This is a genomic window from Streptomyces sp. ATCC 21386, assembly GCF_018728545.1.
Lineage (GTDB): Bacteria > Actinomycetota > Actinomycetes > Streptomycetales > Streptomycetaceae > Streptomyces.
Genome location: NZ_JAAVVL010000001.1, coordinates 8,866,134 through 8,923,672 on the forward strand (window position 1 = coordinate 8,866,134; position 57,539 = coordinate 8,923,672).

General features: G+C 71.8%; 50 protein-coding genes, 1 tRNA gene and 1 pseudogene (2 of these 52 cut by a window edge). 23 read left to right on the forward strand and 29 right to left on the reverse strand.

Features of this window, described 5'->3' with window-relative positions; translation table 11 throughout:
* A protein-coding gene (locus GWK25_RS37905) for a dolichyl-phosphate-mannose--protein mannosyltransferase (protein WP_215455986.1) crosses the window boundary here: on the forward strand, positions 1–297 show its 3' end. Its footprint begins 1,443 nt before the window's first position; 297 of the gene's 1,740 nt are visible here — the last part of the coding sequence; the start codon falls outside the window, past its left edge; the stop codon is at positions 295–297.
* Between the two features lie 957 nt (positions 298–1,254).
* Here the strand turns inward: GWK25_RS37905 and lepB are convergent.
* The 3 genes from lepB to GWK25_RS37920 form a co-directional block, all read right to left on the reverse strand.
* Complete coding sequence (gene lepB, locus GWK25_RS37910) at positions 1,255–1,917, reverse strand: signal peptidase I (protein ID WP_215455987.1); 663 nt, start codon at positions 1,915–1,917, stop codon at positions 1,255–1,257.
* Positions 1,918–2,009: 92 nt separating this feature from the next.
* A complete protein-coding gene (locus GWK25_RS37915) occupies positions 2,010–2,543 on the reverse strand; it encodes a peptidase inhibitor family I36 protein (protein WP_215455988.1) in 534 nt (177 codons plus the stop codon).
* The gene (locus GWK25_RS37920) at positions 2,540–3,448 is read right to left on the reverse strand and encodes a hypothetical protein (RefSeq protein WP_215455989.1); all 909 of its coding nucleotides are present in this window, start codon (positions 3,446–3,448) and stop codon (positions 2,540–2,542) included. The genes GWK25_RS37915 and GWK25_RS37920 overlap by 4 nt, the downstream gene beginning before the upstream one ends.
* Before the next feature lie 217 nt (positions 3,449–3,665).
* Here GWK25_RS37920 and GWK25_RS37925 point away from each other — a divergent pair, with 217 nt between their 5' ends.
* From GWK25_RS37925 to GWK25_RS37935, 3 genes are all read left to right on the forward strand, one after another.
* Positions 3,666–4,712: a MarR family transcriptional regulator gene (locus tag GWK25_RS37925; protein ID WP_215455990.1), complete on the forward strand. Its 1,047-nt coding sequence runs from the start codon at positions 3,666–3,668 to the stop codon at positions 4,710–4,712.
* Between the two features lie 262 nt (positions 4,713–4,974).
* The gene (locus GWK25_RS37930; RefSeq protein ID WP_215455991.1) at positions 4,975–6,609 is read left to right on the forward strand and encodes a penicillin-binding transpeptidase domain-containing protein; all 1,635 of its coding nucleotides are present in this window, start codon (positions 4,975–4,977) and stop codon (positions 6,607–6,609) included.
* Between the two features lie 262 nt (positions 6,610–6,871).
* The gene (locus GWK25_RS37935; RefSeq protein ID WP_215455992.1) at positions 6,872–8,632 is read left to right on the forward strand and encodes a penicillin-binding transpeptidase domain-containing protein; all 1,761 of its coding nucleotides are present in this window, start codon (positions 6,872–6,874) and stop codon (positions 8,630–8,632) included.
* A 110-nt stretch (positions 8,633–8,742) separates the two neighbouring features.
* Here the strand turns inward: GWK25_RS37935 and GWK25_RS37940 are convergent.
* Positions 8,743–9,336, reverse strand: a pseudogene (locus GWK25_RS37940) (RBBP9/YdeN family alpha/beta hydrolase); the annotation flags it as partial.
* Between the two features lie 230 nt (positions 9,337–9,566).
* Between GWK25_RS37940 and GWK25_RS37945 the strand changes: the two are divergent.
* The 4 genes from GWK25_RS37945 to GWK25_RS37960 all read left to right on the forward strand — a co-directional run bounded on the left by GWK25_RS37945 (position 9,567) and on the right by GWK25_RS37960 (position 12,529).
* A complete protein-coding gene (locus GWK25_RS37945) occupies positions 9,567–10,100 on the forward strand; it encodes a YbaK/EbsC family protein (RefSeq protein ID WP_215455993.1) in 534 nt (177 codons plus the stop codon).
* Positions 10,097–10,942 carry a DMT family transporter gene (locus tag GWK25_RS37950; protein ID WP_215455994.1) on the forward strand — a complete coding sequence of 282 codons (846 nt, stop codon included), beginning with the start codon at positions 10,097–10,099 and terminating at the stop codon, positions 10,940–10,942. Before GWK25_RS37945 ends, GWK25_RS37950 begins: the two co-directional genes overlap by 4 nt.
* Before the next feature lie 114 nt (positions 10,943–11,056).
* Positions 11,057–11,332, forward strand: coding sequence for a DUF1876 domain-containing protein (locus GWK25_RS37955; protein WP_033532019.1), 276 nt, complete (start codon positions 11,057–11,059; stop codon positions 11,330–11,332).
* Between the two features lie 162 nt (positions 11,333–11,494).
* Positions 11,495–12,529, forward strand: a complete 1,035-nt coding sequence (locus GWK25_RS37960) for a helix-turn-helix domain-containing protein (protein ID WP_215455995.1) — start codon at positions 11,495–11,497, stop codon at positions 12,527–12,529.
* A 184-nt stretch (positions 12,530–12,713) separates the two neighbouring features.
* Here GWK25_RS37960 and GWK25_RS37965 read toward each other — a convergent pair whose 3' ends face one another.
* The 6 genes from GWK25_RS37965 to GWK25_RS37990 all read right to left on the reverse strand — a co-directional run bounded on the left by GWK25_RS37965 (position 12,714) and on the right by GWK25_RS37990 (position 17,931).
* On the reverse strand, positions 12,714–13,961 hold the full coding sequence (locus tag GWK25_RS37965; protein WP_215455996.1) for a serine hydrolase domain-containing protein: 1,248 nt from the start codon (positions 13,959–13,961) through the stop codon (positions 12,714–12,716).
* Between the two features lie 104 nt (positions 13,962–14,065).
* Positions 14,066–14,524, reverse strand: a complete 459-nt coding sequence (locus GWK25_RS37970; RefSeq protein ID WP_215455997.1) for an organic hydroperoxide resistance protein — start codon at positions 14,522–14,524, stop codon at positions 14,066–14,068.
* Positions 14,525–14,678: 154 nt separating this feature from the next.
* Entirely contained in the window at positions 14,679–15,152 is a 474-nt protein-coding gene (locus GWK25_RS37975) for a MarR family winged helix-turn-helix transcriptional regulator (protein ID WP_215455998.1), read from the reverse strand.
* Between the two features lie 142 nt (positions 15,153–15,294).
* Positions 15,295–16,092, reverse strand: coding sequence for an energy-coupling factor ABC transporter ATP-binding protein (locus GWK25_RS37980; protein ID WP_215455999.1), 798 nt, complete (start codon positions 16,090–16,092; stop codon positions 15,295–15,297).
* A complete protein-coding gene (gene cbiQ, locus GWK25_RS37985; RefSeq protein ID WP_215456000.1) occupies positions 16,080–16,841 on the reverse strand; it encodes a cobalt ECF transporter T component CbiQ in 762 nt (253 codons plus the stop codon). Before cbiQ ends, GWK25_RS37980 begins: the two co-directional genes overlap by 13 nt.
* Before the next feature lies 1 nt (position 16,842).
* Positions 16,843–17,931: an energy-coupling factor ABC transporter permease gene (locus tag GWK25_RS37990; RefSeq protein WP_215456001.1), complete on the reverse strand. Its 1,089-nt coding sequence runs from the start codon at positions 17,929–17,931 to the stop codon at positions 16,843–16,845.
* Between the two features lie 282 nt (positions 17,932–18,213).
* Here GWK25_RS37990 and GWK25_RS37995 point away from each other — a divergent pair, with 282 nt between their 5' ends.
* Together GWK25_RS37995 and GWK25_RS38000 are read left to right on the forward strand one after the other, a co-directional pair.
* Positions 18,214–18,558, forward strand: coding sequence for an SsgA family sporulation/cell division regulator (locus GWK25_RS37995; protein ID WP_215456002.1), 345 nt, complete (start codon positions 18,214–18,216; stop codon positions 18,556–18,558).
* Between the two features lie 128 nt (positions 18,559–18,686).
* A complete protein-coding gene (locus GWK25_RS38000; RefSeq protein WP_215456003.1) occupies positions 18,687–19,523 on the forward strand; it encodes a histidine phosphatase family protein in 837 nt (278 codons plus the stop codon).
* Here the strand turns inward: GWK25_RS38000 and GWK25_RS38005 are convergent.
* Positions 19,507–20,388, reverse strand: coding sequence for an intradiol ring-cleavage dioxygenase (locus tag GWK25_RS38005; RefSeq protein WP_215456004.1), 882 nt, complete (start codon positions 20,386–20,388; stop codon positions 19,507–19,509). The two genes, GWK25_RS38000 and GWK25_RS38005, sit on opposite strands and share 17 nt — an antisense overlap.
* 234 nt (positions 20,389–20,622) lie before the next feature.
* Between GWK25_RS38005 and GWK25_RS38010 the strand changes: the two genes are divergently transcribed.
* Together GWK25_RS38010 and GWK25_RS38015 are read left to right on the forward strand one after the other, a co-directional pair.
* A complete protein-coding gene (locus tag GWK25_RS38010) occupies positions 20,623–21,267 on the forward strand; it encodes a hypothetical protein (protein WP_308404421.1) in 645 nt (214 codons plus the stop codon).
* 31 nt (positions 21,268–21,298) lie between these two features.
* A complete protein-coding gene (locus tag GWK25_RS38015; protein WP_215456005.1) occupies positions 21,299–21,763 on the forward strand; it encodes a hypothetical protein in 465 nt (154 codons plus the stop codon).
* A 31-nt stretch (positions 21,764–21,794) separates the two neighbouring features.
* Here the strand turns inward: GWK25_RS38015 and GWK25_RS38020 are convergent, their stop codons facing one another.
* From GWK25_RS38020 to GWK25_RS38030, 3 genes are all read right to left on the reverse strand, one after another.
* Positions 21,795–22,346, reverse strand: coding sequence for a DinB family protein (locus tag GWK25_RS38020; RefSeq protein ID WP_374200668.1), 552 nt, complete (start codon positions 22,344–22,346; stop codon positions 21,795–21,797).
* A gap of 177 nt (positions 22,347–22,523) precedes the next feature.
* On the reverse strand, positions 22,524–24,911 hold the full coding sequence (locus GWK25_RS38025; protein WP_215456006.1) for an MMPL family transporter: 2,388 nt from the start codon (positions 24,909–24,911) through the stop codon (positions 22,524–22,526).
* 166 nt (positions 24,912–25,077) lie between these two features.
* A complete protein-coding gene (locus GWK25_RS38030) occupies positions 25,078–25,683 on the reverse strand; it encodes a TetR/AcrR family transcriptional regulator (protein ID WP_215456007.1) in 606 nt (201 codons plus the stop codon).
* A 265-nt stretch (positions 25,684–25,948) separates the two neighbouring features.
* Between GWK25_RS38030 and GWK25_RS38035 the strand changes: the two genes are divergently transcribed.
* A complete protein-coding gene (locus GWK25_RS38035; RefSeq protein WP_215456008.1) occupies positions 25,949–29,296 on the forward strand; it encodes a S41 family peptidase in 3,348 nt (1,115 codons plus the stop codon).
* A gap of 128 nt (positions 29,297–29,424) precedes the next feature.
* Here GWK25_RS38035 and GWK25_RS38040 read toward each other — a convergent pair whose 3' ends face one another.
* The 4 genes from GWK25_RS38040 to GWK25_RS38055 all read right to left on the reverse strand — a co-directional run bounded on the left by GWK25_RS38040 (position 29,425) and on the right by GWK25_RS38055 (position 33,210).
* Positions 29,425–29,724, reverse strand: a complete 300-nt coding sequence (locus GWK25_RS38040) for a hypothetical protein (protein ID WP_215456009.1) — start codon at positions 29,722–29,724, stop codon at positions 29,425–29,427.
* Positions 29,725–29,825: 101 nt separating this feature from the next.
* Positions 29,826–30,722, reverse strand: coding sequence for an SDR family oxidoreductase (locus GWK25_RS38045; protein WP_215456010.1), 897 nt, complete (start codon positions 30,720–30,722; stop codon positions 29,826–29,828).
* A complete protein-coding gene (locus GWK25_RS38050; protein WP_215456011.1) occupies positions 30,719–31,654 on the reverse strand; it encodes an alpha/beta fold hydrolase in 936 nt (311 codons plus the stop codon). Before GWK25_RS38050 ends, GWK25_RS38045 begins: the two co-directional genes overlap by 4 nt.
* On the reverse strand, positions 31,651–33,210 hold the full coding sequence (locus GWK25_RS38055; protein WP_215456012.1) for an NAD(P)/FAD-dependent oxidoreductase: 1,560 nt from the start codon (positions 33,208–33,210) through the stop codon (positions 31,651–31,653). The genes GWK25_RS38050 and GWK25_RS38055 overlap by 4 nt, the downstream gene beginning before the upstream one ends.
* Positions 33,211–33,434: 224 nt before the next feature.
* Between GWK25_RS38055 and GWK25_RS38060 the strand changes: the two genes are divergently transcribed.
* A complete protein-coding gene (locus tag GWK25_RS38060; protein WP_215457875.1) occupies positions 33,435–34,079 on the forward strand; it encodes a MerR family transcriptional regulator in 645 nt (214 codons plus the stop codon).
* Positions 34,080–34,310: 231 nt separating this feature from the next.
* Here GWK25_RS38060 and GWK25_RS38065 read toward each other — a convergent pair whose 3' ends face one another.
* Positions 34,311–37,520, reverse strand: coding sequence for a BTAD domain-containing putative transcriptional regulator (locus tag GWK25_RS38065; protein WP_215456013.1), 3,210 nt, complete (start codon positions 37,518–37,520; stop codon positions 34,311–34,313).
* Positions 37,521–37,844: 324 nt separating this feature from the next.
* On the opposite strand from GWK25_RS38065, the gene GWK25_RS38070 reads away from it, so the two are divergent.
* A complete protein-coding gene (locus tag GWK25_RS38070; RefSeq protein WP_215456014.1) occupies positions 37,845–39,116 on the forward strand; it encodes a hypothetical protein in 1,272 nt (423 codons plus the stop codon).
* Positions 39,113–39,490, forward strand: coding sequence for a hypothetical protein (locus tag GWK25_RS38075; RefSeq protein ID WP_215456015.1), 378 nt, complete (start codon positions 39,113–39,115; stop codon positions 39,488–39,490). Before GWK25_RS38070 ends, GWK25_RS38075 begins: the two co-directional genes overlap by 4 nt.
* Before the next feature lie 118 nt (positions 39,491–39,608).
* On the opposite strand, the gene GWK25_RS38080 is transcribed toward GWK25_RS38075, so the two are convergent.
* Positions 39,609–42,068: an NB-ARC domain-containing protein gene (locus GWK25_RS38080; protein WP_308404423.1), complete on the reverse strand. Its 2,460-nt coding sequence runs from the start codon at positions 42,066–42,068 to the stop codon at positions 39,609–39,611.
* Positions 42,069–42,219: 151 nt separating this feature from the next.
* A complete protein-coding gene (locus tag GWK25_RS38085) occupies positions 42,220–43,023 on the reverse strand; it encodes an exodeoxyribonuclease III (RefSeq protein WP_215456016.1) in 804 nt (267 codons plus the stop codon).
* A 74-nt stretch (positions 43,024–43,097) separates the two neighbouring features.
* Between GWK25_RS38085 and GWK25_RS38090 the strand changes: the two genes are divergently transcribed.
* A complete protein-coding gene (locus GWK25_RS38090) occupies positions 43,098–43,580 on the forward strand; it encodes a GNAT family N-acetyltransferase (RefSeq protein ID WP_215456017.1) in 483 nt (160 codons plus the stop codon).
* A gap of 56 nt (positions 43,581–43,636) precedes the next feature.
* Positions 43,637–44,026: a hypothetical protein gene (locus GWK25_RS38095; RefSeq protein WP_215456018.1), complete on the forward strand. Its 390-nt coding sequence runs from the start codon at positions 43,637–43,639 to the stop codon at positions 44,024–44,026.
* Positions 44,027–44,079: 53 nt separating this feature from the next.
* Here the strand turns inward: GWK25_RS38095 and GWK25_RS38100 are convergent.
* From GWK25_RS38100 to galU, 7 genes are all read right to left on the reverse strand, one after another.
* Positions 44,080–44,153, reverse strand: a tRNA-Ala gene (locus GWK25_RS38100).
* A gap of 126 nt (positions 44,154–44,279) precedes the next feature.
* Complete coding sequence (gene glpR / locus GWK25_RS38105; protein WP_215456019.1) at positions 44,280–45,617, reverse strand: gephyrin-like molybdotransferase receptor GlpR; 1,338 nt, start codon at positions 45,615–45,617, stop codon at positions 44,280–44,282.
* A 210-nt stretch (positions 45,618–45,827) separates the two neighbouring features.
* Entirely contained in the window at positions 45,828–46,460 is a 633-nt protein-coding gene (locus GWK25_RS38110) for a GNAT family N-acetyltransferase (RefSeq protein WP_215457876.1), read from the reverse strand.
* A 26-nt stretch (positions 46,461–46,486) separates the two neighbouring features.
* Positions 46,487–47,065, reverse strand: a complete 579-nt coding sequence (locus GWK25_RS38115) for a molybdenum cofactor biosynthesis protein B (RefSeq protein WP_215456020.1) — start codon at positions 47,063–47,065, stop codon at positions 46,487–46,489.
* Complete coding sequence (moaC, locus tag GWK25_RS38120) at positions 47,062–47,544, reverse strand: cyclic pyranopterin monophosphate synthase MoaC (protein ID WP_215456021.1); 483 nt, start codon at positions 47,542–47,544, stop codon at positions 47,062–47,064. The genes GWK25_RS38115 and moaC overlap by 4 nt, the downstream gene beginning before the upstream one ends.
* 84 nt (positions 47,545–47,628) lie before the next feature.
* On the reverse strand, positions 47,629–48,951 hold the full coding sequence (gene glp / locus GWK25_RS38125; RefSeq protein WP_215456022.1) for a gephyrin-like molybdotransferase Glp: 1,323 nt from the start codon (positions 48,949–48,951) through the stop codon (positions 47,629–47,631).
* A gap of 5 nt (positions 48,952–48,956) precedes the next feature.
* Positions 48,957–49,859, reverse strand: coding sequence for a UTP--glucose-1-phosphate uridylyltransferase GalU (galU, locus tag GWK25_RS38130; protein ID WP_215456023.1), 903 nt, complete (start codon positions 49,857–49,859; stop codon positions 48,957–48,959).
* A 133-nt stretch (positions 49,860–49,992) separates the two neighbouring features.
* Here galU and GWK25_RS38135 point away from each other — a divergent pair, with 133 nt between their 5' ends.
* Positions 49,993–50,568: a 5-formyltetrahydrofolate cyclo-ligase gene (locus GWK25_RS38135; protein WP_215456024.1), complete on the forward strand. Its 576-nt coding sequence runs from the start codon at positions 49,993–49,995 to the stop codon at positions 50,566–50,568.
* Positions 50,569–50,656: 88 nt separating this feature from the next.
* Here the strand turns inward: GWK25_RS38135 and GWK25_RS38140 are convergent, their stop codons facing one another.
* A complete protein-coding gene (locus GWK25_RS38140) occupies positions 50,657–53,482 on the reverse strand; it encodes a penicillin acylase family protein (RefSeq protein WP_215456025.1) in 2,826 nt (941 codons plus the stop codon).
* A 262-nt stretch (positions 53,483–53,744) separates the two neighbouring features.
* On the opposite strand from GWK25_RS38140, the gene GWK25_RS38145 reads away from it, so the two are divergent.
* The 4 genes from GWK25_RS38145 to GWK25_RS38160 form a co-directional block, all read left to right on the forward strand.
* Entirely contained in the window at positions 53,745–55,328 is a 1,584-nt protein-coding gene (locus GWK25_RS38145) for a potassium/proton antiporter (protein ID WP_215456026.1), read from the forward strand.
* 265 nt (positions 55,329–55,593) lie between these two features.
* Complete coding sequence (locus tag GWK25_RS38150; protein ID WP_215456027.1) at positions 55,594–56,883, forward strand: MFS transporter; 1,290 nt, start codon at positions 55,594–55,596, stop codon at positions 56,881–56,883.
* Positions 56,884–56,952: 69 nt separating this feature from the next.
* Positions 56,953–57,279 (forward strand): FmdB family zinc ribbon protein, encoded by a 327-nt coding sequence (locus GWK25_RS38155; RefSeq protein ID WP_215456028.1) that lies wholly within the window; start codon positions 56,953–56,955, stop codon positions 57,277–57,279.
* A 145-nt stretch (positions 57,280–57,424) separates the two neighbouring features.
* Positions 57,425–57,539 carry the start of an S-methyl-5'-thioadenosine phosphorylase gene (locus GWK25_RS38160; protein ID WP_215456029.1) on the forward strand. The gene runs 728 nt beyond the window's last position, so only the first 115 of its 843 coding nucleotides appear in the window; the start codon lies at positions 57,425–57,427; its stop codon lies off the right edge, out of view.

A 57,539-nucleotide genomic window follows, 5' to 3' on the forward strand; every position in this document is an offset into this window, starting at 1 on the left:
GCCTGCGGCGTCGCCGCCGGCTACCTCCCCTGGTTCCTCTACCAGGAACGCACGATCTTCTTCTTCTACGCCGTCGTCTTCCTCCCCTTCCTCTGCCTCGCGGTCACGATGATGATCGGCGCGATCCTCGGCCCACCCGGCGCCCCGGAACGCCGCCGAGTAGCGGGCGCGGCGGCCGCCGGCGTCCTGTTCCTCCTCATCACCTGGAACTTCATCTACTTCTGGCCCCTCTACACCGGCCAGCCCATCCCGATCGACAGCTGGCGGTCGCGGATGTGGCTGGACACCTGGGTGTAGCTGGGCGGACGGGTCTTGCGGGCACGGCAGCGCGCCGTGCCCGCAAGGTCACTGTCGGTCATCAGTGGCCGTCACTGGTCCTCCTCGGACGGCTCGGAGACGGCCCGGCTCCACCCGTGGGCAGATTCACAGCGGGCTCAATCCACCTTCTACGACCTGCGGCTTTCCGTAAGTCGGCCGCTTTGGAGTCGCTTTGGCGCGATTCATCATGGCCCTAGGCTTCCGGTGCGTCGGGGAGTCTGTGGACCTGCCCGGTAAAGCACGACGAAGGGGTCATGAGCTTGCAAGCACGCGCCAAAGCGGCTGGCTGCAACGCGCAGTCGGCCACCTCAGCCACGACCTGCCCGTTCTTGGATAGGCGGCACGGACATTGGTCGGGCTGGAACGGGGCCGCCGCATCAGCCACGACCAAAGTGCCTATGACCTGCCCTTTCCCCTGACTTGGCTGACTCCTGGGCACTTACTTGGCCGGATAATGGGCAAACGGCCGCGCACCGGGGATCCTCACACACTCTCGCTTAGAGATCGGCAATGCCTTGCTCCGACCAGCGGCCAGCCGCGCCGGGGCAGGCTGCGACGTACGAAGCGACCGCTTCCACGTCCCATGCGCCGGCGGACAGCAGACCAGACGCCGGAAAGCGCACGTAGGCAGGCGACGGGGGCACCCACTGAACGTCATCCATGCCCGGTGCCCGGTACATCTCCTGGCCGCAATGTCGGCGAACTGCTGGACAGTCACCAGGTGCGCTCTGGCCAGTACGCGCCCGGTCGCGTGCGAATCGTAGAAAGCCCTACCGCCTCCCCACACGGGCGACCCGGTCGCGAAGTACCTCCCGATCGGCAGTTGGCGGTCGCGGATGTGGCTGGGCACCTGGGTCTGGCGGGTCTGACACGACGATGACCACGACGAACGCTCAGGCGTCGTGGTCATCGTCTTTATCAGGCTTGCCAGGTTTGTCAGGCGGTCGCCACCGGCACCGTCCTCCTCCGCCGCCGTGCGACGAACGCGGCGATCGCCAGCCCGAGGCCGACCAGGGCGAGGGCCGCACCGGCGATGACGGCCGTACCGATGACGGTGGGGATCGTGCGGTCGTCGGTCACCCGGCCCTGTACGGCGGATACCGGCACCGTCCCGTCGTGGTCGCTCGCGAAGAAGCGCGAGTCCAGGGAGTCCGCCCGGTTGTCACCGAGCAGGAACAGCCGCCCCTTAGGGACCGTGACGTCGTACGACCTGTTCACGCCGTTCGCGTCGCCGCCGTTCACATACGGCTCCGCTATCGGCTTCCCGTTGACGCTGAGCCGCGCGTCCGGGCCCTCGCCCGTGCAGCACACCACCCGGTCGCCGCCGAGACCGATCACCCGCTGCGCCACGCCGACGCCGGACTCGTAGCGCTCCGGTGCCGAGAACAGCACGACGTCACCGCGCCGCACCTCACCGCCGTCGACCTTCTCGGAGAAGATCCGGTCGCCCGGCTCGTACGTCGGCGCCATATTCCGGCTGCTGACGACGGACGCCCCGTACGAACTCCACGCGTACACGAGGGAGCCGACCGCCAAGGCCACCCCCGCCAGCCCCACCACGACCGCCGTGACCCACAGTCCCCGCCCCTTGCCCGACATCGTTTCCTCCCCCTTGCGGCACATCCGCGGCGGCACGATAGCGAGCGTGTGTGAACGGCCGGTGCGGGCCCGTGCCGTATCCGACGCTCCGGTCAGCAGCCGTAGTACGGGTCGTTGATGTAGTCCGCGTCGTCGGTGAACCAGGTGTGGGCGCTGATCGCGTTGTCCGCCGAGCCGCCGTCGAGGAACTTCTCGTAGCCGAGGGACAGGTCTCCGTAGTAACTGCCGGCCTCGATGCAGAACACCGACTGGCCCGCACCGGGCTTCACGTGACGGTACAGAGCGACCTCGCTGAAGTTGCCGGGGAACCCGTTGTTCCACAGGGAGGTGGCGCGGTCGTTGAAGTTGCCGCACTCGTCGCCCCAGTACCCGTCGTTGCCCTTCCACCGGCACGAGGCCCCGCTGAAGCCCGCCAGGTCGTAGGCGTAGAGGTACCCGTCGGCACCGTCGGCCGCGGCCAGTCCGCTGAGTTTGGCGCCGGGGCGTACCGGGGTCGGCGCGCCGGGGGCGGCCTTCGCCGGGGCGGACGGCTTGGCGTCCGAGGCCGCCAGGGCGGGACCGGCGGTCGCGACCAGCCCGATCACGGCAGCCGCCGTCAGGACACCGCGCATGTACCGTTTCATCATTTTATGTCTCTTTTCTGGGTGTTGTGCCGCGACGAGTCTTCGTCGCGGACGATCCGCTCCGCCTTCGGCAGCGCGGCAAGACGCATACGCCGGGCGTTGGTCACGTCGGCGCGGTACTTCTCGCGCACCTTCGCGAGGTGCCGTTCCTCGACGTCTCCCGTGACCTCCGCCAGGCCGGACGCGACGGCGCACTCCGCCTCCGCGACGGCGTAGTCGATCTCCTCGGCCTTCGGAACCGAATCGCCCAGCGCGGCCCGCAGGCCCTGCGGCGACTCGTGGGGCAATCCGCGTCCGGCCACGCAGTCCGACCAGCTCCGCAGCGCCTTGGTGTACGCGGGATCCGCCTGCGCCCGGCTCAGGCCCAGCGCGGTGGCGCCGCGGTCCACGGCGTCCGCGCCGAACCAGGTGCGGAAGTCGCCGTACAGTTCGCCGCGCGCCTCGCTGGTGCACCCCCGCGTGCTCCGCCCCGTCGTCGCGCCGCTCGGCAGGGTGACCTCGACGGTGTCCACGCCGCCGCCCTGCCACACGCGCAGGGCCTCGGCGCGCCGCTTCGGCGTCAGAGCACGCAGGTAGTCCCCCACCGGGTCGTTCGCGCGCAGGCGGGCGGTCTCCTCGGGAGTGCGGACGCGGGAGCCGTACCCGTGGGCGCGGGCCCACGGCACGTCGGTGAGGACGAGTGCCATCGGTGGCGGTTCGGGTCCGGACCGGGCCCGCTCCGGTGTCTTCGGCAGCCGGAACCCAGCGCGGACCATGCAGCGCCGCTCCAGGATGTCCTCGGCCCGGCCCAGGACCGCCAGTTCACTCGTGGTGGCCTCCCGCGGGAGTGCGGAGCTGGGCGCGGCGCGCGGAGCGGACGCGGCCGGTTCACCTGGTCCGCAGGCGGTGAGCGTTCCGAGCAACGGCAAGGACAACAGCACTGACAGCACAGCGGATCTTCTACGCACCAGGTCTCCCCCGTACCCGCACGTCATCGGTCGGCTTCAGAGTGATCCGGGGCGCCTCGCGTCGCACTCACTTTCGGTCCCAGCCGAAAAGCGCTGCCCCGGCGGACCTGGAGAATGGAACCGAAGCAACTCACACCACCCTCTTACCGCGCAGCAAGCGCTTCGGGGGTCTCTGCCTGTGCTGAACATTCATTTCTCCGCCGACGATCTGGCACGGGTGCGCCTCGCCTCGGGTCCCGATCCGGCCTGGGAGACGCTGCTGAGCCTGCACGCGCTCGGTGGCTCACCGGACCACATCGTGTTCGGGCCCTGGCGGGCGAGGGCCCTCGGCGCACTCGACCCGTCGGTCTCCCTGCTGCGCCGGCTCGCGCCGCCGCGCGGCTACTCGCCCGACTTCCTGACACCGGGCGCGGACACCTCCCTGGAGTCCGCCGTCGACGCCGTCATGAGCGTCGGCCGCACCCGGCTGCGCGAGGAGCTCGCCCTCCTGCCCGCCCGGCACCACTCGGCGCCGTGGATGCGTCGGCTGGCCCAGGGCGAGCCGGAGACGATGCGCCGGCTCGGCGGCGTGCTGCGCCGCTACCACCAGCGGGTCCTCGGCCGCCCGTGGCACCGCATCCGCGCGGTCGTCGAGGGCGAACGGGCCCTGCGGGCACGCGATCTCCTCGACGGCGGCGTCGAACGGCTGCTCGGCAGCATCCATCCGCTGGTCCGCTGGGAGCCACCGGTGCTCAGGGTGGAATACCCGGTGCGCCAGGATCTGTTCCTGGGCGGCCGGGGACTGGTCCTGATCCCCTCGTACTTCTGCTGGGGGCGCCCCATCTCCCTCCATGACACGACGCTGGACCCGATACTGGTGTATCCGGCCAACCGCACTCTCCAGCCGCTCACGGAGGACCCCATGACAGCGGGACCGGCCGCCCTGGCCCGCCTCCTGGGGCGTACGCGCGCGGCGGTCCTGGAGGAGATCGCGGCGTCCAACGGCATCACCGGAGGGGAACTCGCCCGGCGGCTGGGCATTTCGGCCGCCTCCGCGAGCGAGCACACCGCGACCATGCGGGGCGCGAACCTGATCATCAGCCAGCGGGTGACGAACACCGTGTGGCACACGGTGTCCCCGCTCGGCCAGGCCCTGCTGGAAGGACGTCGGCCGGATGCGGTGGCGCTCCCCACGACCCCGGTCCCGGCCCCGCTCCCACACCGAATCGGCGCCCGGTCGGCGTGACCCCGCGGGCCGCACCGCGGGGATGGCGGTCCGCACCGCGAGGATGTCCGGATGAATGGGCCCCGGTGGCCTGAATGCGCTCCCCGGATCGGCCGGGCTAACAATCGGGGCACACAAGCGAAGCATTCGCCCCACGCGTCACCCAGGCGTGTTTACAGTGAACCTCGGAGAGCGTTTTCTGAACGCGTTCAACGGCGTTCGGAAGGTGGCGTACGACGGGCCGCACAGGCCACGCGGACCGCGCAACGGGGAGGATCGCGTCATGCGCAAGGGGGTCAAGGGCGCCATAGTCGGCGGGGTGCTCGCCGCGATGGTGGGGGGTGCCGGGTACGGCGGGTACAACATCGTGACCGCGCTCAACGGGGACGGTGGGGGCGTGGAGAAACGCACCGGGCCGCCCGGCGAGGACGAGGTGCGGGAGACCACGGAGAAGTTCTTCGCCGCCTGGGAGAAGGGGGACGCGGCCACGGCCTCCTCGTACACGAACGACGCGGTCGCCGCGCAGGCCGTGTTCGGCAGCTTCGTCGACGCCGCGCGGATCACGGACGTGAAGATCGAGCCGGGCAGGCCCACCGGCTCCGGGGACAGGACCGTCCCGTACTCCGTCGCCGCCACGGTGTCGTACGACGGCAGGAGCAAGAAGCTCGCCTACGAGAGCCGGCTGACCGTCGTGCGGGGGAAGACGACCGGGCGGGCCCTGGTCGACTGGCGGCCGTCCGTCGTGCACCCCGAGCTGAAGGCCGGCGACACCCTGTTCCTCGGCGAGGCGGCGGCACCGCCCATCGAGGCCGTGGACCGCAACGGCAAGGTGCTGACCAAGGAGAAGTACCCCTCCCTCGGGCCGATCCTCGACACCCTGCGGGAACGGTACGGCCCCGACGCGGGCGGCACCCCCGGTGTCGAACTGGGCATCCGGCACACCACCACGAACGCGGGCGACACGACCCTGCTGACCCTCGCCGAGGGCAAGGCGGGCAAGCTGGAGACCACGATCAGCGCGGGGGTGCAGGCGGCGGCCGAGAAGGCGGTCAAGAAGTTCGGAGAGTCGTCGGTGGTCGCGCTGCAGCCCAGCACCGGGCAGGTGCTGGCCGTCGCCAACAACCGCAGCGACGGCTTCAACGCGGCCTTTCAGGGCGAACTGCCGCCCGGCTCCACCATGAAGATCATCACCGCCGCGATGCTCATCGACAACGGTGTGACCTCCATGAACGGCCCCGCCCCCTGCCCCGACACGGCCACCTGGCAGAGCCAGACCTTCAAGAACCTGCCGGGTCTCAAGGCCGACGAGACAGCTAACGCCACGCTCGCCAACAGCTTCGAGCGGTCCTGCAACACGGCCTTCATCAAGCTGATCGACGAAGAGCCTTTGACCGACGCCTCATTGACCGAGGAGGCGCAGGAACGGTTCGGGATCGGCCGGGACGACTGGAAGACGGGCATCGCCTCCATGGACGGCAAGGTGCCGCCGTCCGGCGGGCCGAACCGGGCCGCCAACGCGATCGGGCAGGGCGACGTGCTCATGAACCCGCTGAACATGGCGTCGGTGACGTCCACGGCGATCACGGGGCGGTTCCGTCAGCCGTATCTGGTGTCGCCGAAGCTGGACGAGCGGGAGTTGGCCACGGCGGAGGGGTTGAAGGCCAGTACCGCGTCGCAGTTGAAGCAGATGATGAGGCTGACCGCGACGCAGGGGACCGCGAAGGCCGTCATGGCCGGGCTGAGCGGGGACATCGGGGCGAAGACCGGGTCCGCGGAGATCGACGGACAGGCGGTGGCGGACAGTTGGTTCACCGGGTTCCGTGGGGATGTGGCGGCGGCGGCGATGTCGGAGGGCGGCGGCCGCGGGGGTGAGGCGGCCGGCCCGATCGTGGTGGATGTGCTGAAGGCCGGGGGGTGAGCTGCGGGCCTGAAGGGACGGCGGGGGGGCGGGGCTGAGGAGCACAGAGCGCAGCCCCTGCTTTTCAGGCGCTTTTCAGGGGCTTTCGAGGGGCTTTCGAGGGGCTTTTCGGAGGCATTTCAAGGGCGCGGGGAACTGCGCGAGGAGCCTCACCGGGGCCGCGCTGAATAGCGGCCCCGCCCACGGAGTGATCCGCGGGACTCTAGTGTGGTGGTTCTCGTTGAGGAACGAGAGGCAGCCGGGGGCAGCGGAAGGTCGGAGCGTGGGTAAGAGAAGGCGTGTCGACGAGCGGAAGACCGCGAAGTCGGGGAGGTCACGGCGGCACCTCGTGCTGGGCGGAGTCGCGGTCGCGGCCCTCGGCGGCGGCGCGATGGCCGTGTACACGGTGTTCGGCGCCGGCGCGGCCGCCGAGGACGGCTCGACCGACGCCAAGGCCGTGAAGAGCGGCCCCCTGTCCGCCGCCGAGGTCCGCACCGCCGCGACCACGTTCCTCACTGCCTGGCAGAAGGGCACGGTCACGAAGGCCGCCGCCGCCACCGACGACTCCGCGGCCGCCACGGCGGCGTTGACCGGCTTCACCAAGGACGCCCACATCAAGGACGTCACCCTCACCCGAGGCAAGCGCGCGGGCGACGAGGTGCCGTTCACGGTGAAGGGCACGGTCTCCTTCAAGGGCACCGAGAAGCCGCTGACCTACAAGTCCGCCCTCACCGTCGTACGGGCGAAGAAGGACGGCGAGCCCGTCGTCGACTGGCAGCCGTCCCTCGTCCACCCCGAACTCGACGAGGGCGACCGGCTGGTGACCGGTGAGGCCGGCACTCCCCCGGTGAAGGCCCTCGACCGGGACGGCGGCGAGCTGACGACCGAGAAGTACCCGTCGCTCGGCTCGGTGCTGGATGGTCTGCGGGAGAAGTACGGCAAGAAGGCGGGCGGCAAGGCGGGCGTCGAGTTGCGGATCGTCCGCGCCGACCCGGCCGAGGACGGGTCGGACGGCAAGTCCTCCGCCGAGCCCACGGACTCCGCCAAGTCCGACAAGTCCGCGAACTCCACCAAGTCCACCAAGGAGAAGGCCGCCGACAAGACGCTGCTGGAGCTGAGCGAGGGCACCCCGGGAGAGGTGAAGACGACGCTCAGTCCGACGCTGCAGGCCGCCGCCGAGGAGAAGGTGGCGGCCACGAAGCGGGCGTCGGTGGTCGTGATGCGGCCCTCGACCGGCGAGATCCTGGCCGCGGCCAACTCCAGCAGCTTCAACGTGGCGTTCCAGGGCTCGCTGGCCCCCGGCTCCACGATGAAGATCGTGTCGTCGGCCCTGCTCATCGACAAGGGCCTGGCCTCGGCGAACAAGGGCCACCCGTGCCCCAAGTACTCGTCGTACGGCGGCTGGAAGTTCCAGAACGACGACAAGTTCGAGATCAAGGGCGGGACGTTCAAGGCGAGTTTCGCCCGCTCCTGCAACACCGCCTTCATCTCCCAGGCGAAGAAGCTGGACGACGACTCCCTCACCAAGGAGGCCCAACAGGTCTTCGGGCTCGGACTGAACAACTGGGCCATCGGCGTCTCCAGCTTCGACGGCGCGGTGCCGGTGCAGAGCGCCGCCCCGATGGCGGCCTCGCTCATCGGCCAGGGCGGGGTGCGGATGAACCCGCTGAACATGGCGTCGGTGGTCGCGACGGCCAAGACGGGCGTCTTCAAGCAGCCCTACCTCGTCCCGCCGTCCGTCGACGACCGCACCCTGGCCACCGCCTCCCGGCCCATGTCCGCCACGGTCCGCACCCAGCTGCGGGAACTCCTCCAGTACACCGCGGCGGCCGGTACGGCGGCCGAGGCGATGTCGGGTCTCGGCCCCGACTACGGCGCCAAGACCGGCTCCGCCGAGGTCGACGGCCAGAAGGAGCCCAACGGCTGGTTCACCGCCTGGAAGGGCGACCTGGCTTCCGCCGGGGTCGTCCAACAGGGCGGCCACGGCAGCGAGTCGGCGGGCCCGATCGTGGCCGCGCTGCTCAAGGCGGGCAGCGGCGGCTGAGCGACCGCGCGCACGAGACGCGAGCCGACACCGGCCGCCCGCCCCGTCTGGTCGGCCGCGTCCGTCCGCTGCACGGAGCGCTCCTGGATCGGCATCTCCTCGTACGGGTCGGACGACGGCCGCAGACACCAGTCGAGCATCGACGGCCAGGGGCCGTAACCCGAGTCCGGGTTGAGGTGGGCCTCGCCGGGCAGCACGTCGGCGGGCAGGCCGAGGGGGCTCGCGTACGCGGTGGCCGCGCCCGGCAGGCAGTACGGGTCGTTGTCGCTGCCGACGACCCGGGTGTACGTGGCCGACGCGGCCAGCCGCTCCGGGGTCAGCGGAGGCGGGGCGAACTCGGCGATCTCCGTCTGCTTCAGGGCGAACTCGGGGGACGGCGGGGCCACGAGGAGGACGCGGTCGACGGGGCCGGACAGGATGCCGTCCCGGGCGACCGCGTGCAGCCACAGCAGACAGGCCAGGCTGTGGCAGACCACGGTGATCCGCCGGCCCGCCAGCTCGCCGAGCAGCGCGTCCAGTTCCGCGAGCCAGCGCTCCAGGTCCGGGTCGTCCGCCTCCGGGAGCTGGGGGTAGGCGACCTCGTGGCCCAGATCGGTGAGCCGGTCGGCCAGCCAGTGCTGCCAGTGGGCGGGCGGACGGTGGTTCTGCCAGCCGTGCAGGATGAGGAAGGCGCGGGTGTCGTCGGCGGGTGGGGTTTTGGTCATGCCCCGATCGTCAGCGAAACGGATCAGCCGGTCCAGTGCCGTCTCTGTTGCTGGATGGGTTTTCGAGGGCGGGGCTGATGAGTCGTCGAGTGTGTCGCCTGGCGAGGCCCGCAGGGGCCGTTGCTTTCAGGGGCGCGGGGAACTGCGCGAGAAGCCCCCACCCACCCGCACCCGACTACACCCCCTAACCCACTCGCATGCCCACTACACCCACCACTACCGTGCCGCACATGACCACCGACGCACGGGACACCACCGACTCCGGAGCCCACCCCCTCTTCACCGAGGCGCTCACCGCCCTGGGCCTCGACGAACTGCACCCCCGCATCCGCCGTTTCCCGGAGGCCACCCGCACCGCGGCGGAGGCGGCCGCCGCCCTCGGCTGTGAGCTGAGCGAGATCTGCAAGTCGCTGATCTTCGCCGCCGACGGCGTTCCCGTGCTGGTGCTCATGGACGGCGCCTCCCGCGTCGACGTGGAGCTGGTCCGGCGTGAACTCGGCGCCACGAAGGTCACCCGCGCCCGCGCCGACGTCGTACGGGAGACGACCGGGTACGCGATCGGCGGGGTCCCGCCCTTCGGGCACCGGACGAGGACGCGCGTCCTCGCGGACCGCTCGCTCCTCGCGCACGCGACGGTGTGGGCGGCGGCCGGCACGCCGCACACCGTCTTCCCCATGGCCCCGGAAACGCTGATCGCCCACGCGGGCGCCACCCTGGTGGACGTCCGGGAGACCGCGGCCGCCGCCGGCGAGCCGGACGCGTGACGCCGCTCGTCACCGCGGCGGTGCTGCTCGCCGCCGTGGCCCACGCCAGCTGGAACGCGATCGCGCACCGGATCACGGACAAGCTCGTCGGGTTCACGCTGATAGCCGGCGGCGGCGCGCTGATCGGGTTCGCGATGGTGCCCTTCGTGCCGCTCCCGGAGTCCGCCGCGTGGCCGTACCTGATCGCGTCGGTGGTCATCCACCTCGTCTACTACGTGCTGCTGATGACGTCCTTCCGGCTGGGCGACTTCGGCCAGGCGTACCCGATCGCGCGCGGCTCCGCGCCCCTCGTCGTCACCGTCCTCGCCGCGGTCTTCGCGGACGAGGTGCCGGACGGCTGGGCGACGGCCGGCATCCTGCTGAGCTGCGCCGGGCTGACGGGCGTGGCGCTGTGGGGACTGCGTGGCGGCCGGCCGCACTGGGCGGCGATCGGGGCGGCGCTGGCCACGGGCCTGTCGATCGCCGCGTACACGGTCGTGGACGGCCTCGGTGTCCGGGCCTCCGGGTCCACGATGGCCTACATCGCCTGGCTGATGGCCCTGGAGGGGCTCGCGATCCCCGCGTACGCGGCCTGGCGGTGGCGCGGGGAGACGGTCGCCCGCCTCCGGCCGTACGCCGGCGTGGGCCTCCTCGGCGCCGCCCTTTCCGTGGCGGCGTACGGGCTGGTCCTGTGGGCCCAGACGAAGGCCGAGTTGGCACCCATCGCGGCCCTGCGGGAGTCGTCGATCATCGTGGGGGCGGCGATCGGCGCGGTGCTCTTCAAGGAACGGTTCGGAGCGCCCCGCCTGGTGGCGGCGGGACTGCTGGTGGTGGGGATCGGGCTGATGCTGCGGGCCGGGTAGACGGGGGGCAGGAGAAGCAGGACGCGGGGCGGGCGTCGGGCGGGCCGTGCGCAGGTCGTGCATCCGTCGGCGGGGAGGAGCACTCTGGAAAGAGCGGTTCCGGAGGTGATCGTCATGATGAAAACCGCTGTCGGATGGCACATCGAGCTGGAGTTCCAGGAGGACGATCAGCGCACACGGGCGGCGGCCCTCGTACGGCTCCCCGACGGGAAGGAAGTACGCGCCAACGGCTACGCCAGCCGCCATCAGACCGACGCCAATCAGCCCCGGGTCGGCGAGGAGATAGCTGGGGCCAGGGCCTTGAACGAGCTCGCCATGAAGCTCCTCACCAAGGCCCACGACGAGATAGACGAGGCATCGGGCAGGACGTCCCACCCGATAGCCCTCTGAAGTCCTCTGAGCGGACGGTCGACAGGCGCCGGGCGGGCGAGCAGGAGGCACTCGGCGGCGCGACCCGCCCCCCACCCCGGCCGACCCCCCTCGGCCGGGGCTCCGTCGGCGTGGGCCCGGGTGCCCAACAGGCCCGATTTCTCCCTGTGGTTGACTGACCCCGTGTTGCACGAGTCGGTCTTCCGGTCCGTGGACCTCCCGGTGGACGCCCGCTTCGAGGCCTGGGCGGAGCTGCTGCGGCAGACGCACGCGCCCATGGACCTGGCCCCCATCCCGCTGTCGACGGCCGACCGCGGCCACCACCCCGGCGCCGACTACCACGCCCACCAACGCCTGATCGCCCTCGGCGACGTGACGATCTGGCCCGCCACCTTCGACCCGATCGTCTTCCGCCGCACGCCGAGGATGGTCCGGCAGTCCGACCCGGAGACGTTCCATCTCTCCCTCCTCCTCCAGGGCGAGGGCGCCGCCAGCTGGGGCCGCCAGCAAACCGCGTACGAGGCACAGGACTTCCACGTCAACTGCAGCTCGATGGCGTACGACATCCTCACCGGCACCGAACCGGTCACCACCGTCGGCATCGAGATACCCCGCTCCCTCGTCGCCCTGCCCGCGCGCAGGGCGGACCAGGTGATCGGCAGCCGGCTGTCGGGCCGGGAGGGCGTCGGCGCACTGCTCGCGCAGTTCCTGATGCGGCTGGCGGAGGACACGACCCCGTACGGGCCGGCCGACGCGCCCCGCCTGGGCACGGTCGTCGCCGATCTGATCACCGCGCTCTTCGGCCATGTCTCCGACACGGAGCCGCGGCTGACGCCGGAGGCCCACAGGCGGACACTGCTGCTGAAGGTCAAGGTGTTCATACGGCGGCACCTGGGCGACCCCGATCTCACGCCCGCGGCCATCGCCGCCGCCCACCACATCTCCCGCAGCTATCTGCACCGGCTCTTCCAGGCGGAGGGCCTGACCGTCGCGTCGTACGTCCGCGACCAGCGGCTGCGGAACGCGTACCGTGATCTCACCGCCCCCGATCCCGTGCTGCGGGCCACGCCGATCCACGCGATCGGGGCGCGTTGGGGGTTTCCGCGGGCGGCCGAGTTCAGCCGGGCGTTCCGTACGGCGTACGGGGTGCCGCCGAGCGAGCTACGGAACCGGGTGGCCGCCGAGGGTGCCGCGAGCAGTGGACTCGTTGCCAAGTGACAGTGGACCGTCTGCCAACGACTCGCGGGGAAATTCGTCGCATCCTGGTGAGCGCCGCCGCGGAGGGCGGTCGTCCGAATCTCCGGGATCGGGCCAGGACACCACGGGGGAGCCCTGGGCCGGTCCGGCCGCTCACCGCGGCGGCCGCCCTCCGCGAGGTACAGCCGTTCAGCCGTTCAGCCGTTCAGCCGTTCAGGGCCACCCGTACCGCCCGCACCAGCGCCTGAGCCCTCGGGTCCGCCGTCACCGTCTTGCGGTAGCCGTTCGTGACGTAGCCGAAGGCGATGCCGGACTCGGGGTCGGCGAAGCCGAGGGGGCCGCCGCGTCCGGGGTGGCCGAAGGACGTCGGGGCCAGCAGCGGGGAGGCGCTCCCGTGGAGCATGTAGCCGAGCCCGAAGCGGGTGTTGACGACGAGGACGCGGTCGGGACCGGAGGACTCCTCCGCGCGGGCCGCCGCCAGCGTCGCCGGGCCGAACAGCCGTACGCCACCGACCGCGCCCTCGGCTTCGCCTCCGGGCTCGCCCTCCTTCTCGCCGCCCTCACCCCCGCCCTCGCCGACCTCGACCTCGCCGACGAGCGCCGCGTAGAAGCGGGCCAGGCCCTCGGCCGTGGCGATGCCGTTGGTCGCCGGGAGCGCGGCCGCGCGGTACGCGGGGTCGTTCTGGTCGGGGAAGGGAGTGATCGCGGCGAAGGCCCGCCGGGTGAGGGAGTCCGGGTCGTCGTAGGCCTCGGTGACCGACCGCTTGGCGCGGACCCTGAGGGTGCCGGTGGGCTCGGGCGCCGCTGCCAGGCGCCCTGCGCGGCCGACCCGGCCCGTCGCCGCCACCGAGTCCGGCAGGCCCAGCCACAGGTCGTCGGCGAGGCCCAGCGGGGCGGCTATCTCGGACGCGATCCACTCGCCGGTGCCCCGGCCGGTCACGCGCCGGACCAGTTCGTCGAGCAGCCAGCCGTAGGTGAGGGGGTGATAGCCGTGGGCGGTACCGGGCTCCCACAAGGGCGTCTGCGCGGCGACGGCCTCGGGACCCCGGCGCGGGTCCAGCGCCTCGGCGGGGGTGAGGGGGCGGTCGAGGACGGGGAGCCCGGCCCCGTGGTTGAGCACGTGCCGCACCAGCACCCGGCTCTTGCCGTGCGCCTTGAACTCCGGCCAGTACCGGCCCAGGGGCGCGTCCAGGTCCACTTCGCCGCGCTCGGCCAGCATCAGCGGTACGGCCGCGGCGACGCCCTTGGTCGCCGAGCGCATGACCTGGGCGGTGTCCCGCCGCCAGGGCTCGGTGCCGTCGACGTCCCGGGTGCCGGCCCACAGGTCGACCACCCTGCGCCCGTGCCGGTACACGACGACCGCCGCGCCCCGCTCGCCCAGCGCCTCGAAGTTGCGTACGAACGCGGTCCTGACCGGTTCGAAGCCCTCGGCGACCGTCCCGTTCACGTCCACGTCGGCGCTCCCTGTCCGTTCACCCGCCGCGTTCGTCACGGCGACGGGTGCAACGTACACGCACGGCCCCGGATTCCCCCGGCCGGGGCGCGGGGCAGCCCGGCTCAGCCCAGCACGATCGTGACGTCGATGTTGTCGCGGGTGGCGTTCGAATACGGGCAGACCTGGTGGGCCGCGTCGACGAGCTGGGCCGCGATGTCCTGGTCGATGACCGGCAGGGAGACGCTGAGGGCGACGGCGAGGCCGTAGCCGCGCTGCTGGTTGGGGCCGATGCCGACCTTCGCGGCGACGGTGGAGCCGGTGAGGTCGTAGCCCGCGCGGCGGCCGACGAGGACCAGCGCGTTGTGGAAGCAGGAGCTGTACCCGGCGGCGAACAGCTGCTCGGGGTTGGTGCCGTCGCCGTCGCCGCCCAGCGCCGGCGGCATCGCGACCCTGAGGTCGATCTGGCCGTCCTGACTGCTGATGTAGCCGTCACGACCGCCGTGCGCGGTGGCCTCGGCGACGTACATGATCTTCGTCGGACGCGTGTCGGGGCGGGTCTCCACCGCGGTGTCGTCAGTCATTCCCTTGGCCTCCCCCGGGACGAGCGCGTGGCCTCCCCAGGACAGGCGCGCACAAATACATCGTGCACAAGGTACCGGTCGGTAGGGGAATGCGGTTACCAGGGGGTAGTAACTATAGGTAACACAAGGTCGCCGTCGGCCATGCCGACCGGGTTCAACGGCCCGCCGCCTTGGTCGCCCGTGCCGTCAGCTGCCACAGCTCCTCACGCAGCCGGGTCACCTCGGGGCCCTGCAGTCCGGTGGCGGCGGCGAGGGTGGCGGGGACGGCGGCCGCGCGCTCGCGGAGCTGCTCGCCGCGCCCGGTGAGGGCGATCCGCACGGAGCGCTCGTCGCGCGGCGACCGCTCCCGGCGCAGCAGGCCGGCCGCCTCCAGCCGCTTCAGCAACGGCGAGACCGTGCCGTAGTCGAGGCGCAGGGTGCCCGCCAGCTCCTTGACGCTGGTCTCCCCGTGCTCCCAGAGGGAGAGCATGACCAGGTACTGCGGGTAGGTCAGGCCGAGTTCGTCGAGCAGCGGGCGGTACGCGGCGGTGACCGCGCGCTGGGCCGCGTAGAGCGCGAAACACAACTGCTCGTCGAGGAGCAGTGAGCCGTGCCGGGGCGCATCCGCTTGGTTCGTCACGGGGGCCATTGTCGCGGACGCGGTATTCGTCTGCGGGTCCGGTGGGGGTTGCTCGCGCAGTTCCCCGCGCCCCTGAGAAGCAGGGGCTGCGCCCCAGCCTTTTCAGGCCCCGCCCGACCGTTGTCCTTCAGGCCCGTGCAGCCCTGGTCTTTCAGGGGTGCGGGGAACTGCGCGACATGCCATTCACCGAGCGCGGATCGAACCCGAACGGCAGTTCAAGTCGATGCGCCCGCATCAGGTTCTCGTCGACGAGGAGTTCACCCGTCGGGCCGTCCGCCGCGATCACCCCCTCGCTGAGGATCAACGACCGCGGGCACAGTTCGAGCGCATACGGCAGATCGTGCGTGACCATGAGGACCGTGACGTCCAACGACCGCAGGATGTCGGCCAGTTCGCGCCGCGACGCCGGGTCGAGGTTGGAGGACGGCTCGTCGAGGACGAGGATCTCCGGCTCCATGGCGAGCACCGTCGCCACGGCCACCCGCCGCCGCTGCCCGAAGGAGAGGTGGTGCGGCGGCCGTTCCTTGAACTCCGCCATGCCGACCTGTTCGAGGGCCCGGTCCACCCGGGCCTCCAGCTCGGCCCCGCTCATGCCCGCCGCCGCCGGCCCGAAGGCCACGTCCTCCCGCACGGTCGGCATGAAGAGCTGGTCGTCGGGGTCCTGGAAGACGATGCCGACCTTCCGCCGGATCTCGGCCATGTGCCGCTTGCCGACCGGCATCCCGGCGACGGTCACCGTGCCCGCGCCCCCGGTGAGGATGCCGTTGAGGTGCAGGACGAGGGTGGTCTTGCCGGCACCGTTGGGCCCGAGGAGCGCGACGCGTTCGCCGCGAGCGATGGTGAAGTCGACGCCGAAGAGGGCCTGGTGGCCGTCGGGGTAGGCGAAGGCGAGCCCGGCGACTTCGAGGGACGGGGCGAGGAGTGGTTCGGACACGGTCACAGGCTCCATCCCAGCAGACAGACGACGAGCGCGGCGACCGGGAGGGCGAAGGCGTACGACCACTGCGCCCGGGACGCGGTCACCTCGTCGATGACGGGCATGGTGCCCGCGTACCCCCGGCTGATCATGGCCAGATGGACCCGCTCGCCGCGCTCGTACGAGCGGATGAACAGCGCTCCGGCGGTCTTGGCGAGCACGCCCCAGTGCCGCACGCCGCTCGCCTCGAACCCGCGTGACTCGCGCGCGATCCGCATCCGCCGCAGCTCGTCGGTGATGACGTCGCCGTAACGGATCATGAAGGACGCGATCTGGACGAGCAGCGGCGGCAGTCTGAGCCGCTGGAGGCCGAGCAGGAGGGCGCGGAGTTCGGTGGTGGAGGCGAGGAGGACGGAGGCGGCGACACCCAGCGTTCCCTTGGCGAGGACGTTCCAGGCGCCCCAGAGTCCGCTGACGCTCAGCGACATCCCGAGGAACTCGACGCGCTCGCCCTGCGCCACGAACGGCATCAGCACGGCGAACGCGACGAACGGGACCTCGATCAGCAGGCGCCGGAGCAGGAACCCGTAGGGCACGCGCGCCACGTACGCGACCACGCCCAGCAGCACGGCGTACAGCCCGAACGCCCACATCGCCTCCCGTGGCGTCGACACCACGACGACCACGAAGGCGAAGACGGCCGCGAGTTTGGTGTGCGGCGGCAGGTCGTGCACGGGCGAGTGCGCATGCCGGTAGAGCTTGTGGACGTGGCCCGCACCCATGTCAGACGTTCTCGGGCACGGAGGCGGGGGACGCGGTCTCGTCCTCGCCGCCGCGCCGCTTGCGCACGGCCCAGAAGATCCCGGTGCCGGCGACGACGGTGACACCGACACCGATCACGCCCGCGAGGCCGCCGGCGAGACGGGCGTCGGTGAGGCCCTCGACCCCGTAGTCGGCGAGCGGGGAGTCGGCGGCGGCGTGGTCCTCGGCCTTGGCGTCGAAGCCCTTGTCGGCGGCGATCTTCTCCAGGCCGTCGGGGCTGGCGGAGGCGTAGAAGCTGACGACACCGGCGAGCAGGAGGGAGGTGCCGAGGCCGGCGAGGATCAGCTTGCGGGTCGAGCGGGCGGCGACGGGTGCGGCCGCCGACGCCGGCGCGGGCGCGGTGGCCGGCTCGGCGGCGGGGGCGTCCACGAGTTCGCCGTTCACGCGGAGCTTGAGCGGAGCGGTCAGGCCCCGGGCGCCGTGCACAAGGTCCGGGCGCACGGCGACGACGGCGCCGACCGTGGCGGCGGTGATCGCGGCCTCGCCGATGCCGATGAGGGTGTGGACGCCGACCATCGCGGTGAGGACCGAGCCGAACGGCACGTCCGTGGTGCCGCCGATCGCGAACACGAGGGTGAAGGCGGCGGCCGAGGCGGGTACGGAGACCAGGGCGGCGACGAAGGCGGAGACGGTGATCGAACGCCGCTTGCGGGGGAGGATCCTGACCAGCGCGCGGAAGAGGGCGTAACCGACGACGGAGGTGACCACGCCCATGATCGTGATGTTCACGCCGAGGGCGGTGAGACCGCCGTCGGCGAAGAGGATGCCCTGCATGAGAAGCACCACGGACACACAGAGGACCCCGGTGTAGGGGCCCACGAGTATCGCGGCCAGGGCCCCGCCGAGCAGATGTCCGCTGGTGCCGGCCGCGACCGGGAAGTTCAGCATCTGCACGGCGAAGATGAACGCGGCGACGAGTCCGGCGAGGGGCGCCGTCCGCTCGTCCAGCTCGCGCCGGGCACCGCGCAGACTCACCGCGACCGCACCGGCGGCGACGACTCCGGCGACCGCCGAGACGGGGGCGTTGATGAATCCGTCGGGGACATGCATACGAGGGCTCGCTCTCCTGGTGGGCCTGACAGGGGGCCGGGCCACCTAGTGGGGACGCGCTGGCTGGAACCTTACGATGATAGAGCCTTATTGCGAGTCCCTTGCAAGAGCGCCTCCAAGCCGATTAGCCAACGACTCGCCGAACACCGTGGCTCTTGCAGGCGGCTTGCAGTGCCCTTCCAGGGCTCCAGGGGGCGCGCGGCCGAAAATATGCGACATTGGAAAGGCAGTGGACAGCGGATTCACAGCTTCTGCTTGTCACTCAGCGTGAGGAGCCGTTCGATGTCCGTCACCGTCGAGCAGTACGCCCGAGCCCATGTCGTCACGGACTCCCCCGAGGACCGGGACACCGTGCCGGTCGTCCTCCGCTACGACCCCGACACCGACGCCTCCGCCGTACGCGTGCGCCTCCCCGGCCCCGACGAGTGGGCCTTCCCCCGTGAGCTGCTCGAACGCGGGCTGCGCACCCCCACCACCGCCGGCCCCGTGAGCATCTGGCCCTGCGGGCGGGTGCAGGCCGTCATGGAGTTCCACTCCGCGAAAGGGGTGGCGGTGATGCAGTTCGACACCAAGGCACTGATCCGCTTCCTGCGACGGACGTACACGGCCACGCCGGTCGCGCACTGAGCTGAGCGCGGGCGGGGCAGTTTCCGGAGGCGCGTCCGGTGCGGCGTCGGTGCGTCCGGTGCGCCTCCCAGGGGTACGCATGACGGCGACCGACCGGGAGGCCAGGGGTCGCCGGAGCAGGGGGACGCATGACAGCACGGACGAACGACGCCAGGGGCACCGGGGACACAGGGAACACCTGCGACCACGGGGACACCGGGATCAGGACGGTCCCCGGCGAGGCGCTGGCACCGCCGTACACCCTGGCCTCGCTCTGGGTCGTACGGCACGGGCAGAGCACCGCGAACGCCGCGTACGCCGAGGCCGAGCGGACGGGGTCGACCGAGCCGCTGCCGGGCCGGGGCGCGGACGTCCCCCTCTCCGACCTGGGCCGCACGCAGGCCCAGGCGCTGGGCGGGTGGCTGGCGGGGCTCGCGCGCGGCGACGACGACGTGCCGGGTCCGGACCTGGTGGTGTGTTCGCCGTACGTGCGGGCGCGGCAGACGTGGGAGCTGATGGCAGGGCACCCCGGTGTGGTCCCGCCGCCGCTGCTGGTCGACGAGCGGCTGCGGGACCGGGAGATGGGGGTCTTCGAGATGCACCCGCCGGCCGCACTGCGGGCCCGCGCGCCCGAGGAGGCGGCGCGGCGGGCGCGGACCGGCGACTGGTTCTACCGTCCGCCGGGCGGTGAAGCCCTGGCCGATGTGGTGCTGCGGGTGCGGGACCTCGTGGGTGAGCTGGACCGCGTCGCCCCCGGCCGCCGGGTCCTCCTGGTCGCCCACGACGCGATCGCCGTCGCCGTACGTCTCGTGTGCGCGGGGCTCGGTGCGACGGCGCCGGACGGGTTGCCGCCCGTCCCCAACGCCTCGGTCTCGCGGTGGGACAACGACGGGCGGCGGTTGCGGCCTGCGCGGTGGGGCGACACGAGCCACCTCGAACAGCCGGGACCGGCCGGCTCCCCGGCCGCGGCTACACCGGCACCGTGAGCGTGGCGGTGTAGCCCTTGTCGGTGCTGCCCTCCATGGTGGCGAGCTGCTGGTCGTAGCCGTCGCTGAAGATCATGTCGGTCTCCAGGGAGAGCTCGCCGAGGTTCTGGGCGCTGTCGCCGTAGCCGTCCGTGGCGTACACGGTGTCGCAGACGTCCTTGGGGAAGGCGAGCTGCGAGGTGACGGCGATGTTCCGGGCGGCGGTGGCGTCGGCGAGGCTGTCGTAGACCTCGAAGTGGAGGTGGGGCCAGCGGCCGGGGTAGCAGCCGGGGAAGACCGAGGTGAAGGTGAGCCGGCCCTCGTCGTCGGTCTCCTGGACGCCGCGCAGGTAGTTCTCGTCGGTGACGCCGTCGGAGTAGAGGGAGTACCGGCCCTCCCGGTCGCACTGCCACAGGTAGACGGCCGCACCCTTCTTCGGGGCGTCACAGCCGGAGGACTGGTCGACGACGGACAGGGTGATCGTCAGCGGGATGCCTTCGGCGACGCCGTTCGACGAGCCGAAGCTCTTGGTGATGTCGCGCCGGACGACTCCGCTCTCCTCCAGGACGTTGGGGCCGTTCGAGCCGTCACCGGGGTACGGGCCTTCCGTCTCGCTCGGGATGACCTCGCAGTCGGCGCCGGTGGTGCCGGACGAGGAGGGGGCGGAGGAGGCCGGGTCGGAGGCGGAGCCGCTGCCGGAGCCGTCCGAGGAACAGGCCGCCACCAGCGGGACCATGCTCGCGCCGGCCAGCAGCCTGATCATGCGGCGGCGGGCGAACACGGGGAGGTCGTGGGAGAGCCCTTTGTCGAACTCGTCGCCGTGGTGGTGGTCGTGCCCGTGATGGTGCCCGTGACCGTGACCGCTGCTCTTGGGGCCTGTGTTCATCTGCGGGACCGCGCTTTCCGAATGTTCCCGTCATGGAATGAGCGTGATGCTATGGACGATTCCTGTGAGCTTCTCGAGTCTCGGCCTTGGCGATGCTGTGCGAGCTCGATGACAGTCGGCGGCCCTCGGTCAACAGGAAAGAGGAATCCACCCTTATGGGGGAATTCCAACAACTGAACCACCAATAGGAAGCGAGGCGCATTCCTTCTGGCCGTAGAGGCTCAGGGAAAGAAGGTGCCCGACAGACAAAGGAACTGGGCGTACTACCTGGCGCATCTGCACGCGAAGTACGAGATGCCCGCGGTCCTCCTCGTGGTGTGCGACAACCGGAATACCGCTGCCTGGGCGTCGGAGACCGTCGACTTCGGGCCACCCGAGTGGCCCTCCCTCACCCTGCGCCCTCTCGTCCTGGGACCTGACGACGTGCCGGTCGTCGACGATCCGGTCCAAGCTCGCCGGGACATCCCGCTGACCGTGCTGTCCGCGGTCCTGCACCGCCGTGAGCCACAGGCCGATGCCATACTCAAAGTACTGGCAGACGCTCTGAAGGGCCTCGAAGCCCGCGATCCGGACACCGCGACGATCTTCGTCGAACTGACATCTCAGGGGCTGGGCGAATCCCCAGCCGCCAAGGCCTGGAGGGCTCTCATGACCGACCTCTCGTTCTTCACGTCGCCGATCTCCGAGGAGATCCGGGAGGAAGGCCGCGCCAAGGGCAAGGCCGAGGACATCCTGCTGCTCCTGGACGGTCGAGAGGTCCACGTCTCCGCCGCCGACCGCGACCGCATCACGTCCTGCCGCGACCTCGACACCCTCAACCTCTGGTTCACCCGCGCGATCACCGCCACCTCCGCCGCCGAGGTGTTCGCCGAGGAGTGACCCGGCCGCCGCAGCGTGATCAGCTTGGGGTGTGGAGACCATCATCGCCAGTGGCATAGCCGTACTCGGGACCCTGCTCGGGTCGGGCCTGACCCTCGCCTACCAGCAGCGCGCCACCGACCGGACCCACGAGTTCACCCGACGGGAGAAGCTCCGCCAGGAACGCCTCGACGCCTACTCCGTGTATGCCGGCGCCCTCCTCAACTACCGCCGCTCCCTCGTTCACCTGTGGTTCTGCGAGCACGAACAGCCCCCGCCCGAGGACCCCGACACGGTCCGCGTCCGCGCGTACGACCTGCGGTCCGCCGCCCAGGAAGCGCTGTTCCGCGTGCAGATGCTCACGGCCGACGACGAACTGAGCCGGACCGCCGAAGCCGTTCTCGCCGACGTCACCGCCGTCCTCAAGACCGACGACAGGGCGGAGTTCGACGCCCGCCGGGTGCGGACCCGGGACGCCATCGCCCTCCTCATCAGCACCGCCAAGCAGCATCTCTAGGCGCCGGTGACACCGGCGGCACCCGCGCCCCTCACGCCCCCACCACCCCGTCCACCCCTTCCCGCAGGAAGTCCGCGTGGCCGTTGTGGCGGCCGTACTCCAGCAGGACGTGGAGCATGACCATGCGGAGCGAGACCTCCTCGTTCCAGCGCGGTTGGTGGCCTACGAGGTCCAGGGACTCCGCCTCCCGTTCGATGCGCCGCGAGGTCTCCACCTCCGCCTCCCACGCCCCGAACGCCTCCGCCCGCGTCGAGGTGCTCGCGTCGTACGCCGCCTGGAAATCGATCTCCTTCGACCACACCATCGGCGCGTCGTGATCCTCGAACACCCGCCGGAACCAGGCGCGTTCCACCTCCGCCATGTGCCGCACGAGACCCAGCAGGGACAGCGTGGACGGAGGCATCGACCGCCGGCGGAGTTCCTCGTCCGTCAGCCCCGCGCACTTCATGGCGAGCGTGGCACGGTGGTAGTCGAGGAAGGCGCGGAGCGTCTCGCGTTCGGTGCCGTGGTGTGGCGGACCCACGCGGTCGTCGAGGTCTTCGATGCGTTCGGGGCGTTCGGGGCGTTCGATTTCTTCGGTCACCCGTCATGCTTACCTGACCGCGGACCCCGGCACGCCGCCCCCATCAGCCTCGGAAGCCGGTGAGGGCGCCCGTCCCCACGGGCCCTCACCGGCGGTCCTGCCCGGCAGCCGTCCCTCGGTTTCCCCGGTCCGGCCGCCGTTTGCGTCACCGCGCGTCAGACGCGCGCCGCCCTCGCGTCAGACGCGGACCAGCGACCTGTCCTCGTCGCCCTTGTCGCCCCTGTCTCCCTTGCGGTCCCTGTCGCCCTTGCCGTCCTCGTGGTCCTTGCCGTCCTCGGCCGGCTTCCTCGCCGAGTCGTCGTGCGCCCGCAGGCCCTCGCCCTCGACATCGACGTCGGGCAGCGCGCGGTCGAGCCACTTCGGCAGCCACCAGGCCCTGTCGCCCAGCAGGGCGAGGACGGCCGGGACGATGGCCATGCGGACGACGAACGCGTCGAAGAAGACGGCGATGGCGAGACCGAAGCCGATCATCTTGATCATCGACTCGCCGGAGCCGATGAAGCCGGCGAAGACGGCCATCATGATCGCCGCGGCGGCCGCGACCACCCGGGCGCTGTACCGGAAGCCGGTCACGACGGCCTGGTTCGGGTTCTCACCGTGGACGTACGCCTCGCGCATCCGGGTCACGAGGAAGACCTCGTAGTCCATCGCCAGGCCGAAGACGACACCCACCATGAAGATCGGCATCATCGACATGATCGGGCCGGTCTCCTCGACCCCGATGACTCCCGCCAGCCAGCCCCACTGGAAGACCGCGACCACGGCGCCGAGCGCGGCCAGCACGCTGAGCAGGAAGCCGAGGGCAGCCTTCAGCGGCACCAGGATCGACCGGAAGATCACGATCAGCAGGAGGAAGGCGAGGCCCACCACCAGCGCCAGATACGGGACCAGCGCGTCGGTGAGCTTCTGCGAGAAGTCGATGTTCATCGCGGTGGCGCCGGTGACCAGCACCTTGGCGTCGGTGTCGGTCGCCACGCCGGCGCCCGCGTCCCGGATGGCGTGCACCAGGTCCTCGGTCTGCGTCGAGGACGGCTTCGACTCGGGGACGACCGTGATCATCGCGGTGTCCCCGGCCTTGTTGAACGTCGCCGGGGTCACCGTCACGACGTCGTCGAGCCCCTTGATCCCGTCGGTCACCGCGGTGGCGGCCTGCTTCGGGGACGCGCTGTCCCGGGCGTCGACGACGACCATCAGGGGGCCGTTGAAGCCGGGCCCGAAGCCCTCGGAGAGCAGGTCGTACGCCCGACGCTGGGTGGTGGACGTCGGCTGCGAACCGTCGTCGGGCAGGCCCAGTTCGAGCTGGGTGGCCGGCAGCGCGACCGTGCCCAGGCCGACCACGCCGAGCAGCAGCACGGCGACGGGGCGGCGGACGACGAAGCTCGCCCAACGGGTGCCCAGGCTGGGCTTGCCCCCGGCCCCGGCGGACGCCTCCTCCGCGTTCCCCGCCGCGTTCCCCGCCGAGGTCCCCTCCATGGAGCCTGTGGCGGACGTTCCCTTACGGCCCTCGGCGGAGCCCTTCCCCTTGCGGCGCCCCCACAGGCCGCCCTTCTCACCGGCGGGCCGCACCTTGCGGCCGGCGTAGCCCAGCAGTGCCGGGATCATGGTGAGGGCGATGAGGACCGCGACGACGACCGTGCCCGCGGCGGCGAGACCCATCTTGGTCAGCATCGGGACGTCGACGACCGCGAGACCGGCCAGCGCGATCACGACCGTGAGCCCCGCGAAGACCACCGCCGAGCCGGCGGTGCCGGCGGCCCGGCCGACCGCTTCCTCGCGCTCCCGGCCCTCGGCCAGTTCGGAGCGGTAGCGGGAGACGATGAACAGCGCGTAGTCGATCCCGACCGCGAGGCCGATCATCAGGGCGAGGGTGGAGGTGGTGTCGCCGAGGTCGAGCGCGCTCGCGAGGGCGGTGATGGTGGCGACGCCGATACCGACGCCGATGATCGCCGTCAGCAGCGGCAACCCGGCCGCGACGAGCGAGCCCAGGGTGACGACGAGGACGACGGCGGCGATGGCCAGGCCGATGATCTCACCGGCGACGGCCGTCTCCGGCTCCGGCTGCAGGGCGTCACCGCCCATCTCGACGGTCAGCCCGGCGTCCTGCGCCTTGTGCGCGGTGGCCTCCAGGGACTCCTTGGAGGCGTCCTCCAGCTCCATGGCCGGGACCTTGTACGTCACCGAGGCGTAGGCGATCGTCCCGTCCCGGCTGACCGCGTTCGTGGTGAACGGGTCGCTGACGGCGACGACCTCGGAGCCGTCGCGCAGCTCCCCGACGGCCTTGTCGACGATGCGCTTGTTGGCGGCGTCGGCCATCTTCTCGCCCTCGGGCGCCTTGAAGACGACGCGGGCGGTGGCGCCGTCGGCGCTCATCCCGGGGTAGCGCTGTTCCAGCAGGTCGAAGGCCTTCTGGGCCTCCGTGCCGGGGATGGAGAAGGAGGACGCGCCCGCGGCGGGCGCGGAGGCGGCGCCGACGCCCGCGAACGTCAGCAGTGCCACCCAGATCAGGACGACGAAGTGTCGTCGCCGGAAGGCGAGTCGACCGAGTGTGTAGAGGAATGTGGCCACGGGGGCGGTACTCCCGTTCAGGTCGTGGACGTGCGGAGGGCAGGACGGATCGGCCCGTGCCGTGGGGAGAGAGCCGGCTGGGCGGCAGGGCATGGCGGGGCAGGGGTGAGCAGCCCGACGACATGAGCGGTGGGTCAGGTGGGGATGCGCGGCGAACCGCGGTGAGCTACCGAGAGGCCGACACGCCGAGGGCGGGGAGGACGACGGCGTCCAGGTACGAGCGGAGGAAGCTCTGCGTGGGTGGCTGGTCCTCGATCATGTCCCGCGCGGCGAAGGCGCCGACGAACATGTGCACCACGTAGTCGATGGCGGGGTTGTCCGGACGGACCTCGCCCCGGTCGACGGCACGCTGCACCACACGGCGGATCTCCACCATCTCCGGCTCGATGATCAGTTCACGGAAGGCCTTCAGCAGGTCGGGGTTTCCGTGCACGGCCATGGCCAGACCCCGCATCAGCGCGTTGTTCTGTTCCATGGCGCAGTCATCGGTGCTCATCACCAGGGCGTGCAGGTCGCCCCGCAGGGACCCGGTGTCGATGGCGCCGATGTCGGTGCCCGGCTTGCTGTGCCGCATGGCCCTCGCGACCAGCTCGGCCTTGCCGCCCCACTGGCGGTAGAGGGTGGCCTTGCTGGACCGGGTGCGGCCGGCCACGGCGTCCATGGTGAGGGCGTCGTAGCCGACCTCCCGGAGGAGGTCGAGGACGGCGGCGTAGAGCTCGGCCTCGCGCTCGGGCGTGATCCGACTGCGGCGCGCCGTCGCGGTCTCAGTCATCCCACTCCCCTGGCTGCGGTTACGCGTTCGAGACGGCAAGGCTACCGGCCGGGCGGCACCCCACGGATGACGCAGGACGGACACCTCGCTTCGCGAACGAAACTGTTTCGTACGCTTAAGACGATACCCCGAAGCCCGAAGAAAACGAAACCGTTTCGTTCGCGTAGTGGGTCACCCGGTGGGAGCCGGCAGGTCACCCGGCAGCAGTCGGCGGGTCGCCCGGGTTGAAGTTGCCGGTGCCCCCCGGCCGGAGAAGCATGGGTGGGTGAGCGACAGTTACGAGCAAGGAACGGGCCGGGAGCCCGGCTACCTCCGCCACCCCCACCTCAGCGGCGACCGCCTCTGCTTCGTCGCCGAGGACGACCTGTGGCTGGCCCCGCTGGACGGCTCGGACCGCGCCTGGCGGCTCACCGTCGACCGAACGAAGGTCGCCACCCCGCGCTTCTCGCCCGACGGCCGGCACATCGCGTACACGAGCTGGCGGAGCATCCTCCCGGAGATCCATCTGACCCCGGTGGACGGCGGCGCCCCCGCCCGCCGGCTCACCCACTGGGGCAGCCCCGACACCGAGGTCCGCGGCTGGACACCCCCGGACCGGGAGGGCCGCTCGGACATTCTGGCGGTCGCCTCCCACGGCGAGCCGTTCTCGCACTTCACCTGGGCCTACAAGGTCGGCACCGACGGCGACCCCGGCCGCAAACTGCCCTGGGGCCCGGTCTCCGACATCCAGTCCGCCGAGATCGACGGCGAGCGCCGCACCCTGCTGCTCACCGGCACTCCCCCACACGAACCGGCCTCCTGGAAGCGCTACCGGGGCGGGGCCATGGGCCGCCTCTGGCTGCACGGCGAGCGGCTGCTCGCCGACCTCGACGGGCATCTGCACTCCCCCCTGTTCGTCGGCGGCCGGATCGCCTTCCTCTCCGACCACGAGGGCGTCGGCAACCTCTACTCCTGCGCGTACGACGGCTCCGACCTGCGCCGCCACACCGACCACGACGCCTTCTACGCCCGGCACGCGGCGAGCGACGGCACCCGGGTGGTGTACCAGTGCGCGGGCGAGGTGTGGCTGGTCGACGACCTCGCCGCCGACGCCGTGCCGCGCCGCCTCGACGTACGGCTCGGCGGTGCGCGCACCGGGCGGCGGCCGTACCAGGTGCCGGCCGCCCAGCACGTCGACGGCATCTCCGTGGACGACACGGGCCGGGCCAGCGCGGTCGTCGTCCGCGGCAGCCTCTACTGGCTGACCCACCGCGACGGCCCGGCCCGGACCATCGCCGACACCCCGGGCGTCCGCGTCCGGCTGCCGGAGATGCTGGGCCCCGGCGGCCGGGTGGCGTACGTGACGGACGCGGACGGCGAGGACGCGATCGAGATCGCCCACCTCCCCGGGGCCACCGGCGCCCGCGAGCCCCGCCGCCTCGCCTCCGGCGGCCTGGGCCGCGTCCTGGAACTGCTGTCCGACCCGCGCGGCGAACGCCTCGCCGTCGCCTCGCACGACGGCCGCGTCCTCCTGCTGACCGTGCCCGACGAGGCGGCCGCCGCCGGGGGCCCCGAGGAGGCGGACGGCGAGGTCACCGAACTCATCACCTCCCTCAACGGCCCCGTGCGCGACCTCGCCTTCTCCCCCGACGGCGCCTGGCTGACCTGGTCCCACCCGGGCATCGGCCGCACCCTGCGCCAGATCAAGATGGCCCGCATGAAGGACCGGGTGGTCGTCGACGTCACGAACGGCCGCTTCGAGGACGAGAACCCGGTGTTCACCAGCGACGGCCGCTACCTCGCCTTCCTGTCCTGGCGCGGCTTCGACCCGGTGTACGACGTGCACACCGGCGACCTGTCCTTCCCGCTCGGCTGCCGCCCCTACCTGGTCCCGCTCTCCTCCGCCACGCCCTCCCCCTTCGCCCTGAACCCCGACGGGCGGCCGGTCGCCGGGGGCATGGACCCCACCGAGGACGAGAACACCGACGGCACGGTGACCGTGGAGACCGAGGGCCTGGAGAACAGGGTGACGCCGTTCCCGGTCACCGCCTCCAAGTACTCGGCGCTGTATCCGGTCGCGGGCGGCGGCCTGGTCTGGCTGCGCTGGCCGATCTCGGGCGCCCTGGGCGAGACCTTCGCCAACCCGGACGACATGACCGGCCGCCCGACACTCGACTACTTCAACATCAGCAAGGCGAAGAGGTCCGAACTCGTCGACCACCTGGACTGGTTCGCGGTCAGCGGCGACGGCTCACGGCTCGTGGTCGTGGACGAGGGCGACCTGCGGGCCGTCCCCTCCACCGAGTCAGGCGACAGCGACTCGACCGTCTGGATCGACCTGCGGCGCATCCCGCACGAGGTCGACCCCGGCGCCGAGTGGCGCCAGGCGTACGAGGAGGCCGGCCGGCTGATCCGCGCGTACTTCTGGGACCGGAGGATGAGCGAAATCGACTGGGACGGGGTCCTCGACCAGTACCGCCCGCTGGTCGAACGGGTCGCGTCCCCCGACGAGTTCGCGGACCTGCTGCGCGAGGTGCTGGGCGAACTCGGCACCTCCCACGCCTATGTCTCCCCGGCACGCCGCAACGAGGGCCCGCCCCACTACCAGCGCCGCCAAGGCTTCCTGGGCGCCAACTTCGTCCGCCGGGACGACGCGTGGGCGATCCGCCGCATCCTGCCCGGTGACTCCTCCGACTCCAAGGCCCGCTCGCCCCTGGCCGGCACCGGCATCCGGGAGGGCGCGGTCCTCACCCACGTCGACGGCCGCCCGGTCGACCCGACGACGGGCCCGTACCCCCTGTTGATGGGCGCGGGCGGCACGACGGTCGAGCTGACCTTCACCCAGCCCCCTTCCGGTGAGGGCGCTGCGGGCCCCGCCGACCCGGAGGCGGCGGGCCGCTCCCGCCGCGTCGCCGTGGTCCCCCTCCTCGACGAACGGCCCCTGCGCTACCAGGACTGGGTGGCCAAACGCCGTGCGGTCGTACGGGAGTTGAGCGGCGGCCACTGCGGCTATCTGCACATCCCGGACATGGGCGGCTCCGGCTGGGCCCAGTTCAACCGCGATCTGCGCATGGAGGTCTCCCGGCCCGCCCTGATCGTCGACGTGCGCGGCAACGCGGGCGGCCACATCAGCGAACTGGTGGTGGAGAAACTGACCCGCACGATCCTCGGGTGGGACCTGACGAGGAACGCGCAGCCGGTGTCGTACGCGTCGAGCGCACCGCGCGGCCCCGTGGTCGCCCTGGCCGACGAGGCGACCGCCTCCGACGGCGACATGATCACCGCCGCTTTCAAACTCCTGGGCCTCGGCCCGGTGGTGGGCCTGCGCACCTGGGGCGGTGTCGTCGGCATGACCGGCCGCCACCAGCTCGGCGACGGCACGGTCATCACGGTCCCGATGAACGCCGCCTGGTTCGACGCGTACGGCTGGACCGTCGAGAACCGGGGCGTCACCCCGGACCTGGAGACCCTGCGCACTCCCCTGGACTGGGCCGAGGGCCGCAACACCCAGCTGGAGGCGGCGGTGAACCTGGCCCTGGACCTCCTGAAGACCCACCCCGCGGCGGACCCCCCGGACTACAGCAACGTCCCGAACAGGGCCCGCCCGCAACTGCCGCCGAGGCCGATCCCGTAGGGCGAGCCTGCAGGGGGACGCCCCGGGAACGCGCCAACGGGATGGCGCCCCGGAACGCGCGAACGCGGGGCACCCTCCGCTCAAGGAGGGCACCCCGCGTCTCACACGGCCGGGGCCGGGTGCGGGAGTTACACGTCGAAGTCCTGGCGGACGCGGTCTTCCTCGTCCCGCATCAGCCGCTCCGACTCCTCGTCACGGCGCCGCGCGCCGCGCTCCGGCTGGCCGTGCTCGCGCTGGGGCCGGCCGGACTCGCGCTGCGGCTGCCCGTGCTCTCGCTGGGGCCGGCCGTGTTCGCGCTGCGCCTGCTGGGGCTGACGCTCGGACGCGCGCTCACCAGGCCGCTGAGCCCGCTGCCGCTCCTCGGGCGACTGCCCGGCCTTCCGCTTCAGCTGCTCAGCCTTGTCCTGGAACTGGTCCTTCATGCCCATGTGGATTCACTCCCGTTGTGGGTGAGGGGATCGGGCCTCGACCAGACAAACACGCACGGACATCCCACGCATTTCGATCAGTGACGCTCGGTGACCCAGAGCTATTCCGGCTCCGTGGCCCCCACCCCCCGCGTCCGCTCGTCCGCGGCTCCACCGGCCCCCACCAGCCCCTTGGCCACCCCGCGCAGCCGCGGCTCCATCCGCCGGACCTCGCGCGGCGCGAACGTCCCGATGAGCCCCGGGAGATACCCGCGCACGCCCTGCATCCCCCGCAGCCACCACTGCCCGTACACATGGCCGGCCCGCCGCTCGATTCCGGCGACGAGCCGGTCCACGGCCGGCCCCAGCGGGTACGTCTTGCCAGCCGGCCACGGCAGCCGCTCCCGCAACTCCCGCATCGCCTCCTCCTTGTCTGCCCCGCGCACCATGTCCGTGTCGGTCCAGGACAGATACCCGACCCCGACGCCGACCCCCCGGTGTCCGACCTCGGCGCGCAGACAGTGCGCGTACGCCTCGACACCCGACTTGGACGCGCAGTACGCCGTCATCATCGGCGCCGGGGTGATCGCCGCGAGGGAGGCGATCTGCAGCAGATACCCCCGGCTCTCGATCAGCGCCGGCAGGAACGCCCGCCCGGTGACGGCCGATCCGACGAGGTTGACCTCGATGACCCGCCGCCAGGAGTCGGGGTCGGAGTCCACGAACGGCCCGCCCGTGGCGACGCCCGCGTTGGCGACGACGATGTCGACCCGCCCGAACCGCTCCTTCACCTCGGCCGCGACCCGCGCCATGACCTCGTGGTCGGTCACGTCGGCGTGCCAGAACTCGCTCTCGCCGTACAGCCGTTCCGACACCCGCTTCAGCTCGTCCGGTTCGAGGCCGACGAGCGCGACCTTCACCCCCCGCACCGAGAGCTTGCGCGCGAGGAGTTCCCCGACGCCCCGCGCGGCCCCGGTGACGACCGCGACCCGCCCCTCCAGGGTGCTGCCGTTGCTCATGCGCCCGCCTCCTCCAACTCGTCCCGCCCGGCACGTACGTACAGTGCGGCCAGCTCGCGTATGCGCGCGGTGACCGCTTCCGGCGCCTCCACCGGCGCCATGTGTCCGACCCCGGTCAGCTCGCTCACGCCCACGCAGTCGGGCAGCGCGGCAGCCAGCGCCCGCGCGTGCACGGGCGGCGTCATCCGGTCCGCGGTGCCCACGACCCCGGCCGTCGGCACCGTCAACGCCCGTACGCCGTGGTCGAGATCGAGTGAGGCGAGGACGTGCGACCAGGCGTGCCGCACCCTCGCCGGGCACGCGTGCACGATCCGCGCGCACGCCTCGACCATCACGGGCGACGAACCGGGGCCCATCGTCGCGTACTTGAGGATCCGCCGGGCGATCGGTGTGACCGGCCCGAGCGGCGCCCGGGAGCCGAGGACCTTCCGGGTCAGCCAGGTCCGCACCCGCCCCGGCCGCAGCGGCACGACCAGCGACTCGGCGACCAGCTGCGAACTGCCCGTGCTGCACAGCAGGACCGCCGCCGCGCGCTCCTGGAAGCCCGGCCGGCCGGCGGCGGCCATCAGCGTCATCCCGCCCATGGAGTGCCCGGCCAGCACCGCCTTCTCGCCCGGCGCGAGCGTCGCCGCGAGCACCGCCTCCAGATCGTCGGCGAGGGCGTCCGCGCTGCACGCGGCGGACGCGGGGCTGCGCCCGTGCCCGCGCTGGTCGTAGACGACGACCCGGTGATCGACGCAGAGGTCCCGGACCTGCGCCGCCCAGTACGCCGTGGAGCAGGTCCAGCCGTGCACGAGGACCACCGTCGGCGCCTCCTGCGGACCGTGTACCTCGACGTGCAGTCGCGCCCCGTCGGTGGACACGGCCACCAGCTCCCGGACGGCGACGGGCGGCGCGTAGGGGCCGTGCTTCACATGGGTCAGTCGGGTCACGCTCCGGCCTCCACCTTCTCCGTGTCCGTCGCCCCGCCGCCGTTCCTCGTACCCGGCGGGGCGGCCCGCAGCACCTCGTACTCGCTCAGGTCGACCCGCCGGGTCGCACCGCGGAACTCGGTGGTCGTACCCGGCCAGACGGTCGTGTTGCGACCGCTCGCGTCGAGGTACCAGCTGGTGCAGCCGCCGGTGTTCCACACCGTGCGCTCCATGCGCTTGTGCACCCGCTCGTTCCAGGCGTCGACGGCGTCCGGCCGGGCGTCGAGGGCGACCCGGCCCCCCAGCACGTCCAACTGCCGTACGAAGTCGGCCATGTAGTTCAGCTGGGACTCGATCATCAGGATCATGCTGGAGTTCCCGAGACCGGTGTTGGGTCCGATGATCGTCATCCAGTTCGGGAACCCGGCCGCCGAGGCCCCGCGCAACGACCGCATCCCCCCGCCCGCCCAGGACTCGGCGAGCGTGCGCCCGTCGGCGCCCACCACCCGGTCGGCGATGGGCATGTCGGTGACGTGGAACCCGGTGCCGAAGACGATCGCGTCGACCTCGGCGGCGGACCCGTCGGCGGCGACGAGCGTGGAGCCGTCGACCTTGGACAGCCCGGACGCGATGACGTCGACGTTGGGCCGGGTGAGCGCCGGATAGTAGGTGTTGGACAGCAGGATCCGCTTGCAGCCGATGCGGTAGTCAGGGGTGAGCTTGGCCCGCAGCTGCGGATCCGCGACGCTCCGGGCCATGTGCCGCTTCGCCATCCGCTCCACCAGCCCCAGCTGGTTCGGCCGCTTGGTGAAGGCCTGCACCTGCAACTCCCGTACGCCCCACAGCAGTCCGCGCCGGGCCTGCGCGGTGAACGGCAGCTGCTTGTGCAGCCACTTCTCGGCCCCGCTGATGCCGCGGTCGACGCGGGGCAGCACCCAGGGCGGGGTCCGCTGGAAGAGGGTCAGCCGGCCGACCTCGGGCTGGATCGCCGGCACGATCTGGATCGCGGAGGCACCCGTACCGATCATCGCGACCCGCTTGCCGCGCAGCTCGTAGCCGTGGTCCCAGCGGGCGGAGTGGAACACCTTGCCCGGGAAGGACCCGAGCCCCGGCAGCTCGGCCTCGGTCGGCACCTTCGGGTCGGACAGCGGCCCGGTCGCGGAGACGACGAAGTCGGCGGACAGGGCCCCGGCGCTGGTCTCGATGTCCCAGCACAGCCGCTCCCCGTCCCAGGCCATCCGCAGCACCTCGGAGTCGAAGCGGATGTGCGGCCGCAGCCCGAAGACGTCCGTCACGTGCTCCAGGTAGGCCCGGATGTGCTCCTGCCCGGAGAAGGCGCGCGGCCACTCGAAGTTGGGGGCGAAGGAGAACGAGTAGAGGTGGGAGGGCACGTCGCAGGCGCACCCGGGATAGTCGTTGTCCCGCCAGGTGCCGCCGACCGACCCCGCCCGCTCCAGGACGACGAAGTCGGTGATCCCCTCGCGCCGCAGCCGTACGGCCGCCCCGAGTCCGCCGAACCCGGAGCCGATCACCGCCACCCGCACATGCGGCCCGTTCCCGCCCCTGTGCCCGCCCATCCGGTACCTCCACGCCTCATCGCGTGCGCACACCGCGTTCGCACCCTGTCCGCGCCAGTAATCACTGGCGCAATGGGGAGCGTAGGGCAGGACCGTACCGATGGGTAGGGGTTGGGCCCTCTGGAGTTACCAGCGGTACGACATAGGCTGCGCGGGTGGCAGAAGAAGCGGCAGGAGACACGGCGGAAGATGCGGCGGACGACGGCGAGCGACACGAATACCGCATGGAACAACTGGCCGAGGCGGCCGGCATCACCGTACGCACCCTGCGCTTCTACCGGGAGCGCAAACTGATCCCGCCGCCCCGCCGCGAGGGCCGCATCGCCTGGTACGACGACACGCACCTGGCCCGGCTGCGCACGATCGCGGCCCTGCTGGAGCGCGGCCACACCCTCAGCGGCATAGCGGAGCTGGCCGAGGCCTTCGACCAGGGCCGCGACGTGGGCGACCTGCTGGGTCTCGGCGCCCCCACCGAGGAGGTCCCGGTCCGCCTCACCCCCGAGGAACTGGCCGACCACTTCGGCGACCAGGCCACCTCGGAGAACCTCGCCGCCGCCCTCGACCTCGGCTATCTCGGCACCGACGGCGGCGAGATCGTCCACATCAGCCGCCGCCTCCTCGACGTCTCGGCCGCACTGGTCCGCGAGGGCGTCCCCCTCGCCGACGTCCTGAGCGCGGGCCGCCGCGTCCGCGAACACGCCGAGGCCCTGGCCGCCCTCTTCACCGACCTCATCCTCACCCAGCCGGGCCGCACCACCGAAGACCTCGCCCGCCTACGGCCACTGGCGAAGAGCGTGGCGGAAGCGGAACTTTCCCTGGCGATGGACCGGCGGCTGCGGGAGTCGACAAATCAACAAGGCGGGAGTTAAACCCGCGCGGCGGCGACATTCACTCGAACGGGTTAGCAGAATCGATTCGACGGGCCATCGAATCGACTAATGTGGAGCCCAATCGTCGCTCAGACGCTTCCCCTTCGGATCCACTTTCGAAACAGGAGAGAAGTGAACCGCGTACTCACCCTCAGCTTCACCACCGCCGCTCTTTTCGTCATGGACATGACGGCCGCGTACGCGGAATGCATCTGGTGACCCCACCGGCTCTCACGAGCCGGTAGCCCCCCAGTCGTCGAACAAGCGGCCCAGTTCAGCCGCCTCCCCGTCCGCCCCGAGCCTCCGGTACATCACCAGCGCGCGTTCCGCGTGGGCTCGGGCGGACGGGATGTCGTGCATTCGGAGACTCACCCGGGAAATACCGGCCAGCGCCCGCGCCGAGCACAACGAATAACTGTGCTCGTGCGCGATGGAAAGTGCCTTCCGATAGGTCTCCAGCGAGATGCCCCACCGCCTCTCCCTGTAATGCGTGTCAGCAATTCCGAGAAGCGCTCTCTGCCGCTCGTAGGAATTGTCGATACGCCGGGCCACCTTCTCCGCCGCGCCGAAGTGGTCCAACGCGTCCTTCGTACGACCGGAACCCGCACAGGTCTCGCCCAGCGAGATCAGGGTGTTGACCTCACCGATGGCGTCCCCGCCCGCCCGATGGCTGGCCAGGGCCCGGCGGAAACAGGCGAGCGCCCGCTCCGGCTGCCCGGTGGCGGAGTACACGGCACCGAGATTGGTGTCGAGGATCGCGAGGTCCTTCTTGCCTCCGATGTCGCGCATCAGCACGAGGGCGTGCTCGTAGTGGTAGCCGGCCTCCTCGGGGAGCCCGAGGGCGAGCCGGATGTCCCCCAGGTTGTTCCACGCGACGGCCTCACCGTGACGGTCACGCAGTTCCCGGTTGATGCCGAGCATGGTCCGGAAGCAGTGCGCCGCCTCGGCGTACTCCGCCCGGTGCACCCTCGCCGTGCCCTGCACGTTGAGGGTGGCGGCGATGCCGTGCGGGTCGTCGACGGCGCGGTAGAGCACGAGGCACCGGTCCAGTTCCCGCAGACACGCCTCGCCGCGGCCCGCCCCGAGATGGGCCCGGCCTATCTCGAGCAGCGCGTCGGCCCGGCCCCGGGGGTCACCGAGGCCCTCGAACAGGGTCAACGCCTCGGTGGCGTGCTCCAGAGCCGCGTTGTGGTTCTCCCGCGCCAGGACGCTGGCCCGCTCCACCAGGGTCCGGGCGAGGGCCGGCCGGTCCTCGCCCGCACGCAGCGCGGTCAACGCGGCCGCCTGCAGCTCGGCGGTGATGTCGTGCGTGCCCCAGCGTTGCAGGGAGTGCGCGAGGACGTGCGGGAAGAGCGCCGCGTACTCGGGGAACTCCGCCGCGGCCGTACGTGCCACCGCCAGCAGGTTGCCTCGCTCCACGGTCAGCCACACCGACGCCTCGTCGGCGGCGGACTCGGCGGGCGGTTCCGCGGCGAAATGGGGTGTGACCGGTGCGATCAGTTCCCTCGGGACGGGTCGTCTGCGCCGCCGCGGGTGGGCGAGCCGGTCCGCCCGGTCGGCGGCCGTGAGGTAGTACGACAGCAGCCGCCGCAGCGCCGCGCGCCGCTCGGGCCGCGGATCCTCCCGGCGGCCGAGACGGCCGGCGAACGCACGGGCCAGATCGTGGAGTTGATAGCGGTCCCGGACCGGTTCGTCCAGCAGGTGGCGGTCCAGCAGGGTCTCGGCCGCGCGGCGCACCGCGCCCGGATCGACGTCCCCGGACAGCGCCATCGCCGCCTCCAGGGTGATGTCGGGGCCCGGATGCAGCGCGAGCCGCCGGAACAGGCCGCGCGCCGAGGCGTCCAGATCGGCGCAGGACATCTCCAGAGCGGCGGCGACCCGTTCGTCGAACTCCTCCAGCCGGTCGCCGGCCCCGTCGAGCCGGTCCGCGACGTACTCCAGGTCCCAGGTGTCCCGGTGCCGGAACCGGCTCGCGTGCAGCTGCAGGGTGAGCGGGTGCCTGCCGCACAGTTCCACGACGCGGCGCAGGGCGGCGGTGTCGGAGACCCGGGCCGCCCCCGCGATCCGGGCGAAGAGCGCACCGGCCTCGGTCACGGACAGCACGTCCAGCAACAGCGGCGTGGCGCCGTCCAGTTCGGTGAGCCGGTTACGGCTGGCGACGATCGCGCGGCACTCCGGCGAGCCGGGCAGCAGCGGGCGGATCTGCTCGGCGTCCCGGGCGTTGTCGAGCACCACCAGGACCCGGTGCCGGGCGGTCCACTCACGCCAGCGCGCGGCCCGCTCGTCCAGGGTGACGGGCAGCGGATCGGGGACCCCGGCGGTGTGCAGCAGGAACGCCAGGGCGTCCGCGGGATCCTGGGGCGGTTGGTCGCTGTAGGCGCGCAGGTCCACGTAGAACTGGCCGTCCGGATAGCGCTCGCGCATCCGGTGCGCGGCGTGCACGATCAGCGCGGACTTGCCGACGCCGGGCATGCCGTGCACGACGGTGACCGGCAGCGCGGTCCCGCTGCCCTCGGGCCCGTGGCCGGCGAGCAGGATGCCCAGCTCGCTCGCGCGTCCGGTGAAGTCCCGGGTGTCCCGCGGCAGACTGCTTCCCGGGTGCCCGGCGGCACGGTCCGCCGCCCGCGGGGCACCCGTCCCCCGGCCGGTCGCGGGGTCGGCCTCCGCCGCGTGGTGTTCCCGCAGGGCGGGGTCCTGGCCGAGGATCCGCCGCTGCAGTTCCTGGAGTTCGGTTCCGGGGTCGATGCCGAGTTCCTCGTTCAGCCGCCGGCGCGTGGTGCGGTACAGGGCCAGCGCCTCGCCGTCCCGCCCGGACCGGTACAGGGCCAGCATCAGGGCGGTGACCGCCTGTTGGGCCAGCGGGTTCAGGGAGACCAGTTCGTGGAGTTCGCCGAGGAGGTCGGCGTGACGGCCCAGCTCCAGCTCCAGCCGGATGCGTTCCTCGCGCACCCGGCGGTGGTCCTCGGTCAGCCGTGCCCGGGCGGACGCGGCCCAGTCGCCGGTGAACTCGGCGAACGGCTCCCCCCGCCACAACGACGCGGCGGTGTGCAGCAGACCGACGGCGTACTCCCGGTCGCCGCGCCCGGCCGCCGCGCGGGCCTCGTCACGCAGCCGTTGCAGCCGTACGAAGTCCACGTCGTCCGCGTGCCGGACGCGCAGCCGGTAGCGGCGCGGGGACGGGCGCTCCAGCACGGCCAGATCACCGACGGCGCGACGCAGCCGGGTGCGCAGCCGGGAGAGATAGGAGTGCAGCGTCTCCACGGCGGTCACGGGAACCTCGTCGTCGTCCCAGACCCGTTCGACGAGTGTATCGACGGCGACGGGATCACCCTGGGCGTACAGCAGGACCGCGAGCACCCGCCGCTCCTTCAGCGAGCCGAGCGGGTACTGCCGTCCCCCGTGCCACAGTTCGAGCGGCCCGAGCGCAAGAAGGTGCACCACTTCCCCCAGGTGGTTCGCTTCGTCCAGGCGCGTGCCTCGGTCGTGCTGTCCTCGCACCGGCGGTCTCCGCACGGGCGGTCGGTGGCTCGCACATCTGTCCACCCGATGTCTCACTGTCGCCACCGTGCCGGACTGAACAGAGGTGCAAAGCAGGGCGCACAGTCGCGCGAAGGGGCGCACGAAGCACGCCGACGGACCCGCACGCCCGAGGTGCAAGTTTTCTGCAAGCCGGCCGTCCACCCGTCCGGGGAGACGCAGTTACAGCGGCCGCCGACGAGCTGCCGAACCCGCACCTCAACTCTGTTGCTTCACGGGGGAGTTCAGATGAGCCTGCTGATGCCGGACGCCGACCGGCGCCCTGCCGTACCCCTGCGTCTGGATGTCGAGCGCTGGGCGACCTTCCGTATCCGCAAGCGGGTGCTCGCGGTGGTCCACACCGTGACCTCCGCCCGTCGGCTGCTGGACGCGGTCCGGCTGCTGGAGGGGGACCCGCGGGTACAGGTGCTCTTCACGGTGGCCGGTGACGTCTTCAACCACGGCGTGGACGAGTTCCTGGAGAACACCAGGGCCCTCGTCGTGCCGTGGGGACAGGCGGTGCACACCCGCTTCGACCTCGCGCTGACCGCGAGCTACGGGAGCCTGCACGAACTGAACGTCCCGGTGATCGTGCTGCCGCACGGCGCCTCGTACAACAAGCGCGTCTCCGTCCCCGACGACCGGCGCGGCCGTCTCGGCCGTCTCCCGGCGATGCGCGAGGTGTACGGGCTGGGCCGGCAGTGGCTGGTCCGCGACGGAGTGGTGGTGCCCGCGGCGATCGTCCTGGCCCACGAGGACGACCGCACCCGTCTGGGCCGGGAGTGCCCCGAGGCCCTGCCCGTGGCCGAGGTGGTCGGCGACCCCTGCTACGACCGCGTCGCGGCGAGCCTGCCCGCACGGGACCTGTACCGGCGCGCGCTCGGCGCGGCGCCCTGGCAGGAGCTCGTCCTCGTCTGCTCGACCTGGGGCCCCGAGTCCCTGCTCGGACGGCACTGGGACCTGCTGGAGCAACTGGCCGACCAACTCCCCCGGGAGGACTTCCGCATCGTCGTCATGCTGCACTCGAACGTCTGGAACGCCCACAGCGAATGGCACATCCGCAGCGCGTTCGCCGGCCTCAGCCGCTGCGGCATCGGGCTGGTCAGCCAGCACGCGGAGTGGTGCGGCGCCGTCGTCGCGGCCGACTACATCGTCGGGGACCACGGCTCGGTGTCGCTGTACGGCACGATGACGGGCGCCCGTCTCCTGGCCGCCGGCTCACCTGACACCGACCTCGACCCCGCCTCGCCCATGGCGGAACTGCGCTCGCTGGTGCCGTGGATCGACACGGACCGGCCGTTGCTCCGCCAGCTGCGGCAGAGCTCCGTCGCCCACCGCCCGGACCGCTACGCGCGCGTCGCGGCCCGGATCAGTTCGCAACCGGGCCGGTTCGCCCGGCGGATGCGCGCTCTGCTCTACCGGAAGCTGCGGCTGCGCGCGCCGGTCGCCCGCCCCGCCGCGGAGGCGGCGCCGCCGCCGGTCCTGGTGCGCTACGGCGTGCCGGGCGGAGCCGGATCGTGAACACAGCGGAAGAGGAGACACTGCGCCCGTGGGGCCGGTACGTCCGGATCGCTCCGCCCGGACCGGCCTGCCCGCCCGCGCTCGTCGACGAGCACCTGCGGGTGGAACTGCCCGCCCCCTGGCCCTGGCCGGCCCTCGCCGACGTGCTGGTGGCGCCGGGATCGGGAGACGCCGCGGCCGACGCGCTGGCCGCCGCCCACCCGGGCACGGCGGTGGTGGCGGTGCACACCGGGGCCGGGAGGTGCTGGCTGCGCGTGGGCCCCCACGGCCGCGTACCGATACGACTGCACCTGACCGAACGACACGCGGCCGTGCACCCCTGGCCGGTCTGGGCGTCCCTGGCCCACACATGGCTGGTGACGAGCACCCGCTGAACCACACACCTCGGTCCACCGGGCTCCGCCCCGACCGCCGGCACCGGCCGGCGACACCACCGGGCGCCGACGACCGGGACGGGGCGCCCGGCCACACCCGGCCGGCCGATCACCCCGGTCATCCGGCGGCATCAGCCTGGGCACCGGCACCGGCACCGGCGACGCTGTCGGCCGAAACGTCGGCCTCGGTCTCGGTCTCGGTCTCGGTCCCGGCTTCGGTCCCGGTCTTGGTCCCGGTCTCGGTCTCGGTCCCGGTCTTGGTCCCGGTCTTGGTCTCGGTCTCGGTCTTGGTCCCGGTCTCGGTCTCGGTCCCGGTCTTGGTCCCGGTCTCGGTCCCGGTCTCGGTCTCGGTCTCGGTCTCACTCAACAGCCTCAACCGTTCGCGCAGTTCGTCGACCTGCCCCGGCTGCCTCGCCGCGGCGGCCAGCGCGAGGGCCCGGCCGTAGCGCTCCCGGGCGAGGGCTCGCTCGCCGCGGCGCTCGGCGACCTCGCCCAGCGCACCGAGCGCCCGAGCCGTCTCGGAGTCCGCCCCCACGGCGCCCAGATCGTCGAGCGCTCCGGAGAGCAGGTGTTCCGCCTCCTCGAGCCGGCCCCGAAGCAGGGCGGACCGGCCGAGCAGCGTGGCGGCCCGAGCCGCGTTGTAGGGGTCGTCCACGGCCAGCAACGTCTCCCGTGCCGCAGCGGCCGCTGCGGCGGCCCGCTCCGGACGGCCGAGGTCGAGGTCGACGTCGGCGGCGTTGAGCCGCGCGAGCCCGCCCGCGCGTTCGTCCCCGTGCGTGGGCAGTTCGACGGCCGCGCGGGCGAACAGTACGGCCGCTTCGTCCAGTTGCCCCAGCCGCTGGTGAGCCAGCCCTCGGTAGTTGAGCGTGCGGGCGTGGCCGAGCCTGTCGCCGATGGAGGCGAAGAGCCCGGCCGCCTCCTCGAACATCTCCAGCGCCCGCCCGTGGCCGCCGCTCCCCAGAGCGCCCTGGCCCCCGGACGTCAGCATCCGGCACGCGGCCTGGGTGTCGCCCACCTCGCGCGCGGCCACCAGCCCCTCCTCGTACGCGGCGAGCCACTCGTCGTAGTGCTTGCGCCGGACGAAGAGGGGCCCCATGGCATCGGCGAGCTGCCAGCAGGCCTCCGCCGCGCCCGCCGCCCTGGCACGGCGGATCACCGCCATCAGCTGGGGCAGTTCCCGCTCCAGCCAGTCCAGTGCGGCCCGTGGTCCGGGCCCGGGGTCGCCCTCGACCACCGGACCGAGGCCGTAGGACCGCTCCCGCAAGGGGTGGTACGGCTCGACGGCCTTCTCCGCCCGGGTCGCGGTGGCCACATAGTGGTCCGCGAGCCGGCGGAACGCGGCCGCCCGTTCCGCCGCGGACTCGTCCTGCGCGGCTTTCTCGGCCGCGTGCAGCCGGACGAGGTCGTGGAAGCGGTAGCGGTCCTCGCCCACGTCGATCAGCAGATTGGCGTCGTACAGGTTCTCCAGCGCGCGCTCCGCGCCGGGCGGCCCGGTGACGCCCGCGGGTCCCGGCCCGGTGACGCCCGCGGGTCCCGGCCCGGTGACGCCGGCGGGACCCGGCCCACCGTCGGCGGAACCGCGAGCCAGGACCGCCGTCGCGACCGCGCTCTGGAACTCCCGTCCGGGATGCACGCCGAGCAGCCGGTAGAGCCGGGCCGACGTCTCGGGCAGGCCCCGGTACGACAGATCCAGCGCGGCACGCACACCGTGATCGCCCTCGATGGCGAGCCCGTCGAGTCTGCCCTGCTCGGCGGCGAGGGCCCGCACCATCGCGCTGATCCGCCTGCCCGGCCGGGCGGCGAGCCGTGCGCCCGCGACACGCACGGCGAGCGGCAGCCCCGCGCACAGCCGCACGAGGGCCCGGGCGTCGTCGGTCTGGGTGGCCACCCGGTCGTCGGCGAGCGTCGCCGCGAGGAGTTCCAGCGCCGCTTCCGGTGCGAGGGGCTCCAACTGCAACTGGTAGCAGCCTTCGAGCGCCAGGCCGGACATCCGCCGACGACCGGTCACGACGGTGAGGTTGCGGCCGCCCGGCAGCAGCGGCCGCACCTGCGCCGCCGTCGCCGCGTCGTCGAGGAGGACCACGAGCGCGCGCTCGGCGGTCAACGACCGGTACAGCGCCGCCCGTTCCTCCGGCTCGTGGGGAACCTGTCGCGGCGGCACACCCAGGCCGCGCAGGAAACCGCTCAGCACCTCGCCCGGATCGGCCGGTCCGGACGGCGACTGGGCGCCGAGGTCCGCGTACAACTGGCCGTCCGGGAAGTCGGGCCGCAGCCCGTGCAGCCAGGACAGGGTGAGGGCGGTCTTTCCCACCCCGCCCAGTCCGCTGACCGCGGCGAGGACGGGATGCCCCCGGCGGGACACGGCGACCCGGTGGTGCTCCAGTCGCTCGACCTCGGCCGTGCGAGCGGTGAGCGGCACCGCGGGCGGCAGTTGCCACGGAACCGCGGGGCGCGGCCCCGACGCGACCGCGTCACCGGTCCTGACCTGGACCCCGCCGTACACGACGGCGGCCTGCACGCTGGGACCGTGCACGACGCCGCTCAGCTCGTTGTGGCCGCCTGGCTCCTGCCCCCGCACGTGTCCCCCTCCGGCCGGTGAGCACCGTCCCCCTGGGGATGAGTATTTCCGCACAGCAATCGAACAACCGATGCAGTGCGGCACAGAGTGTCAAGGATCTGTGATGTCGGTCGCTCGTCTGCACGTATCGGACGCAGGCGCGGGGCAGCCCTCAGAGGTCGTAGACGACCGTGACCGGCGCGTGGTCCGACCACCGCTCCGCGTGGGTCGCGGCGCGCTCCACCAGTCCCTTGACCGCCTTGCCGGCGAGCCCGGCCGTGGCCACGTGGTGGTCGATCCGCCATCCCGAGTCGTTGTCGAAGGCCCGCCCCCGGTAGGACCACCAGGTGTAGGGCCCCTCGACGTCGGGGTGCAGGGCGCGCAGCACATCGACGTACGCCCCGTCCGCCTCGTCGAAGACCCGGTCGAGCCAGGCCCGTTCCTCGGGCAGGAACCCGGAGTTCTTCTGGTTCGCCCGCCAGTTCTTGAGGTCGGCGGGCCGGTGGGCGATGTTCCAGTCGCCGCAGACGACGACCTCGCGTCCGTCGGCGGCCGCGCGCTCGCGCAGTTCCTTCAGGTGGGCGAGGAACTCGTCCATGAACCGGACCTTCTCGTCCTGCCGCTCGGTCCCGACCTCGCCGGAGGGAAGGTAGAGGCTGGCCACGGTGACACCGGGCAGATCGGCCTCGACGTACCGGCCGCTGCCGTCGAACTCGGCCGATCCGAAGCCGACCCGCACCCGGTCGGGCTCGCGGCGGCTGTACAGCGACACCCCCGCGCGCCCCTTGGCGGCGGCCGGGGCGTGCACCACGTGCCACCCCTCGGGCTGCCGCACCCCGGCGGGGAGCTGCTCCGGCTCGGCCCGCACCTCCTGGAGGCAGAGCACATCGGCCGAGGTCCCGGCGAGCCACTCCACGAAGCCCTTCTTCGCGGCGGCCCGCAGCCCGTTCACATTCACAGAGGTCACAGTCAGCACCCGGGCACGATACCCGCACCTTGGACAAGGTCCAGATATGGAGCATGCGCATGCATAGATGTACGATGCTTGACATGGTTATCCGCCGGGTCCCCTTCGACCATCCCGACGCCGTCAAGCTCAACGACGAGGTCCAGGCCGAGTACAGCGTCCGCTACGGCGACGAGGGCGACGCCACCCCCATGGACCCGGCGCACTTCGTCCCCCCGGCGGGGCTCTACCTGATCGCCTACGACGAGCACGACAGCCCCGTCGCCACGGGCGGCTGGCGCACCCAGGACACCAATGACGAGGGGTACCAGGACGGGGACGCCGAGATCAAGCGGATGTACGTCACCCCCGGCGCCCGGGGCCTGGGTCTGGCCCGTCGCATACTGGGCGAACTGGAGGCCGACGCCCGCGCCGGCGGCCGCACCCGCATGGTTCTGGAGACCGGCTCCAAGCAGCCCGAGGCCGTGGCCCTCTACACCTCCAGCGGCTACGAACCCTGCGCGAAGTTCGGCTACTACCGCTTCCACGAGCTGAGCCTCTGCTTCGCCAAGCCGCTCCATCTCTGACGCCGGGCCCGTAAATCCCGGTGCCCACCGGGGTGTCGGGCCCCTACGGTGTGCCGGTGAGGAAGAACACCCGCCTTCGCCGTCTCGTCGTGGACGGCACCACCTGGCACTGGACCGTCCGCCAACGCTCCAGAGTCGCCTACGACCACTGCCACCTGAAGCTGTCGCTCTACCCCGACGGCCCCCGGGGACGCCGTCTGGTCCTGCTCTTCAGCCCGGCACAGAACCGCGCCGTCTCGAACTGCTACTTCGACTCCGGCGCCCTGGTCCGCCTCTCGGACCACACGTACCTCAACCTCCACGAGCCCGGCACGGTCCGCCGCCTCCTGGACGCCGCCGCCCCGACCCTGGCCCTCCACCCGGACACCCACACGGTCGAGGTGAACGGCTGGCGGTACTTCGACGCCGTCGCACAACCGGCACCGAACGCCGACGCCCCGTCCTGACAACACGTCAGAGCCCCCAGTGGTTTTCACCACTGGGGGCTCTGATCTGTGCGTGGACCTGTGGGGATTTGAACCCCAGACCCCCTCGATGCGAACGAGGTGCGCTACCGGACTGCGCCACAGGCCCTTGCAACGAGTGAAACTCTAGCATCCCGATCGCGGTGCTTGGAAATCCGTTCCCGGGCCGCCCCCGGCAGACTTCCGACCGGCCTCGTGGCTGGTCAGCGGAGCATGGGATCCGGGAGCACGAAGATCACTCGTTGGCCGCGCGCGGCCGGTCGCCGTCCTCGTACTGGTCGAAGAGCGGGGTGCGCCCCCGCTCCCGGGAGCGGCGCGCGGACGCGGCGCGGCGGGCGTCGGAGCGGCCGCCGTCGGGTGCGTCGGCCGCCTCACCCGGGCCGGCGGCCTCCGCGTTCCCCTCGCCGCCGTCGTCCCCCTCCGTCGCGCGCCCGGAGGCGCTCGGGGAGTTCGCGGGGGCGGCCGAGGAACCGTGCGGGTCGGCCGCGCTGGAGCGCGCGGAGCTCCACGCGTCCGGGGCGCCGAGGTCGACCCCGGACGTGGCCCGGGGCGCGACCGGCGCGGTGACATAGGTCGGGAGCGGCACCGGGACCGGGTCCCAGCTGTCGCCCTGACCGGGGTGCCGCTGGCGCTCGCGCTGCTGGTCGACCCACTCGGCGTGGTCGGTCTGCTCGACGAGGGCCCGCCGGTCGGCCGCGAGCGCGCTCAGGTCGGCCCGGGTCTCCTCGCTCTCGGGTCCGTCCTCCGGCTCGTCGGTGTCGACCGGGTCCGGCGCGGGGCGCCGCCGCTGGGGCTGCCGTTCCCGCAGTCGCTGCGCCGCCACCTCGGCCTGCCGCCGGTCCATGGTGTACGCGAACCGCTTCCGCTCCTGGCGCCGCAGATGCGCGATGTAGGCGCTCAGCAGCACCGCGGGCACTCCCGGCGCCCACAGGAAGGCGAGTCCGCCGACCGCCGCGACGACCGCGCCGAGCGTGAAGGCGAGGAAGAGCATCACGGTCGTACGCCGTCGGCGCGCGAGCACCTTCGAGCGCTGGGCCCGCGCCTTGGCCTCCGCCGCGTCGCTCCGGCGTGCGTCGGCCGTCTGCTTGGCCGACCGCTTCGACCGTGCGGGAGCGGGCACTTGGGCGGCCTGCTGCTTGGCCACCCCTTGCGCGGGAGCCGGCGCACCGCCCTGCTGCGGCACCGGCTTCGCCTGCACCTGCGCGGGCGCCTGCGTCGCCGGTTTCCCCGGTTGCTGCGGCTGCTGGCCGGCCTGCGGTGACTCACCCCGCTCCACCGGCAGTTGTGCCTTCGTGTGCTCCCGGAGCGGGGGCATGGCGAAGGCCCGGACGTCCACCGAGTCGGTGACGCCGTCCGGTTCGGCACTGGGCTCCCCCTCTTCGGTGGAGCGCGCCCGGTCCCTGGCGTATCGGCGCTCCATCCCCGCCCGGCCGGAAAGCAGCCGGATGGCGGTGCTGAAGCGTTCCGTCGGACGGGCTTCGTTCAGCTCGTCCTGCCTACGGAGCCACATCGGCACCAAGTAGGCGGCCCAGGCCCCGACGATGACTGCGTAGATGAGGCCGCTGCTGCTCACGCCTCACACGGTAGAGGGGTTTGCGTGAGGCCATCCGCCAATTGAGCCGGTGTGTCGCACGATCTGGCTGATATTTCGAGCTTTTTTTGTGACCGATCCGATCAGCGGGCCATCGAGAGCACGAAATTAACGTGCCGAGAACGCACCGAGTCGTTCAACCTGATCGTCGCCCGGTCGCCGCCCGTGCAATTTTTCGAACACACATTTCATTTATTGCGACTGCCCGGGCTTGCCCGCATCGGATCCCGCGTTCCGCGCGTTCCGCGCCCGTTCCCGCTGCCAGCGGCCGAGCAGACCCTCGGGCACCTCTTCGGCGGTCAGCGCGAAGACGAGATGGTCACGCCAGGCACCGTCGATGTGAAGATATCGTGGACGAAGGCCTTCCTCGCGGAATCCGAGTTTCTCCACGACCCGTCGGCTGGGCCGATTCTCGGGACGAATACAGACCTCGATGCGGTGCAGACCGACGGTCCGGAAGCAGTGGTCGACGACGAGCGCGACCGCCGTCGGCATCACACCCCGCCCGGCGACCGACTCGTCGACCCAGTAGCCGACATGGCCGGAGCACATGGAGCCCCAGGTGATCCCGGCGACCGTCAACTGCCCCACCAGGCGCCCCTGGTACTCGATCACGAACGGCAGCATCCGGCCCGCGTTCGCCTCCGCCCGCAGATGGCGGACCATCTGGCGGTACGTCGGCCGGTGTGCGATGGGCCCGCTGGGCGTGGGGGGCGGGATGGTCGCCTCCCAGGGCCTCAGCCAGTCCCGGTTGCGCCGGTTGACCTCGCGCCAGAGCCGCTGGTCGCGCATCCTTATGGGCCGGAGGACGACCTCGCCGTCCACCAGCACCACGGGCCAGGATGGGCTGTTCAGCTCGCACCCCCATGGGGTCTGGAGGGGTCCTCCTCGGCCGGTGAGCCGTCGCCCCCGCCAGCCGCCGGCCTCTTGTGGTCGCCGCCGCGGATCTGGTCGACGGCGTGGGTCAGCAGCGGCTCCAGGACGGCCAGGCCGTCCCGTACGCCGCCTGTCGAGCCCGGCAGGTTGACGATCAGCGTGCCGTGCGCGACTCCGGCGAGGCCCCGGGAGAGCGCGGCCGTCGGTACCTTCTCCCGGCCGTACGCCCTGATCGCTTCGGCGATGCCGGGGACCTCGTGGTCGAGGACCGCGCGGGTGGCCTCGGGGGTGCGGTCGGTGGGCGAGATGCCGGTCCCGCCGGTCGTCACGATGACGTCGTAGCCGGCGTCGACGCCCGCCCGCAGCGCGGCCTCGACGGGGTCGCCGTCGGGCACGACCTGGGGGCCGTCGACGGCGAAGCCGAACGCCCGGAGCCCCTCGGCGATCAGAGGCCCGCCCCGGTCCTCGTAGACCCCGGCGGCGGCCCGGTTGGAGGCGGTCACGATCAGGGCGCGGTACGGCCTGGTGCCGGAATCACCGGTGAGGGCCGTCATGTCCGGCTCCAGTCGCCCGACTTGCCGCCCGTCTTCTCCTCGACGCGGACGTCCGTGATGACCGCGCCCTTGTCGACCGCCTTCACCATGTCGATCACGGTGAGGGCGGCGACGGAGACCGCGGTGAGCGCCTCCATCTCGACGCCCGTGCGGTCGGTGGTCTTCACGGTGGCGAGGATCTCGACGGCGTCGTCCGCGACCGCCAGGTCGACCTTGACGCCCGAGACCGCCAGGGGGTGGCAGAGCGGGATCAGGTCGGGGGTGCGTTTGGCGCCCATGATCCCGGCGATGCGCGCGGTGGCGAGGGCGTCGCCCTTGGGCACCCCCTCGCCGCGCAGCAGTTCCACCACCGCCGGCGAGACCAGGACCCGGCCGCTGGCGCGGGCGGTGCGCGCGGTCACGTCCTTCCCGGAGACGTCGACCATGCGGGCGGCGCCCGCCTCGTCGATGTGGGTCAGTCGGTCCTGCGGCGTACTCATGGTGGTGTGGCGCTCCCGGTCGGGGCCCGTCGCGGTGCGGCGCGCGGCCTGTTGTGCGCGACACGGTACGCCACCCTCGACGGTTCAGCCGAGCAGGACGACCTCGACCTCCGTACCGGGCTCGACGGACTCGGTGTCCTCGGGGATCACGATCAGCGCGTCGGCATGCGCGAGGGCGGCGACGAGGTGCGATCCGGTGCCTCCCACGGGGGCGACCTCGCCGTCGGTGTACGTCCCGCGCAGGTACTGGCGGCGACCCGCGGGCGAGGTCAGGGCCTTGGGGGCCCGCAGGGTCGCCGTGGTCGTCGGCCGATGGACGTCGTCGAGGCCCATCAGGGTGCGGATGGCGGGCCGGACGAAGAGCTCGAAGGAGACGTACGACGACACCGGGTTGCCGGGGAGGGCCAGCAGGGGGGTGTGGTCGGGGCCGATGGTGCCGAAGCCCTGGGGCTTGCCGGGCTGCATGGCGAGCTTGCGGAAGTCGATGCCGGCGCCCTCCTCGTCCTCGTCGCCGACGGACTCCAGGGCTTCCTTGACGACGTCGTACGCCCCGACGCTGACTCCGCCGGTGGTGACCACCAGGTCGGCGCGGACGAGTTGGTCCTCGATGGTGGAGCGGAGGGTCTCGGCGTCGTCGGCGACGGCGCCGACGCGGTAGGCGATGGCGCCCGCGTCCCGGGCGGCGGCGGTGAGGGCGAAGCTGTTGGAGTCGTAGATCTGGCCGGGGGCCAGGGTGTCGCCGGGCGGGATCAGTTCGCTGCCGGTGGAGAGCACCACCACGCGCGGGCGCGGGCGTACGCGTACGGAGGCGCGGCCGATGGCGGCGAGCAGGCCGAGCTGGGGCGGGCCGAGGATCGTGCCGGCGGCCAGGGCGCGTTCGCCGGCCTTGACGTCACTGCCCTCCGCGCGCACATGCGCGCGTGCCTCGGCGGGGCGGTGCACGGCGACCTGGCCGGTGGCGCCCTCGGGGTTCGCGCTGCGGGCGCGCATCCCGGAGACGGGGCCCTCGCCGAGGCCGCCGTCGGTCCACTCGACGGGGACGACCGCCTCGGCGCCGGGCGGCAGGGGCGCGCCGGTCATGATGCGGGCGGCCTCCCCCGGGCCCACCCGGGGCTGTTCGGTCTGGCCCGCCGCGACGTCGCCGATCACCGTGAGCACGGCGGGGAACTCCTCGCTCGCGCCCGCGACGTCCGCGACCCGCACCGCGTACCCGTCCATGGAGCTGTTGTCGAACGGCGGCAGTGACACCGGCACCGTGACGTCCTCGACCAGGACGCAGCCCTGGGCGTCGAGGAGTTGCAGCTCGATGGGGTCCAGGGGGCGGACGGTGGCGAGGATGTCCTCCAGGTGCTCGGTCACCGACCAGAGGTGGTCCCGGCCGGTGGTGCGGGTCGCGGCGGTGCTCAATGTGGCTACATCTCCTCGGCTACGTAACTGCGAAGCCAGGTCCGGAAGTCCGGGCCCAGGTCTTCACGTTCGCACGCGAGTCTGACAATGGCACGCAGGTAGTCGCCACGGTCTCCGGTGTCATAGCGGCGGCCCTTGAAGACGACGCCGTGCACGGGCCCGCCGACCTTCTCGTCCGCGGCGAGCTGCTGGAGGGCGTCGGTGAGCTGGATCTCGCCGCCGCGGCCCGGTTCGGTCTGGCGCAGGACGTCGAAGATCTGCGGGGCGAGGACATAGCGGCCGATGATCGCGTAGTTCGAGGGGGCGTCGGCCGGGTCGGGCTTCTCGATCATGCCCGTGACCTTGACGACGTCGCCGTCCTCGGTGGCCTCGACGGCCGCGCAGCCGTAGAGGTGGATCTGTTCCGGCGCGACCTCCATGAGGGCGATCACGCTGCCGCCGTTCTGTTCCTGGACCTCGACCATGCGCTGCAGGAGCGGGTCGCGGGGGTCGATCAGGTCGTCGCCGAGGAGGACCGCGAAGGGTTCGTCGCCGACGTGCGGGGCGGCGCACAGCACGGCGTGGCCGAGGCCCTTGGGGTCGCCCTGGCGGACGTAGTGGATGGTCGCGAGGTCACTGGACTCCTGGACCTTGGCGAGCCGGTGGGCGTCGTTCTTCTTCTGGAGCGCGGACTCCAGCTCGTGGTTGCGGTCGAAGTGGTCCTCGAGGGGGCGCTTGTTGCGGCCGGTGATCATCAGCACGTCGTCGAGCCCCGCCGCCGCGGCCTCCTCCACCACGTACTGGATCGCCGGCTTGTCCACCACCGGCAACATCTCCTTGGGAGTCGCCTTGGTGGCCGGCAGGAACCGGGTTCCCAGACCCGCCGCGGGAATGACAGCCTTGCTGATCCTGGGGTTCGCCTCACTCATGGGCGGAACCATATCCGGTGCCTTTGTGGGGAATCTGTGGCTCCGATGAATTCGTTCTCATATGAGCCGATTACGAAGAATACTGGAGTCACCTGTGAGCCGGATGGGACCTGAACCGGAGCTTTCCAAGCGAATGTTGCGCCGAGAGCTCCTCCTGGTGAGGAGTGGGTTGACGGCGGATGACGTCCGGAAAACGACGGGTGCCCTTGCCGACCGTGCCCTCGATCTGCCCGAACTGGCGCAGGCGCGCACGGTGGCGGCGTATGTGTCCGTGGGGAGTGAACCGGGCACCCTCGCGCTCCTCGACGCGCTCCGCGCGCGGGGCGTGCGCGTCCTGCTTCCGGTGCTGCTGCCCGACAACGACCTGGACTGGGGCGTCTACGAGGGAGAGGCCGCGCTCGCGCGCGTGCGGCACGGCGGCCGTATGGAGCTCCTCGAACCCGCCGGCGAGCGGCTCGGCCCGGACGCCGTGACCGACGCCGACGCCGTCCTGCTGCCGGGCCTGGCGGTCGACGGCCGCGGGATGCGCCTGGGCCGGGGCGGCGGTTCCTACGACCGCGTCCTGGCCCGTCTGGACCGCGCGGGCGCCGACCCGGCGCTGGTGGTGCTCCTGTACGACGCGGAGGTGGTCGACCGGGTCCCGGAGGAGGGGCACGACCGCCCGGTGCACGCGGCGGTGACACCGTCGGGCGTACGCCGCTTCACATGACAGTTCCCCGCGCCCCGAAAGGGGCGCGGGGAACTGTGCGACCAGCCACAACGGCGCCGCAGCCGAAAACCGGCCGCCAAGCGGAGCGCTACGGCTTCAGCAGCAGCGTGTCGCTCGTGTTCGCCTCGACCGCCTTGTCCGAGAACGACCAGGTGAGCAACTCGCCCTTGACCCACTTGTCGGTCTGGTCGGTGTAGTGCGCGTTGTACGCGTGCCCGGATGCGCCGGTGAGGTTGATCCACTTGGACTTGTCGAGGTCCCCGAGGTTCACCACCATCCGCATCGAGGGCACCCAGACGACCTCGTAGCCGCCCGCCGCGTTCCAGCCGGTGGCGTTGACCGTGGCCTCGCCGCCGCCGAGCTTCCAGGGGCCGCGGTTGAGCATGTACTGGAGGACATCGGGGCCCGCGGTGCCGAGGGTCTGGTTCTTCAGGAACAGCCGGTGCAGCCTGCCCCAGCTCCAGCTGTCGATGTCCTTGCCGAGCTTGGCGGTCAGCTCCCAGCGGGCGTCCCGCATGGCCCGCCGGAACAGCTCGTCACGGGTGTCGGCGGCCTTCAGGTTGCGCATCTTCGGCGTGGACCACCAGGCGTTGTCCTGGTCGTCGACGAGCCGGCGGACCACCTCGAACCAGCGGTCGCCGCCGTCCGGCTGCGCCTGGTCCGCGTCGCGCCTGCCGCACTCGCGCACCCGCTGGTCCTCGTCGGCGGGCCCGGTGCTGTCGACCGGTTCGACCGACAGGCACTGACCCTCGACGCGCAGTTCCTTGGGCAGCTTGTCGCCGAAGGCGAGCTTGAGGATGTTGCGCCAGACCGAGTTGAAGTACGCGGCGGCCGCCGAGTCGGCGTCCTGGGTGTAGTCCCAGCCCTCCAGGAGCTTCTGCGCCTCGCGGACGTGCTTGTCGCCGACGTCGATCTTGAGCAGCAGCGGCACCAGCAGCTTGGCGATCTCGCTGCTGTTGTCCATCTGCATCTGCCGCATGTCGTCGGTGGAGATCTTGCCGCCACCCTTGATCTTGGACTCGATCAGGCTGGTGATCCGCTGCGCGCGCGTGCCGTAGCCCCAGTCCGTGGTGAGGGTGTACGGGTACTTCTTGTCGACGACGGCCTGGTTCGCGGTGACGATGTAGCCGCGCTCCGGGTCGTACTCGTAGGGCAGTTCGTCCTGGTCGACGTAGCCGTTCCAGCGGTACGCGGGGTCCCAGCCCGGCGCGGGCAGCGAGCCGTCGCCCTTGCCACGCGTGGGGATCTTGCCGGGCAGCTGGTAGCCGATGTGGCCCTCGGTGTCGGCGTAGATCAGGTTCTGCGAGGGGACGTCGAACAGGGTGGCGGCCTCGCGGAAGTCGTCCCAGCCCTTGGCCTTGTTCATGGCGAAGACGGCGTCCATGGAGGTGCCGGGGTCGAGCGCGGTCCAGCGCAGGGCGATGGCGTAGCCGTCGCCGCGGTCGGGGGCGTCCTGGTCGACCGTGGCCTTCTTGCCGACCTGGACGAGTTCGTCGTTGCGGTCGGAGAGCAGGGGGCCGTTGTTGGTGGTGCGGACGACGATCTTCTTGGACGAGCCGCCGGCGACCTCGATGGTCTCCTCGCGCGTGTCGAACGGCAGGACCTTGGAGCCGTACTGGTAGCCGTCGCCGGTGAGCTTCTCCAGGTAGAGGTCGGTGACGTCGACGCCGGAGTTGGTCATGCCCCAGGCGATGTCGGCGTTGTGGCCGATTATCACGCCGGGCATGCCGGAGAAGGTGTAGCCGGAGACGTCGTACTGGCACTTCGTGGAGACGGCCTTGCAGTGCAGGCCCATCTGGTACCAGACCGACGGCAGCGACGCCGTCAGGTGCGGGTCGTTGGCGAGCAGCGGCTTGCCGGTGATGGTGTGGTCGCCGGAGACGACCCAGGAGTTGGAGCCGATGCCGTTGCCGTTCACCCCGACGGCCTCGGGCAGGTCCTCCAGGACGTCGTAGAGGCCGTCCAGCTGGGTCTGGAGGGCTCCGGAGTCCGTGGAGGTGCCGGCGGTGCCTGCGGCCGTCCCGGTGCCCGTGCCCGTCCCGGTGCCCGTGCCCGTCCCGGTGCCCGTGCCCGTCCCCGTGCCCCCGGCGCCCTGCGTGGAGCCGTCCGCGTTCTGCGACGAGCCGGACCCGTCGGACCAGGTCTTGGTCAGCTCGTCGTACTGACCCTCGCGCACGATCGTCCCGTTGCGGCTGTACGGGTACTGCGGGTACAGGTCGGCGATCTGCTGGGGGCCGAGGCGGCTGGTCATCAGGGCGCGGTCGATCTCGTCCTGCATGTTGCCGCGCAGGTCCCACGCCATCGCCTTCAGCCAGGCGACGGAGTCGACCGGGGTCCACTCCTCGGGCCGGTAGTCGTTGGAGAAGCCGAGGGCCGCGTACTCGACGGAGATCTCGTCGCCGTCCTTGCCGGCGAGGTAGGCGTTGACCCCCTTGGCGTACGCGTCGAGGTACTTCCTCGTCTCGGCCGAGAGCGTCTTCTTGTACTCCTCCTCGGCGATCCGGTGCCAGCCGAGGGTGCGCAGGAACTCGTCGTTGTCGACCTGGCTCTCGCCGAACATCTCCGAGAGGCGGCCGGCCGTCATGTGGCGGCGCACGTCCATCTCGTAGAACCGGTCCTGCGCCTGGACGTAGCCCTGCGCCATGAACAGGTCCTCGTCGGAGGAGGCGTAGATCTGCGGGATCCCGTAGCCGTCGCGCTTGACGTCGACCGGGCCCGCCAGACCGTCCAGGGTTATCGCCCCCTTGGTCTGCGGGAAGGAGGCGCGCACGGTGGAGACGGACCAGAACGCCCCGTAGCCGACGCCACCGATGATGGCCAGGACCAGGACGATCAGGAGAAGACGGACTTTGCGCCCCTTCTTCCTGCCGGACTTGCCCGGCTGCTGGCCGGAGGGGGTGGTGTCGGTGGGCATCGCTGTCCTTGCTGTCCTAACACGAGCGGCAGGTCGGGCTGTGCTTTGTACTGAACGCTGGAGCAACCATAGGCGCAGGGCCCGACACGACTTGACGCGGAGTCGGGAACTGGCGCGGACGGCCGTTCGATCTTGCCCTCGCAAGCGTCAAGAAATCGTCAAGAGTTAGGTAAGGTAACGAAGTACTCGCACTGACGTAACCGCAATCGCACGGTTTCCGTGATCGGCTTCGCCTGCCCGCACGCGCGCGTGCCCGCATCCAGTGCTCGACGCCCCACACTCGGAACCACGTGCGGTTCGGCAAGAAAGGTACGGCCCGCTGACTGTCCACGATCTCAACCAGCTCCTGCTCGTCTGCTCGCTCGTCCTTCTCGTCGCGGTCGCCGCGGTCCGGATCTCGTCGCGCAGCGGGCTCCCCAGCCTGCTCGTGTATCTGGGCATCGGCATCGCCATGGGCCAGGACGGCATCGGCGACATCCACTTCGACAACGCCGAACTGACCCAGGTCATCGGCTACGCGGCCCTCGTCGTGATCCTGGCGGAGGGCGGCCTCGGCACGAAGTGGAAGGAGATCGGACCGGCCCTGCCGGCCGCCAGCTCACTGGCGCTGGTCGGAGTCGCGGTGAGCGTCGGCGTCACCGCCGCGGGCGCGCACTATCTGATCGGGCTGGAGTGGCGGCAGTCGCTCATCATCGGCGCGGTCGTGTCCTCCACGGACGCGGCGGCCGTCTTCTCCGTGCTGCGCAAGATCCCGCTCCCCGCGCGCGTGACGGGCACCCTGGAGGCCGAGTCCGGCTTCAACGACGCCCCGGTCGTCATCCTCGTCGCCTCGCTCTCCATGGCCGGACCGGTCGAGCACTGGTACGTCCTGATCGGCGAGATAGCGCTGGAACTGGCGATCGGCGCCGCCATCGGCCTCGCCGTGGGCTGGCTGGGCTCCTGGTGCCTCCGCCACGTGGCGCTGCCCGCCTCCGGCCTCTACCCGATCGCCGTCATGGCCATCGCCGTCGCCGCCTACTCGGCCGGCGCCCTGGCTCACGGCAGCGGCTTCCTCGCCGTCTACCTGGCCTCCATGGTCCTCGGCAACGCCAAGCTGCCGCACTGGCCGGCCACCCGGGGCTTCGCCGAGGGCGTCGGCTGGATCGCCCAGATCGGCATGTTCGTCCTGCTGGGGCTACTGGTCACCCCGCACGAGATGGGCGACGACATCTGGCCCGCCCTCGTCATCGGCCTGGTGCTGACCATGGTCGCGCGACCCCTGAGCGTCGTCGTCGCGCTGCTGCCGTTCCGGGTGCCCTGGCGCGAGCAGGCCTTGCTCTCCTGGGCCGGGCTGCGCGGCGCGGTGCCCATCATCCTGGCGACGATCCCCATGGTGAGCGGCATCGAGGGCAGCCGCAGGATCTTCAACATCGTCTTCGTGCTCGTCGTCGTCTACACCCTCGTCCAGGGACCGACGCTGCCCTGGCTGGCCCGCAAGCTGCGCCTCGGCGGCTCCGGCGACGAGGCGGCCGACCTCGGCATCGAATCGGCGCCCCTGGAGCGGCTGCGCGGCCACCTGCTGTCCGTCGCCATCCCCGAGAGGTCCCGCATGCACGGTGTCGAGGTCAACGAGCTACGGCTTCCCGCAGGTGCCGCCGTCACCCTCGTCGTCCGCGGTGGCACGTCCTTCGTGCCCCTGCCGACCACGGTCCTGCGACGCGGAGACGAGCTCCTCGTCGTCGCCACCGACCCCGTACGGGACCAGGCGGAGCGCCGGCTCAGGGCCGTCGGCCAGGGCGGCAAGCTGGCCGACTGGCTGGGGACGGGCAACGGCGGTGGCGGCCACACCAGGGGCCCCCGTCGTTAAGGGCAGATTTCACACTGTTCACACCCTCCGGAAGCAGGGGCACGGCCGCCCATGGTGCTCACTTTCACAGGGGATTCCCTCCATCCCCCTGTACGATGAAGGCGCACTTGATCGGACCAACTCTGTCTGACGCAGAGCTGGCGCGACCGTATGGCGGCCGTCACGCCCCCCTTCCGCGGGCCCGGCATCTACCGCAGTGGCGCAAGAGGACAGCTCTCGGCGCCCCCCGCACGGGCGCGCTACCAGGCGGCGGAAAGGCACGGCCGTGGCGTCCACGGTCACCTCAAACACCTCGAACACCTCCACGGCGTCCCGGCCGGGCTACGGACAACTGCTGCGCACCCGTGGCGCGTGGACGTTCCTCCTGCCCGGCTTCGCGGCCCGCCAGCCGTTCGCGATGCTGACGCTCTCCATCGTGCTGCTCGTCCAGCACACCACCGGCTCCTACGGCGCGGCCGGTGCCGTGGCCGCCGTCACCGGCGTCTCCATGGCCCTGTTCGCGCCCTGGAGCGGCCGTCTCGCCGACCGGCACGGCCAGCGGGCCGTCCTGATCCCCGGCGTCCTCGTCCACGGGGCGGCAGGTCTGTCCCTGACGGCGCTGGCCCTGCTGGACGCCCCCCTGTGGGCGCTCTTCGCCGCCGCCGTGCCCACCGGGGCCTCGGTGCCGCAGATCGGCCCCATGGTGCGGGCCCGCTGGGGCGTCAAGCTCCAGGACTCGCCCCTGATGGGCACCGCCGCCGCCTTCGAGTCCGTCACCGACGAGCTGACCTTCGTCCTCGGCCCGCTGCTCGCGACCGCGCTGTGCACCGCCGTGCACCCGGCCGCCGGGCTGCTCACCGAGGCCGCGCTGACCCTGATCGGCGGTCTGCTGTTCGCCGCGCAGCGCGGCACCCAGCCGCGGGTCGTGCCCGCGTCCCACGCGCGCGTGGAGCGCGTTTCCGCCCTGTCCGTCCCCGGGGTGCGTGTCCTGATCGTCACCTTCCTGGGCATCGGCTCCGTCTTCGGCGGCATGCAGGTCTCCCTCGCGGCCTTCTCCGAGTCGATGGGCGAGCCCGGCCTGAACGGCGTCCTGTACGGCGTGTTCGCCGCCGGCAACATGCTCTCCGGCATCGTCTGCGGCGCCATCGCCTGGAAGACGGCCCCGCAGCGGCGCCTGGTCGTCGGCTACACCGCTCTGGCGCTCGTCGCCTCCGCCCTGTGGACCGCCGACTCCGTGCTCGTCCTCGCCGCGCTCGGCCTGTTCGTCGGCATGTGCATCGCCCCCGCCCTGATCACCGGCTACACGCTGGTCGACTCCCTGGTCCCCTCCGGTGCCCGTACGGAGGCCTTCACCTGGCTGACCGGCGCGGTCGCGCTCGGCCAGGCGGCCGCCGTCACGGCCGCCGGCCAGCTGGAGGACCGGCTGTGGACCGGCGCCGGGTTCCTGGTGCCGGCGGCGGGTACGGCACTGGCCCTGGCCACCCTGTTGGCCCTGCGTACACGGCTGGCGGGCAGCCCCCGCGGCCGCACCGTCGCGCGTGTCGTCGGTCACCGAGTGCCGGTGACAGTGGACTGATCCCCGGGGAATAGGTCACTATGGACCGTCGTTAGCACTCATCGAGTGAGAGTGCCAGGAGGAAGACCAGTGCCGACGTACCAGTACCAGTGCACCGAATGCGGTGAGGGCCTCGAAGCGGTGCAGAAGTTCACCGACGACGCCCTGACCGAGTGCCCCAGCTGCAACGGCCGCCTCAAGAAGGTGTTCTCGGCGGTCGGCATCGTCTTCAAGGGCTCCGGTTTCTACCGGAACGACAGCCGTGGCTCGTCGTCGAGCAGCAGCCCGGCGACGGCGAAGTCCTCGACGGCCTCCTCGTCCTCGGACGCGAAGTCCTCGACCTCGTCCTCGTCGTCCTCCGACGCGAAGTCGTCGTCCTCGGGCTCTTCCTCCGCCAGCAGCACGTCGGCCGCGTAGCGCTTGCGCCGCTGGGCGCTGCCGCCGCGTAGCACCGGTCTTGTCGCTGTGGGGTACCGCCTCCGCGTGTTCTTCGCCGGGACCCTGCCGTCGTACGACGACCGGCGGGGTCCTCGGCGTTTCCCGGCCCGGTTAGGGTGCGGGCATGGCGAACACGGAGCACGCGGAGATCGGCGTCATCGGCGGATCGGGTTTCTACTCCTTCCTCGACGACGTGACCGAGATACAGGTCGACACCCCCTACGGGCCGCCCAGCGACT

Excerpts from the sequence above, each read along its gene's own strand:
- GWK25_RS37980 (WP_215455999.1), bottom strand. The coding sequence starts at position 16,092 with ATGGAGCCTGTGACCGTGTCCGAACCACTCCTCGCCCCGTCCCTCGAA.
- GWK25_RS37945 (WP_215455993.1), top strand. The coding sequence starts at position 9,567 with ATGACCACCGACGCACGGGACACCACCGACTCCGGAGCCCACCCCCTC.
- GWK25_RS37955 (WP_033532019.1), top strand. The coding sequence starts at position 11,057 with ATGATGAAAACCGCTGTCGGATGGCACATCGAGCTGGAGTTCCAGGAG.
- GWK25_RS38060 (WP_215457875.1), top strand. The coding sequence starts at position 33,435 with ATGGAACAACTGGCCGAGGCGGCCGGCATCACCGTACGCACCCTGCGC.
- GWK25_RS38040 (WP_215456009.1), bottom strand. The coding sequence starts at position 29,724 with ATGGGCATGAAGGACCAGTTCCAGGACAAGGCTGAGCAGCTGAAGCGG.
- GWK25_RS38135 (WP_215456024.1), top strand. The coding sequence starts at position 49,993 with ATGTTGCGCCGAGAGCTCCTCCTGGTGAGGAGTGGGTTGACGGCGGAT.
- cbiQ (WP_215456000.1), bottom strand. The coding sequence starts at position 16,841 with ATGGGTGCGGGCCACGTCCACAAGCTCTACCGGCATGCGCACTCGCCC.
- GWK25_RS38055 (WP_215456012.1), bottom strand. The coding sequence starts at position 33,210 with ATGGGCGGGCACAGGGGCGGGAACGGGCCGCATGTGCGGGTGGCGGTG.
- GWK25_RS37930 (WP_215455991.1), top strand. The coding sequence starts at position 4,975 with ATGCGCAAGGGGGTCAAGGGCGCCATAGTCGGCGGGGTGCTCGCCGCG.
- GWK25_RS38000 (WP_215456003.1), top strand. The coding sequence starts at position 18,687 with ATGACAGCACGGACGAACGACGCCAGGGGCACCGGGGACACAGGGAAC.
- GWK25_RS37915 (WP_215455988.1), bottom strand. The coding sequence starts at position 2,543 with ATGATGAAACGGTACATGCGCGGTGTCCTGACGGCGGCTGCCGTGATC.
- lepB (WP_215455987.1), bottom strand. The coding sequence starts at position 1,917 with ATGTCGGGCAAGGGGCGGGGACTGTGGGTCACGGCGGTCGTGGTGGGG.
- GWK25_RS38140 (WP_215456025.1), bottom strand. The coding sequence starts at position 53,482 with ATGCCCACCGACACCACCCCCTCCGGCCAGCAGCCGGGCAAGTCCGGC.
- GWK25_RS37970 (WP_215455997.1), bottom strand. The coding sequence starts at position 14,524 with ATGACTGACGACACCGCGGTGGAGACCCGCCCCGACACGCGTCCGACG.
- GWK25_RS38115 (WP_215456020.1), bottom strand. The coding sequence starts at position 47,065 with ATGACGGCCCTCACCGGTGATTCCGGCACCAGGCCGTACCGCGCCCTG.
- GWK25_RS37975 (WP_215455998.1), bottom strand. The coding sequence starts at position 15,152 with ATGGCCCCCGTGACGAACCAAGCGGATGCGCCCCGGCACGGCTCACTG.
- GWK25_RS37990 (WP_215456001.1), bottom strand. The coding sequence starts at position 17,931 with ATGCATGTCCCCGACGGATTCATCAACGCCCCCGTCTCGGCGGTCGCC.
- GWK25_RS38070 (WP_215456014.1), top strand. The coding sequence starts at position 37,845 with ATGAGCCTGCTGATGCCGGACGCCGACCGGCGCCCTGCCGTACCCCTG.
- GWK25_RS38030 (WP_215456007.1), bottom strand. The coding sequence starts at position 25,683 with ATGACTGAGACCGCGACGGCGCGCCGCAGTCGGATCACGCCCGAGCGC.
- GWK25_RS38045 (WP_215456010.1), bottom strand. The coding sequence starts at position 30,722 with ATGAGCAACGGCAGCACCCTGGAGGGGCGGGTCGCGGTCGTCACCGGG.
- GWK25_RS38005 (WP_215456004.1), bottom strand. The coding sequence starts at position 20,388 with ATGAACACAGGCCCCAAGAGCAGCGGTCACGGTCACGGGCACCATCAC.
- GWK25_RS37995 (WP_215456002.1), top strand. The coding sequence starts at position 18,214 with ATGTCCGTCACCGTCGAGCAGTACGCCCGAGCCCATGTCGTCACGGAC.
- GWK25_RS38090 (WP_215456017.1), top strand. The coding sequence starts at position 43,098 with ATGGTTATCCGCCGGGTCCCCTTCGACCATCCCGACGCCGTCAAGCTC.
- galU (WP_215456023.1), bottom strand. The coding sequence starts at position 49,859 with ATGAGTGAGGCGAACCCCAGGATCAGCAAGGCTGTCATTCCCGCGGCG.
- moaC (WP_215456021.1), bottom strand. The coding sequence starts at position 47,544 with ATGAGTACGCCGCAGGACCGACTGACCCACATCGACGAGGCGGGCGCC.